The 55,558-nt window shown below is 73.1% G+C and carries 57 protein-coding genes (2 of these 57 running past the window's edge); 30 read left to right on the top strand and 27 right to left on the bottom strand.

Annotated elements, in window-relative coordinates; genetic code table 11:
• From gap to pgi, 7 genes are all read left to right on the top strand, one after another.
• Nucleotides 1–455, top strand: the final stretch of a protein-coding gene (gap, locus tag K2224_RS25405; protein ID WP_221908818.1) for a type I glyceraldehyde-3-phosphate dehydrogenase. The gene continues 550 nt to the left of window position 1, outside the view; the window shows 455 of its 1,005 coding nt (coding positions 551–1,005); its start codon lies off the left edge, out of view; the stop codon is at nt 453–455.
• 111 nt (nt 456–566) lie between these two features.
• On the top strand, nt 567–1,778 hold the full coding sequence (locus K2224_RS25400; RefSeq protein WP_221908817.1) for a phosphoglycerate kinase: 1,212 nt from the start codon (nt 567–569) through the stop codon (nt 1,776–1,778).
• A 6-nt stretch (nt 1,779–1,784) separates the two neighbouring features.
• Nucleotides 1,785–2,561: a triose-phosphate isomerase gene (tpiA, locus tag K2224_RS25395; protein WP_221908816.1), complete on the top strand. Its 777-nt coding sequence runs from the start codon at nt 1,785–1,787 to the stop codon at nt 2,559–2,561.
• 138 nt (nt 2,562–2,699) lie between these two features.
• Nucleotides 2,700–2,936, top strand: a complete 237-nt coding sequence (gene secG, locus K2224_RS25390) for a preprotein translocase subunit SecG (protein WP_039637546.1) — start codon at nt 2,700–2,702, stop codon at nt 2,934–2,936.
• Nucleotides 2,937–3,088: 152 nt separating this feature from the next.
• A complete protein-coding gene (locus tag K2224_RS25385) occupies nt 3,089–3,424 on the top strand; it encodes an RNA polymerase-binding protein RbpA (protein ID WP_016578660.1) in 336 nt (111 codons plus the stop codon).
• A 225-nt stretch (nt 3,425–3,649) separates the two neighbouring features.
• Nucleotides 3,650–4,930 carry an MFS transporter gene (locus K2224_RS25380; RefSeq protein WP_221908815.1) on the top strand — a complete coding sequence of 427 codons (1,281 nt, stop codon included), beginning with the start codon at nt 3,650–3,652 and terminating at the stop codon, nt 4,928–4,930.
• A gap of 57 nt (nt 4,931–4,987) precedes the next feature.
• Nucleotides 4,988–6,643 carry a glucose-6-phosphate isomerase gene (pgi, locus tag K2224_RS25375; protein WP_221908814.1) on the top strand — a complete coding sequence of 552 codons (1,656 nt, stop codon included), beginning with the start codon at nt 4,988–4,990 and terminating at the stop codon, nt 6,641–6,643.
• Between the two features lie 88 nt (nt 6,644–6,731).
• Here pgi and pgl read toward each other — a convergent pair whose 3' ends face one another.
• Genes pgl through tkt form a run of 5 tightly spaced genes read right to left on the bottom strand, consistent with a single transcriptional unit; the run spans nt 6,732 to nt 13,389 of the window.
• Entirely contained in the window at nt 6,732–7,538 is an 807-nt protein-coding gene (gene pgl, locus K2224_RS25370) for a 6-phosphogluconolactonase (protein WP_221908813.1), read from the bottom strand.
• Entirely contained in the window at nt 7,535–8,599 is a 1,065-nt protein-coding gene (gene opcA, locus K2224_RS25365) for a glucose-6-phosphate dehydrogenase assembly protein OpcA (protein WP_221908812.1), read from the bottom strand. Before opcA ends, pgl begins: the two co-directional genes overlap by 4 nt.
• Nucleotides 8,596–10,128, bottom strand: coding sequence for a glucose-6-phosphate dehydrogenase (gene zwf / locus K2224_RS25360; protein ID WP_221908811.1), 1,533 nt, complete (start codon nt 10,126–10,128; stop codon nt 8,596–8,598). The genes opcA and zwf overlap by 4 nt, the downstream gene beginning before the upstream one ends.
• Nucleotides 10,129–10,132: 4 nt before the next feature.
• Nucleotides 10,133–11,251, bottom strand: a complete 1,119-nt coding sequence (gene tal, locus K2224_RS25355; RefSeq protein ID WP_221908810.1) for a transaldolase — start codon at nt 11,249–11,251, stop codon at nt 10,133–10,135.
• Nucleotides 11,252–11,286: 35 nt separating this feature from the next.
• Nucleotides 11,287–13,389, bottom strand: coding sequence for a transketolase (gene tkt, locus K2224_RS25350; protein WP_221908809.1), 2,103 nt, complete (start codon nt 13,387–13,389; stop codon nt 11,287–11,289).
• Nucleotides 13,390–13,916: 527 nt separating this feature from the next.
• On the opposite strand from tkt, the gene K2224_RS25345 reads away from it, so the two are divergent.
• The 3 genes from K2224_RS25345 to K2224_RS25335 all read left to right on the top strand — a co-directional run bounded on the left by K2224_RS25345 (nt 13,917) and on the right by K2224_RS25335 (nt 16,646).
• Nucleotides 13,917–14,873, top strand: a complete 957-nt coding sequence (locus tag K2224_RS25345; protein WP_221908808.1) for a heme o synthase — start codon at nt 13,917–13,919, stop codon at nt 14,871–14,873.
• A gap of 210 nt (nt 14,874–15,083) precedes the next feature.
• Entirely contained in the window at nt 15,084–15,470 is a 387-nt protein-coding gene (locus K2224_RS25340) for a hypothetical protein (RefSeq protein WP_221908807.1), read from the top strand.
• A 129-nt stretch (nt 15,471–15,599) separates the two neighbouring features.
• On the top strand, nt 15,600–16,646 hold the full coding sequence (locus K2224_RS25335) for an amidohydrolase (protein WP_221908806.1): 1,047 nt from the start codon (nt 15,600–15,602) through the stop codon (nt 16,644–16,646).
• On the opposite strand, the gene K2224_RS25330 is transcribed toward K2224_RS25335, so the two are convergent.
• The 3 genes from K2224_RS25330 to K2224_RS25320 form a co-directional block, all read right to left on the bottom strand.
• Nucleotides 16,619–17,614 carry a heme A synthase gene (locus tag K2224_RS25330; protein WP_221908805.1) on the bottom strand — a complete coding sequence of 332 codons (996 nt, stop codon included), beginning with the start codon at nt 17,612–17,614 and terminating at the stop codon, nt 16,619–16,621. The genes K2224_RS25335 and K2224_RS25330 overlap by 28 nt on opposite strands.
• Nucleotides 17,615–17,698: 84 nt before the next feature.
• Entirely contained in the window at nt 17,699–18,502 is an 804-nt protein-coding gene (locus K2224_RS25325; protein ID WP_221908804.1) for an ABC transporter permease, read from the bottom strand.
• On the bottom strand, nt 18,499–19,458 hold the full coding sequence (locus tag K2224_RS25320) for an ABC transporter ATP-binding protein (protein ID WP_221908803.1): 960 nt from the start codon (nt 19,456–19,458) through the stop codon (nt 18,499–18,501). Before K2224_RS25320 ends, K2224_RS25325 begins: the two co-directional genes overlap by 4 nt.
• A gap of 218 nt (nt 19,459–19,676) precedes the next feature.
• Here K2224_RS25320 and K2224_RS25315 point away from each other — a divergent pair, with 218 nt between their 5' ends.
• The 12 genes from K2224_RS25315 to K2224_RS25260 all read left to right on the top strand — a co-directional run bounded on the left by K2224_RS25315 (nt 19,677) and on the right by K2224_RS25260 (nt 29,495).
• Nucleotides 19,677–20,495 (top strand): metalloregulator ArsR/SmtB family transcription factor, encoded by an 819-nt coding sequence (locus K2224_RS25315; protein ID WP_221908802.1) that lies wholly within the window; start codon nt 19,677–19,679, stop codon nt 20,493–20,495.
• Nucleotides 20,492–21,913 (top strand): Fe-S cluster assembly protein SufB, encoded by a 1,422-nt coding sequence (sufB, locus tag K2224_RS25310; RefSeq protein ID WP_221908801.1) that lies wholly within the window; start codon nt 20,492–20,494, stop codon nt 21,911–21,913. Before K2224_RS25315 ends, sufB begins: the two co-directional genes overlap by 4 nt.
• A gap of 60 nt (nt 21,914–21,973) precedes the next feature.
• Nucleotides 21,974–23,161, top strand: coding sequence for a Fe-S cluster assembly protein SufD (sufD, locus tag K2224_RS25305; protein WP_221908800.1), 1,188 nt, complete (start codon nt 21,974–21,976; stop codon nt 23,159–23,161).
• On the top strand, nt 23,158–23,475 hold the full coding sequence (locus K2224_RS25300; RefSeq protein ID WP_221908799.1) for a non-heme iron oxygenase ferredoxin subunit: 318 nt from the start codon (nt 23,158–23,160) through the stop codon (nt 23,473–23,475). The genes sufD and K2224_RS25300 overlap by 4 nt, the downstream gene beginning before the upstream one ends.
• A gap of 7 nt (nt 23,476–23,482) precedes the next feature.
• The gene (gene sufC / locus K2224_RS25295; protein ID WP_221908798.1) at nt 23,483–24,247 is read left to right on the top strand and encodes a Fe-S cluster assembly ATPase SufC; all 765 of its coding nucleotides are present in this window, start codon (nt 23,483–23,485) and stop codon (nt 24,245–24,247) included.
• Nucleotides 24,244–25,500, top strand: a complete 1,257-nt coding sequence (locus tag K2224_RS25290; protein WP_221908797.1) for a cysteine desulfurase — start codon at nt 24,244–24,246, stop codon at nt 25,498–25,500. The genes sufC and K2224_RS25290 overlap by 4 nt, the downstream gene beginning before the upstream one ends.
• Nucleotides 25,501–25,567: 67 nt before the next feature.
• Entirely contained in the window at nt 25,568–26,026 is a 459-nt protein-coding gene (sufU, locus tag K2224_RS25285) for a Fe-S cluster assembly sulfur transfer protein SufU (protein ID WP_221908796.1), read from the top strand.
• Nucleotides 26,023–26,358: a metal-sulfur cluster assembly factor gene (locus K2224_RS25280; RefSeq protein WP_016578639.1), complete on the top strand. Its 336-nt coding sequence runs from the start codon at nt 26,023–26,025 to the stop codon at nt 26,356–26,358. Before sufU ends, K2224_RS25280 begins: the two co-directional genes overlap by 4 nt.
• Nucleotides 26,359–26,509: 151 nt before the next feature.
• A complete protein-coding gene (locus tag K2224_RS25275; protein WP_221908795.1) occupies nt 26,510–26,830 on the top strand; it encodes a multidrug efflux SMR transporter in 321 nt (106 codons plus the stop codon).
• Complete coding sequence (locus tag K2224_RS25270; protein WP_221908794.1) at nt 26,830–27,378, top strand: TetR/AcrR family transcriptional regulator; 549 nt, start codon at nt 26,830–26,832, stop codon at nt 27,376–27,378. The genes K2224_RS25275 and K2224_RS25270 overlap by 1 nt, the downstream gene beginning before the upstream one ends.
• A 155-nt stretch (nt 27,379–27,533) precedes the next feature.
• Complete coding sequence (gene dapD / locus K2224_RS25265) at nt 27,534–28,523, top strand: 2,3,4,5-tetrahydropyridine-2,6-dicarboxylate N-succinyltransferase (protein WP_221908793.1); 990 nt, start codon at nt 27,534–27,536, stop codon at nt 28,521–28,523.
• A gap of 117 nt (nt 28,524–28,640) precedes the next feature.
• The gene (locus K2224_RS25260; protein ID WP_260693145.1) at nt 28,641–29,495 is read left to right on the top strand and encodes an EI24 domain-containing protein; all 855 of its coding nucleotides are present in this window, start codon (nt 28,641–28,643) and stop codon (nt 29,493–29,495) included.
• 94 nt (nt 29,496–29,589) lie between these two features.
• On the opposite strand, the gene K2224_RS25255 is transcribed toward K2224_RS25260, so the two are convergent.
• On the bottom strand, nt 29,590–29,733 hold the full coding sequence (locus K2224_RS25255; RefSeq protein WP_221909981.1) for a hypothetical protein: 144 nt from the start codon (nt 29,731–29,733) through the stop codon (nt 29,590–29,592).
• 260 nt (nt 29,734–29,993) lie between these two features.
• Here K2224_RS25255 and K2224_RS41730 point away from each other — a divergent pair, with 260 nt between their 5' ends.
• Entirely contained in the window at nt 29,994–30,263 is a 270-nt protein-coding gene (locus K2224_RS41730; protein WP_399020131.1) for a helix-turn-helix domain-containing protein, read from the top strand.
• A 192-nt stretch (nt 30,264–30,455) separates the two neighbouring features.
• A complete protein-coding gene (locus K2224_RS25245; RefSeq protein WP_221908791.1) occupies nt 30,456–31,964 on the top strand; it encodes a hypothetical protein in 1,509 nt (502 codons plus the stop codon).
• A 28-nt stretch (nt 31,965–31,992) separates the two neighbouring features.
• Here the strand turns inward: K2224_RS25245 and K2224_RS25240 are convergent, their stop codons facing one another.
• The 7 genes from K2224_RS25240 to K2224_RS25210 all read right to left on the bottom strand — a co-directional run bounded on the left by K2224_RS25240 (nt 31,993) and on the right by K2224_RS25210 (nt 38,417).
• Entirely contained in the window at nt 31,993–32,889 is an 897-nt protein-coding gene (locus K2224_RS25240; RefSeq protein WP_221908790.1) for a class I SAM-dependent methyltransferase, read from the bottom strand.
• Nucleotides 32,890–33,300: 411 nt separating this feature from the next.
• Nucleotides 33,301–34,539, bottom strand: coding sequence for a TerD family protein (locus K2224_RS25235; protein ID WP_221908789.1), 1,239 nt, complete (start codon nt 34,537–34,539; stop codon nt 33,301–33,303).
• 90 nt (nt 34,540–34,629) lie between these two features.
• Complete coding sequence (locus K2224_RS25230) at nt 34,630–34,902, bottom strand: GlsB/YeaQ/YmgE family stress response membrane protein (RefSeq protein WP_221908788.1); 273 nt, start codon at nt 34,900–34,902, stop codon at nt 34,630–34,632.
• A 139-nt stretch (nt 34,903–35,041) separates the two neighbouring features.
• Nucleotides 35,042–35,851, bottom strand: coding sequence for an NAD(P)-dependent oxidoreductase (locus K2224_RS25225; protein ID WP_221908787.1), 810 nt, complete (start codon nt 35,849–35,851; stop codon nt 35,042–35,044).
• A 131-nt stretch (nt 35,852–35,982) separates the two neighbouring features.
• Complete coding sequence (locus K2224_RS25220) at nt 35,983–36,789, bottom strand: class F sortase (RefSeq protein WP_221908786.1); 807 nt, start codon at nt 36,787–36,789, stop codon at nt 35,983–35,985.
• Between the two features lie 30 nt (nt 36,790–36,819).
• A complete protein-coding gene (locus K2224_RS25215; protein ID WP_221908785.1) occupies nt 36,820–37,476 on the bottom strand; it encodes a hypothetical protein in 657 nt (218 codons plus the stop codon).
• A gap of 170 nt (nt 37,477–37,646) precedes the next feature.
• Nucleotides 37,647–38,417: an IclR family transcriptional regulator gene (locus K2224_RS25210; protein ID WP_221908784.1), complete on the bottom strand. Its 771-nt coding sequence runs from the start codon at nt 38,415–38,417 to the stop codon at nt 37,647–37,649.
• 267 nt (nt 38,418–38,684) lie between these two features.
• On the opposite strand from K2224_RS25210, the gene K2224_RS25205 reads away from it, so the two are divergent.
• The gene (locus K2224_RS25205; RefSeq protein ID WP_221908783.1) at nt 38,685–39,248 is read left to right on the top strand and encodes a GNAT family N-acetyltransferase; all 564 of its coding nucleotides are present in this window, start codon (nt 38,685–38,687) and stop codon (nt 39,246–39,248) included.
• Here the strand turns inward: K2224_RS25205 and K2224_RS25200 are convergent.
• Nucleotides 39,196–39,885, bottom strand: a complete 690-nt coding sequence (locus K2224_RS25200) for a bifunctional 2-polyprenyl-6-hydroxyphenol methylase/3-demethylubiquinol 3-O-methyltransferase UbiG (protein WP_221908782.1) — start codon at nt 39,883–39,885, stop codon at nt 39,196–39,198. The two genes, K2224_RS25205 and K2224_RS25200, sit on opposite strands and share 53 nt — an antisense overlap.
• Before the next feature lie 156 nt (nt 39,886–40,041).
• On the opposite strand from K2224_RS25200, the gene K2224_RS25195 reads away from it, so the two are divergent.
• The 3 genes from K2224_RS25195 to K2224_RS25185 all read left to right on the top strand — a co-directional run bounded on the left by K2224_RS25195 (nt 40,042) and on the right by K2224_RS25185 (nt 43,096).
• Nucleotides 40,042–40,737, top strand: coding sequence for a DsbA family oxidoreductase (locus K2224_RS25195; RefSeq protein ID WP_221908781.1), 696 nt, complete (start codon nt 40,042–40,044; stop codon nt 40,735–40,737).
• Nucleotides 40,738–40,805: 68 nt separating this feature from the next.
• Entirely contained in the window at nt 40,806–41,879 is a 1,074-nt protein-coding gene (locus K2224_RS25190) for an aminotransferase class V-fold PLP-dependent enzyme (protein ID WP_221908780.1), read from the top strand.
• A 152-nt stretch (nt 41,880–42,031) separates the two neighbouring features.
• Nucleotides 42,032–43,096 carry an alkene reductase gene (locus K2224_RS25185; RefSeq protein ID WP_221908779.1) on the top strand — a complete coding sequence of 355 codons (1,065 nt, stop codon included), beginning with the start codon at nt 42,032–42,034 and terminating at the stop codon, nt 43,094–43,096.
• A 145-nt stretch (nt 43,097–43,241) separates the two neighbouring features.
• Here K2224_RS25185 and thpD read toward each other — a convergent pair whose 3' ends face one another.
• The 4 genes from thpD to ectA all read right to left on the bottom strand — a co-directional run bounded on the left by thpD (nt 43,242) and on the right by ectA (nt 46,574).
• Nucleotides 43,242–44,144: an ectoine hydroxylase gene (thpD, locus tag K2224_RS25180; protein ID WP_221908778.1), complete on the bottom strand. Its 903-nt coding sequence runs from the start codon at nt 44,142–44,144 to the stop codon at nt 43,242–43,244.
• A 73-nt stretch (nt 44,145–44,217) separates the two neighbouring features.
• Nucleotides 44,218–44,622, bottom strand: a complete 405-nt coding sequence (locus K2224_RS25175) for an ectoine synthase (RefSeq protein WP_221908777.1) — start codon at nt 44,620–44,622, stop codon at nt 44,218–44,220.
• A gap of 49 nt (nt 44,623–44,671) precedes the next feature.
• Nucleotides 44,672–45,940 carry a diaminobutyrate--2-oxoglutarate transaminase gene (gene ectB, locus K2224_RS25170; protein WP_221908776.1) on the bottom strand — a complete coding sequence of 423 codons (1,269 nt, stop codon included), beginning with the start codon at nt 45,938–45,940 and terminating at the stop codon, nt 44,672–44,674.
• A gap of 67 nt (nt 45,941–46,007) precedes the next feature.
• Nucleotides 46,008–46,574: a diaminobutyrate acetyltransferase gene (gene ectA, locus K2224_RS25165; protein ID WP_221908775.1), complete on the bottom strand. Its 567-nt coding sequence runs from the start codon at nt 46,572–46,574 to the stop codon at nt 46,008–46,010.
• 516 nt (nt 46,575–47,090) lie between these two features.
• Between ectA and K2224_RS25160 the strand changes: the two genes are divergently transcribed.
• Nucleotides 47,091–48,182 carry an amidohydrolase family protein gene (locus tag K2224_RS25160; protein ID WP_221909916.1) on the top strand — a complete coding sequence of 364 codons (1,092 nt, stop codon included), beginning with the start codon at nt 47,091–47,093 and terminating at the stop codon, nt 48,180–48,182.
• 307 nt (nt 48,183–48,489) lie between these two features.
• On the top strand, nt 48,490–49,479 hold the full coding sequence (locus tag K2224_RS25155; protein ID WP_221908774.1) for an SCO1860 family LAETG-anchored protein: 990 nt from the start codon (nt 48,490–48,492) through the stop codon (nt 49,477–49,479).
• A gap of 166 nt (nt 49,480–49,645) precedes the next feature.
• Here K2224_RS25155 and cobC read toward each other — a convergent pair whose 3' ends face one another.
• From cobC to K2224_RS25125, 6 genes are all read right to left on the bottom strand, one after another.
• Complete coding sequence (gene cobC / locus K2224_RS25150) at nt 49,646–50,734, bottom strand: Rv2231c family pyridoxal phosphate-dependent protein CobC (protein ID WP_221908773.1); 1,089 nt, start codon at nt 50,732–50,734, stop codon at nt 49,646–49,648.
• Entirely contained in the window at nt 50,731–51,582 is an 852-nt protein-coding gene (locus K2224_RS25145) for a sirohydrochlorin chelatase (protein WP_221908772.1), read from the bottom strand. Before K2224_RS25145 ends, cobC begins: the two co-directional genes overlap by 4 nt.
• Nucleotides 51,583–51,760: 178 nt before the next feature.
• Nucleotides 51,761–52,267, bottom strand: coding sequence for a cobalamin biosynthesis protein (locus tag K2224_RS25140; protein ID WP_221908771.1), 507 nt, complete (start codon nt 52,265–52,267; stop codon nt 51,761–51,763).
• Nucleotides 52,264–53,661: a cobyrinate a,c-diamide synthase gene (locus K2224_RS25135; protein WP_221908770.1), complete on the bottom strand. Its 1,398-nt coding sequence runs from the start codon at nt 53,659–53,661 to the stop codon at nt 52,264–52,266. Before K2224_RS25135 ends, K2224_RS25140 begins: the two co-directional genes overlap by 4 nt.
• Before the next feature lie 7 nt (nt 53,662–53,668).
• Nucleotides 53,669–54,268 carry a cob(I)yrinic acid a,c-diamide adenosyltransferase gene (cobO, locus tag K2224_RS25130; protein ID WP_221908769.1) on the bottom strand — a complete coding sequence of 200 codons (600 nt, stop codon included), beginning with the start codon at nt 54,266–54,268 and terminating at the stop codon, nt 53,669–53,671.
• On the bottom strand, nt 54,268–55,558 hold the 3' portion of the coding sequence (locus tag K2224_RS25125; RefSeq protein ID WP_221908768.1) for a putative cobaltochelatase. Its footprint extends 857 nt past the window's final position; the window shows 1,291 of its 2,148 coding nt (coding positions 858–2,148); its start codon lies off the right edge, out of view; the stop codon is at nt 54,268–54,270. The genes cobO and K2224_RS25125 overlap by 1 nt, the downstream gene beginning before the upstream one ends.

The raw sequence follows: 55,558 nt of genomic DNA, 5'->3' as shown, positions 1-55,558 counted from the left end.
ACGACCAGCGCATCCTGGACTTCCCGCACAGCGACCTGCGCCGTGCCCGGGCCGCCGCGGAGAACATCATCCCGACCTCGACGGGCGCCGCCAAGGCCACCGCCCTGGTCCTCCCGCAGCTCAAGGGCAAGCTGGACGGCATCGCCATGCGCGTCCCGGTCCCCACCGGCTCGGTCACCGACCTCGTCCTGGAACTCGACCGCGAGGTCAGCAAGGACGAGATCAACGCCGCCTTCCAGAAGGCGGCCGAGGGTCAGCTCAAGGGCATCCTGGAGTACACCGAGGACCCGATCGTCTCCTCGGACATCGTCAACTGGCCGGCCTCCTGCACGTTCGACTCCTCCCTTACGATGGCGCAGGGCAAGCAGGTCAAGATCGTCGGCTGGTACGACAACGAGTGGGGCTACTCCAACCGTCTGGTGGACCTCACCACGTTCGTCGGCGGCCAGCTCTGATCACCGCCTGACGTCACCCAAGGCACCGGAATGTGAGGACGGGGCTCGCAGGGCGCGGAAACGCGCGCTGCGGGCCCCGTCCCATGACGGACTACAACGGAGTCACTTCACATGAAGACGATCGACGACCTCGCCACGGAAGGCGTCGCAGGCAAGCGGGTCTTCGTCCGCGCCGATCTCAACGTCCCGATGGACGGCACCACCATCACCGACGACGGCCGGATCCGCGCCGTCGCCCCGACGATCGCCAAGCTCGCCGGGCTCGGTGCCAAGGTGATCGTCGCCTCCCACCTGGGCCGTCCCAAGGGTGCGCCGGACCCGGCCTTCTCGCTGGCCCCGGCGGCCGAGCGGCTCGGCGAGATCCTCGGCCAGGCCGTGGCGTTCGCCACCGACACGGTCGGTGAGTCGGCCGCGTCCGTGGTCGCGGGTCTGGCCGACGGTCAGGTGGCCGTCCTGGAGAACCTCCGCTTCAACGCCGGCGAGACCAGCAAGGACGACGCCGAGCGCGGCACCTTCGCCGACCGGCTCGCCGAGCTCGCCGACCTCTACGTCGGCGACGGCTTCGGTGCCGTGCACCGCAAGCACGCCTCCGTCTACGACCTGCCCAAGCGGCTGCCGCACGCCGCCGGCGACCTGATCGCCACCGAGGTCGGCGTCCTGAAGAAGCTCACCGAGGACGTCAAGCGCCCCTACACGGTCGTCCTCGGCGGTGCGAAGGTTTCGGACAAGCTCGCCGTCATCGACGAGCTGCTCGGCAAGGCCGACCGTCTGCTGATCGGCGGCGGCATGGCGTACACCTTCCTCAAGGCCAAGGGCTACGAGGTCGGCATCTCCCTCCTCCAGGAGGACCAGATCCCGACCGTCACCGAGTACATGGAGCGCGCCGCGAAGAACGGCGTCGAGCTCGTGCTGCCCGTGGACGTGCTGGTCTCCGCGGACTTCCCCGACCTCAAGACGAAGGCCCCGGCCGACTTCGAGACGGTCGACGCCGACAAGATCCCCTCCGATAAGGAGGGCCTCGACATCGGCCCCAAGTCCCGTGAGCTGTTCGCCTCCAAGATCGTCGACGCCGAGACCGTCTTCTGGAACGGGCCGGTCGGCGTCGCCGAGCACCCTGACTACGCCGGTGGCACCACCGCCATCGCGCAGGCCCTGCTCGACAGCACGGGCTTCACCGTCGTCGGCGGCGGCGACTCCGCCGCGGCCGTCCGCAACCTGGGCTTCGACGAGTCGAAGTTCGGCCACATTTCGACCGGCGGCGGCGCCAGCCTCGAATACCTCGAAGGCAAGACGCTCCCCGGCCTCGCCGCTCTGGAGGACTGAACAACCGTGAGTGACCGCACCCCGCTGATGGCGGGCAACTGGAAGATGAACCTCAACCACCTCGAGGCCATCGCCCACGTCCAGAAGCTCGCCTTCGCCCTCAACGACAAGGACTTCGACCAGGTGGAGGTCGCGGTCCTGCCGCCCTTCACCGACCTGCGCTCGGTGCAGACCCTCGTCGACGGCGACAAGCTCAAGATCAAGTACGGCGCCCAGGACCTGTCGGCGCAGGACTCCGGCGCCTACACCGGTGAGATCTCCGGCGCCATGCTGGCCAAGCTCAAGTGCGCCTACGTGGCCGTCGGCCACAGCGAGCGCCGCCAGTACCACGGCGAGGACGAGGAGATCTGCAACGCCAAGGTGAAGGCCGCCTTCAAGCACGGCGTGACCCCGATCCTGTGCGTCGGCGAGGGCCTCGAGGTCCGCAAGGCCGGCAACCACGTCGCGCACACCCTCGCCCAGCTCGACGGCGGCCTGAAGGACGTCCCGGCCGAGCAGGCCGAGACCGTCGTGATCGCCTACGAGCCGGTGTGGGCCATCGGCACCGGCGAGGTCGCCACGCCGGAGGACGCGCAGGAGGTCTGCGCGGCCATCCGCGGCCGCCTCGCCGAGCTCTACAGCCAGGAGCTGGCCGACAAGGTCCGCATCCAGTACGGCGGCTCGGTCAAGTCCGGCAACGTCGCGGCGATCATGGCGCAGCCCGACGTGGACGGCGCCCTGGTCGGCGGCGCGTCCCTGGACGCGGACGAATTCGTGAAGATCGTCCGCTTCCGCGATCAGTAGCAGCTATGACGACGGGCCCGGCCCGTCGTACCCTGTCGGGGCCGGGTCCGGTGTCGTGCGCACCGCCCGGCCCCGCACCGTCCGGCAGCGCCCGGCCGGCACGTTCCGTCCGACAGTCCTCAGAGAGTTGGTCCAGCCGTGGTCATCGGGTTCTCGATCGCCCTCATCGTCTTCAGCGTGCTGCTGATGATGTTGGTGCTCATGCACAAGGGGAAGGGCGGCGGTCTGTCCGACATGTTCGGCGGCGGCATGCAGTCCTCGGTCGGCGGCTCCTCCGTCGCCGAGCGGAACCTCGACCGCATCACCATCGTGATCGGTCTGCTGTGGTTCGCCTGCATCGTGGTGCTCGGCATCCTGGTCAAGCTCGGCAGCTGACATACCGTCGGGGGCGCGGCCTATCATGAAGGGAGCGTCCCGGGACGGTAACTCGTGTCACTGGACGCGCGTTGGGCCTTACGTACACTGGGGCGCCCGCAGCGCAGTTGCTGTGAGAGGCACGCGGCACCATTACGCAGGGAGTTACGACCGTGGCAAGTGGCAACGCGATCCGAGGAAGTCGGGTCGGGGCGGGGCCGATGGGGGAGGCCGAGCGCGGCGAGTCCGCGCCGCGCATCCGCATCTCCTTCTGGTGCTCCAACGGGCACGAGACGCAGCCCAGCTTCGCCGGCGATGCCCAGGTGCCGGACACCTGGGACTGCCCCCGCTGTGGTTTCCCGGCCGGCAAGGACCGGGACAGCCCGCCGGACCCGCCGCGCACCGAGCCGTACAAGACGCACCTCGCCTACGTTCGGGAGCGCCGCAGCGACGCCGACGGCGAGGCGATCCTGGCCGAGGCGCTCGCCAAGCTCCGCGGCGAGATCTGACGGCTCCGCGGCGCACCGCGCACACCCGCTCACGACGACCGGCCCGGCCGGAGGGGACACCGTGCCCCTTCCGCCGGGCCGTTCGCGTGCCCGGGGGCCGCTCGCATCTGAGGAGCGGGTTAGGGAGGTTGACCCAGGCCCGTTGTCAGTGGTCGCCCCTACGGTCGGGAGGAGCGGCGGATCCCGCTCGGGGGTCCGGGGGAGGCGTGGTACGGGGGGCGGGCCATGGCGCGGACGGCGGCGGAAGCGGGCGGCGCGGCGGGAGTCGGCGCGTTCGTCCGGCGCGGTGGGTTCGGGCGGCTGTGGAGTGCCGCGGCGGTGTCCCGCTTCGGCGATGTGCTGCGCGGCACCGCCCTCCCGCTGCTCGCCCACGCTTTGACGTCCGATCCGCTGCTGATCGCGCTGGTCACCGCCTGCGGCTTCGCGCCGTGGCTGCTCTTCGGGCTGCTCGGCGGTGCGATTGCCGACCAGGTGGACCAGCGGCGCGCGATGTGGGCGGTCGATGTCCTGCGCGGGCTGCTGATGGGCGGCTTCACGCTGGCCGTGGCGGCCGGTGCGGCCTGCATCGGGCTGCTGCTGGCGCTGTCCATCGCGCTCACCACCCTCCAGACGCTCTTCGACAACGCCGCCACGGCCCTGCTGCCCACGGTGGTGCCCAGGGAGTCGCTGACCTCCGCCAACGCCCGTCTGATGACCGGCCAGGAGGTCGTCGGCCGGTTCGTCGGGGGACCGGTGGCGCCGCTGCTCATCGGGGTGGGCGCGGCGCTGCCCTTCGCGGTCGACGCGGCGACGTACCTGATCGCCGCGGCCCTGGTGGCCTCGCTGCGCACCGGCGCACCGCCCCGGCCGCCGGCCCCCTCCGGGGGCACCCTGCGGAGGGAAATCGCCGAGGGCATAAGGGCGTTGTGGGGTGACCGGGCGCTGCGGGGGCTCTGCCTGTCGGTGGCGCTGGCCAACGTCGGCATGGGCGCGCTGATCGCGGAGCTGGTCGTGGTCGTCAAGGACTGGCTGGGCGCCGGGGACTTCGGCTATGTCGCGGTGACGACGGGGTACGGCGCCGGCACGGTCCTCGGCGGGCTGCTGGTCGGCCACGTCGTCGCCGCGGTCGGCGGCCGGTTCCGCACCCTGCTGGTCGTCGGCGTGGTACAGACCGCGGTGCTGGTGGTGTTCGGCACGGTGCGGGCACTGTGGCCCGCGGCCCTGGCGCTGGCCCTGTTCGGCTGCGCCGGCACGGTGTGGAACGTCCTGGAGACCACGCTGGTGCAGCAGCGCGCCCCCGAGGCGATGCTGGGCCGGATCAGTGCCGCCTTCCGCACGGTCTCGATCGCGGGCACACCGGCGGGCGCGCTGCTGGGCGGTGCCGCGGCGGTGGCCTGGGGGCCCAACTCCCCGGCGCTGGTGGCGGCCGTGCTGCTGGGGGCGGGTGCGGTGATGCTGACACCGCTTGTCCGGGCCGGCGACGGCACCTCGTCCCGCAGGGGACAGATACCTCATACCACGCTCTGATCCTTTAGGTTGGAGGGCGGCGGGGCCGCTAACGAGATGAAGAAGGCTGATGTCCGAATGAACGCAGAAGGCCGCGGCAGGCTCGACCAGATGCCCGAGTGGGCGGCGTTGAGCAAGCACCGTGAGCAGCTGGGGGAGGTGCACCTGCGCGAGCTGTTCGCCAAGGACCCCGGCCGCGCCGGGCGCCTCACCCTCCAGGTCGGCGATCTGCACCTGGACTACTCCAAGCACCTGGTCACCGACGAGACGCTGGGGCTGCTCCGCGAACTCGCCGCGGCGACCGGCGTGGTCGAGCTGCGGGACGCGATGTTCCGCGGCCAGAAGATCAATTTCACCGAGGACCGCTCCGTGCTGCACACCGCGCTGCGCGCCCCCGGTTCGGCGGTCGTCACCAGCGACGGGCAGAACGTCGTCCCCGCCGTGCAGCACGTCCTGACGCGGATGAGCACCTTCGCCGACCGGGTCCGCTCCGGCGACTGGAAGGGCCACACCGGCCGGCGGATCAAAACGGTCGTCAACATCGGTATCGGCGGCTCGGATCTGGGCCCCGCGATGGCGTACGAGGCGCTGCGCGCCTTCACCCACCGGGACATGCAGTTCCGCTTCGTCTCCAACGTGGACGGCGCCGACCTCCACGAGGCGGTCCGCGACCTGGACCCGGCCGAGACGCTGTTCATCATCGCCTCGAAGACCTTCACCACCATCGAGACGATCACCAACGCCACCTCCGCCCGCGACTGGCTGCTGGCCGGCCTGGGGGCCGAGAGCGGGGGAGCGGTCGCCAAGCACTTCGTGGCGCTGTCGACCAACGCCGAGAAGGTCACCGAGTTCGGCATCGACACCGACAACATGTTCGAGTTCTGGGACTGGGTCGGCGGCCGCTACTCCTACGACTCCGCCATCGGCCTCTCGCTGATGATCGCGATCGGCCCGGAGCGGTTCCGCGAGATGCTGGCCGGCTTCCACCTCGTCGACGAGCACTTCCGCACCGCCCCGCCGGAGGAGAACGCCCCGCTGCTGCTGGGCCTGCTGGGCATCTGGTACGGCAACTTCTGGGACGCCCAGTCGCACGCCGTGCTGCCCTACAGCCACTACCTCTCCAAGTTCACCGCCTATCTCCAGCAGTTGGACATGGAGTCCAACGGCAAGTCCGTGGACCGCCGGGGCCGGCCGGTCGGCTGGCAGACCGGCCCGGTGGTCTGGGGCACCCCCGGCACCAACGGCCAGCACGCCTACTACCAGCTGCTCCACCAGGGCACCAAGATGATCCCGGCCGATCTGCTCGGCTTCGCCCGGCCGGTCGAGGACCTCCAGCCGCACCTGGTCACCCAGCACGATCTGCTGATGGCCAATCTCTTCGCGCAGGGCCAGGCGCTGGCGTTCGGCAAGACCTCGGACGAGGTGCGCGCCGAGGGCGTCGCGGAGGAGCTGGTGCCGCACCGCACCTTCAAGGGCAACCACCCCACCACCACGATCCTGGCGTCGGAGCTCAGCCCGTCGGTGCTGGGCCAGTTGATCGCGCTCTACGAGCACAAGGTGTTCGTCCAGGGCGCGGTGTGGAACATCAACTCCTTCGACCAGTGGGGCGTCGAGCTGGGCAAGGTCCTGGCCAAGCGCGTCGAGCCGGCGCTCACCGAGGGCGCGGAGGTGCCGGGCCTGGACGCCTCCACGGCCGGCCTGGTCGCCAAGTACCGCGAGCTGCGCGGGCGTTGAGACACGGACGCCGACGGCCCCACTCCCGCGGAGGGGGTGGGGCCGTCGGCGTCAGGGCGGCGCGCCGGTGGTCCGGTGCGCCGTCGCCTCAGGAGGAGGCCGGGGGGTAGAGACCGCGCGGCAGCTGGGCGGCGGCCGCCTCGTCCAGCAGCCACAGCGTCCGGCTGCGGCCGCGGGCGCCGGCCGCCGGGGCCTGCACCTCGCCCGCGCCGGAGAGCGCGATGGCCGCGGCGTTGGCCTTGTCCTCGCCGGCCGCCAGCAGCCAGACCTCCCGTGCCGCGCGGATCGCGGGCAGGGTCAGCGAGATCCGGGTGGGCGGCGGCTTGGGCGCGCCGTGCACCCCGACCACCGTCCGCTCCTGCTCGTGGACCGCGGGGAGCTCGGGGAAGAGCGAGGCGACATGGGTGTCCGGGCCGACGCCCAGCAGCAGGACGTCGAAGGCCGGTACCCGGGCGCCGGTGGTCCCGGCCGCGGACTGGTAGTGCTCCGGGCCCGCGGCGGCGGCCAGTTCGGCGGCGTACGCCTCGGCGGCGGCGTCCGCGTCATGGCCGTACGGGCCGTCCGAGGGCGCCATCGCGTGCACCCGCGCCGGGTCCAGCGGGACGCTGTCCAGCAGCGCCGCGCGGGCCTGGGTGATGTTGCGCTCGGGGTCGCCGTCCGGAAGGAACCTTTCGTCACCCCACCACAGGTCCAGCCGGGACCAGTCGACCGCGTCCCGGGCGGGCGCCTCGGCCAGGGCCGCGAGCAGCCCGTTGCCGTTGCGCCCGCCGGTCAGCACGACGGAGGCCGAGCCCCGGGCCGACTGGGCATCGACGATCTTGGTGATCAGTCGGGCCGCGGCGGCCTTGGCCATCAGCTCCTTGTCGCGGTGGACGACGACCTGCGGGGTGCTCACTTGGCGGCCGCCTTCTTGGCCGGCGCCTTCTTCGCCGCCTTCCTGGCGGAGGCGTCACCGTCCGCCCCGGCGTCCGCCGCCGACCCGCCGTCCGCCGGGGCGGGCCGCGGGTCCGCGGCGGGCGCCCCGGCGCCCGGCACCTGGAGACGCTCCACGCCGTACTTCAGCGCGGCGGCGTAGATGTCGTCCGGGTCGAGCCGGCGCAGTTCCTCGGCGAGCAGCTCGGAGGTCTCCCGGCGCTTGAGCGCCACCGCCCGGTCCGGCTGACCGGGCATGGCGAGCGTGGCCAGGGAGGCGTCCGGGCGGCCCAGGACGATGGTGCCCGCGGTGGTCTCCAGCCGTACCTCGGTGAGCCCGGGGCCGGCCGAGACGGCGCGGGTGACCGGGACGTCCAGCCGCGCGGCGAGCCACATGCCGAGCAGCTCGCAGCTGGGGTTGAACTCCTCGCCCTCGACCACGGCCGAGGTGACCTGGCACGGCGACTGGTCGAGCGCCGCCGCCAGCATCGAGCGCCACGGCGTGATCCGCGTCCAGGACAGGTCGGTGTCGCCGGGGGTGTAGGTCTCGGCGCGACCGGTCACCTCCGCGATGGGCTCCTCGGCGGCGTAGGCGTCGGTCACCCGGCGCTGGGCCAGCGCGCCGAGCGGGTCCTTGGCCGGGTCCAGCGGGGCGTTGACGGCCCACCAGACCACGACCGGGGCGTCCGGCAGGAGCAGCGGCAGCACCACGGACTGGGCGTGGTCGATCGCCTCGCCGTACAGCCGCAGCACCACCGTCTCGCCGGTGCCGGCGTCCGTGCCCACCCGCACCTCGGCGTCCAGCCGGGCCTTGGCGCGGTCGCGCGGGGTCCGGCTGACCCGCTTGATGACGACGAGTGTGCGCGAGGGGTGCTCGCGCGAGGCGTCGTTGGCGGCCTTCAGCGCGTCGTAGGCGTTCTCCTCGTCGGTGACGATGACGAGGGTGAGCACCATGCCGATGGCCGGGGTGCCGACCGCGCGGCGGCCGCGGACCAGTGCCTTGTTGATCTCGCTGGCCGTGGTTTCCGTCAGATCGATCTTCATGGCCGACGCCAGCTCCGTCCGTCTCGTGCGAGCATTTCGTCCGCCTCGACGGGGCCCCAGGTGCCCGCCGGGTACTGCGCGGGCTTGCCGTGCTTGTCCCAGAACTCCTCGATCGGGTCGAGGATCTTCCAGGACAGCTCGACCTCCTCCAGCCGCGGGAAGAGGTTGGCGTCGCCGAGCAGCACGTCGAGGATCAGCCGCTCGTACGCCTCGGGGCTGGACTCCGTGAAGGACTCGCCGTACGCGAAGTCCATCGACACGTCGCGCACCTCCATGGAGGTGCCCGGGACCTTGGAGCCGAACCGCACGGTCACGCCCTCGTCCGGCTGGACGCGGATGACCAGGGCGTTCTGCCCCAGCTCCTCGGTGGCGGTGTGGTCGAAGGGGGAGTGCGGGGCGCGCTGGAAGACCACCGCGATCTCGGTGACCCGACGGCCCAGGCGCTTGCCGGTCCGCAGGTAGAACGGGACGCCCGCCCAGCGGCGGTTGTCGATCCCCAGCTTGATGGCCGCGTAGGTGTCGGTCTTCGACTTGGGGTCGATGCCGTCTTCCTGGAGGTAGCCGACGACCTTCTCGCCGCCCTGCCAGCCCTCCGCGTACTGCGCCCGGACGGTCTCCTTGCCCAGGTCCTTGGGCAGCCGGACGGCGCCCAGCACCTTGGTCTTCTCGGCCACCAGCGCGTCCGCCTCGAAGGAGGCGGGCTCCTCCATGGCGGTCAGCGCGAGCAGTTGGAGGAGGTGGTTCTGGATGACGTCGCGGGCCGCGCCGATGCCGTCGTAGTAGCCGGCCCGGCCGCCGATGCCGATGTCCTCGGCCATCGTGATCTGCACGTGGTCGACGTAGGAGCGGTTCCACAGCGGCTCGAACATCGTGTTGGCGAACCGCAGCGCCATGATGTTCTGGACCGTCTCCTTGCCCAGGTAGTGGTCGATCCGGAAGACCTCGTTGGGCGGGAAGACCTCGTGGACGATCTGGTTGAGCTCCTGCGCGCTCTTCAGGTCGTGGCCGAACGGCTTCTCGATGACCGCGCGGCGCCAGGAGCCGTCCTTCTGGTCGGCCAGCCCGTGCTTCTTGAGCTGCTGGACGACCTTGGGGAAGAACTTCGGCGGCACCGAGAGGTAGAAGGCGTAGTTGCCGCCGGTGCCCTGGGCCTTGTCGAGCTCCTCGATGGTGTTCTTGAGGGTCTCGAACGCCTCGTCGTCGTCGAAGTCGCCGTGGACGAAGCGGCAGCCCTGGACCAGCTGCTGCCAGACCTCCTCGCGGAAGGGCGTACGGGCGTGTTCCTTGACGGCCTCGTACACCTCCTGCGCGAAGTCCTCGTTCTGCCACTCGCGACGGGCGAAGCCGATCAGCGAGAAGCCCGGCGGCAGCAGACCTCGGTTCGCGAGGTCGTACACCGCGGGCATCAGCTTCTTCCGTGACAAATCGCCCGTGACGCCGAAAATGACCAGGCCCGACGGCCCCGCGATACGCGGGAGCCGTCGGTCCGCGGCGTCACGGAGCGGATTCGCTCCATGAACAGCGGTCAAGGGATCAGCCCTCCGAGGGAGCGAGGCGCGCCAGCTCCGCCTCGGTCGACTTGAGCAGGTCGTTCCAGGCGGCCTCGAACTTCTCCACGCCCTCGTCCTCCAGGAGCTGCACGACGTCGTCGTACGAGATCCCGAGCGCGGCGATCGCGTCGAGGTCGGCCTTGGCGCCGGCGTAGGTGCCGCGCACCGTGTCGCCGGTGATCTCACCGTGGTCGGCGGTGGCCTCCAGGGTGGCCTCCGGCATGGTGTTGACGGTGCCCGGCGCGACCAGCTCGTCCACGTACAGGGTGTCCTTGAACGCGGGGTCCTTCACGCCGGTGGAGGCCCACAGGGGACGCTGCTTGTGGGCGCCCGCCTTGTCGAGGGCGGCCCAGCGGTCGGAGGAGAAGACCTCCTCGTACGCCTGGTACGCAAGCCGGGCGTTGGCCAGCGCGGCCTTGCCCTTGAGGGCCTTGGCGGCGTCGGTGCCGAGCCTCTCCAGGCGCTTGTCGATCTCGGTGTCCACACGGGACACGAAGAACGAGGCCACCGAACGGATCTTGGACAGGTCCAGGCCCGCGGCCTTGGCCTTCTCCAGACCGGCGAGGTAGGCGTCCATCACCTCGCGGTACCGCTCCAGCGAGAAGATCAGCGTGACGTTGACGCTGATGCCCAGGCCGATCACCTCGGTGATGGCCGGCAGGCCCGCCTTGGTGGCCGGGATCTTGATCAGCGTGTTCGGGCGGTCCACCAGCCATGCCAGCTGCTTGGCCTCGGCGACGGTCGCCACGGTGTTGTGCGCCAGCCGCGGGTCCACCTCGATGGAGACCCGGCCGTCCTGGCCACCCGTGGCGTCGAAGACCGGGCGCAGCACGTCGGCCGCGTCCCGGACGTCCGCCGTGGTGATCATGCGGATGGCTTCCTCGACGGTGACCTTGCGGGCGGCGAGGTCGGCGACCTGCTGCTGGTAGCCGTCGCCCGAGGAGATCGCCTTCTGGAAGATCGACGGGTTGGTGGTGACGCCGACGACGTGCTGCTGGTCGATCAGCTCGGCCAGATTGCCGGACGTGATGCGCTTGCGCGACAGGTCGTCCAGCCAGATCGCCACGCCTTCGTCGGAGAGGCGCTTGAGTGCGTCTGTCATGGGTTTAAGCATCTCCTACTTGTCGTATACGGGCGTCAGCGCGCGGCGGCGGCCAGCGAGGCCCGGGCGGCGGCGGCCACCGCTTCCGGGGTGAAGCCGAACTCGCGGAAGAGGAGCTTGCCGTCGGCCGAGGCGCCGAAGTGCTCCAGCGACACGATCCGGCCGGCGTCGCCGACGTAGCGGTACCAGGTCAGGCCGATGCCGGCCTCCACAGCCACCCGCGCCTTCACGGACGGCGGCAGCACGCTGTCCTTGTACGCCTGGTCCTGCTCCTCGAACCACTCCACCGACGGCATCGACACCACGCGGGTCGGGACGCCCTCGGCCTGCAACTGCTCGCGTGCCGCCACGGCCAGCTGCAGCTCGGAACCGGTGGCGATCAGCACGGCCTGCGGCTCGGCGGCCGTGCCGTCGGCCCCTTCGGCCTCGAAGCGGACGTAGCCGCCCTTGGCGGTGTTCTCGTCGGCCTCGTACGTCGGCACGCCCTGACGGGTCAGCGCCAGACCGTGCGGGGCGCCCACGCGGAACTCCTTCGTCCAGCGGCGCATGATCTCGCGCCAGGCGAGCGCGGTCTCGTTGGCGTCGGCCGGGCGCACGATGTTCAGGCCCGGGATGGCGCGCAGCGAGGCCAGGTGCTCGACCGGCTGGTGGGTCGGGCCGTCCTCGCCCAGACCGATGGAGTCGTGCGTCCACACGTACGTCACCGGCAGGTGCATCAGGGCCGACAGCCGGACGGCGTTGCGCATGTAGTCGGAGAACACCAGGAAGGTGCCGCCGTAGATGCGGGTGTTGCCGTGCAGCGCGATGCCGTTCATCTCCGCGGCCATGGAGTGCTCGCGGATGCCGAAGTGGACGGTGCGGCCGTACGGGTCGGCGCCCGGCAGCGGGTTGCCCTCCGGCAGGAACGACGAGGTCTTGTCGATGGTGGTGTTGTTCGACCCGGCGAGGTCGGCGGAGCCGCCCCACAGCTCGGGGACGACCGCGCCCAGCGCCTGGAGGACCTTGCCGGAGGCGGCCCGGGTGGCCACCGCCTTGCCGGTCTCGAAGGACGGGATGTGGTCCTCCCAGCCCTCGGGCAGCTCGCCCGCGGCGATCCGGTCGAACTCGGCGGCGCGCTCGGGGTTGGCGGTGCGCCAGGCGGCGAACGACTTCTCCCACTCGGCGCGGGCCTCGCGGCCGCGGTCCAGGGCGCGGCGGGTGTGCGCCAGCACCTCGTCGGCGACGACGAACGACTTCTCCGGGTCGAAGCCCAGCACCCGCTTGGTGGCGGCCACCTCCTCGGCGCCCAGCGCGGAGCCGTGCGCGGCCTCGGTGTTCTGGGCGTTGGGGGCCGGCCAGGCGATGATCGAGCGGACCGCGATGAACGACGGGCGCCCGGTCTCCGCCTTGGCGGCCTCCAGGGCCGCGGCCAGACCGGCCGGGTCCAGGTCGCCGTTGGGCAGCTGCTCGACGCGCTGGACGTGCCAGCCGTACGCCTCGTAGCGCTTGAGGGTGTCCTCGGAGACGGCGGTCTGGGTGTCGCCCTCGATGGAGATGTGGTTGTCGTCCCACAGCATGACGAGGTTGCCGAGCTTCTGGTGGCCGGCCATGGAGGACGCCTCGGCGGCGATGCCCTCCTGGAGGCAGCCGTCACCGGCGACGACGTACACCATGTGGTCGAAGGGGGAGGTGCCCTGCGCCGCGTCGGGGTCGAACAGGCCGCGCTCGTAGCGGGACGCCATCGCCATGCCGACCGCGTTGGCGACACCCTGGCCCAGCGGGCCGGTGGTGGTCTCCACGCCGGTGGTGTGGCCGTACTCCGGGTGGCCCGGGGTCTTCGAGCCCCAGGTGCGGAAGCCCTCCAGGTCCGCCAGCTCCAGACCGTAACCGGCCAGGAAGAGCTGGATGTAGAGGGTCAGGCTGGAGTGGCCGGCGGAGAGGACGAACCGGTCCCGGCCGGTCCAGTCCGCGTCGGCGGGGTCGTGCCGCATGAGCTTCTGGAAGAGAACGTAGGCGGCGGGCGCCAGGCTCATGGCCGTACCCGGATGGCCGTTACCGACCTTCTGCACGGAATCCATGGCCAGGACGCGGACGGTGTCCACCGCCCGCTGGTCCAGTTCGGTCCACTCGAAATCTGTGGTGGTCGGCTTGGTGCTCACCCTGAGTCAGGGCTCCTCTCCACATGTCGAACGCGGACGGCAGATCCGCCCAGGCGGTGTCGAGCCTACCCCCGCGAATGCGCCCGCCTTTTCGACGCTCAGTCGGCGATTCAGGCGCTCAGTCGGTGCTCAGTCGGCGGTCCTGGCGCTCACCCGGCGGGTGGGGTCGCGATCGCGGGAGAACTTTCGCTTCGGGGAACTTCAACGGCACTCGGGGCATTCCCGGCACCGACCGCGCCCCGGGGCTGCCCCCAGGTCCAGACTGCCGGGCCGCGGGCGCCTCCGCCTCCCGAACGCCCGGCGGACGAGCCGGGAAAGCTCCGGACAAACCGCCGCCGGACCCGTGCCGCAGGCCGCCGCGGCCGTCCCGCGGCCGGGCGCCCAACACGACCCCACCCCCGCGAGAGCCGCCGTATGGCCAACGTCTAAAGTGGCGTGGTAAGCGCAAGCCTTTACCGGGTGTTCACCGCCGGCGGAGCTTGCTGGCCTTATCTCCGCGGCTGCGGCCGCAGACGTTACTTCCAGGGGTGTGCGTGACGGCCGTCGAAACCCGTCCTGCGGGGGGGCTCTCTCAGGTCCCCGGGAGTCCCGGTAACCGGCCGTTCGGGGCCCGGCTCAAGGGGTTCATCGCGCTGACCAAGCCGCGGGTCATCGAGCTGCTGCTGATGACGACGGTGCCGGTGATGTTCCTGGCGGCCGGCGGGGTCCCGGACCTGTGGCTGGTACTGGCCACCTGCGTCGGCGGCTATCTGTCCGCCGGCGGTGCCGCCGCGTACAACATGTACCTCGACCGCGACATCGACGCGATGATGGACCGCACCTCCCAGCGTCCGCTGGTGACCGGCGTGGTCTCGCCGCGCGAGTGCCTGGTCTTCGCCACCGTCCTCGCGGTCGGCTCCACCGCGTGGTTCTGGTTCCTCGTCAACCCGCTGTCGGCGATGCTGTCCCTCGGGGCGCTGCTCTTCTACGTCGTCGTCTACACCATGATCCTCAAGCGGCGGACGAGCCAGAACATCGTCTGGGGCGGCATCGCGGGCTGCATGCCGGTCTTCATCGGCTGGTCCTCGGTGACCAACACGGTCTCCTGGGCCTCGTGCGTCCTCTTCCTCGTCATCTTCTTCTGGACGCCGCCGCATTACTGGCCGCTGTCGATGAAGGTGACCGACGACTACAAGCGGGTCGGCGTGCCGATGCTGCCGGCGGTGGCGGGCAACAAGGTCGTCGCCCGGCAGATCGTCGTCTACAGCTGGGTGATGGTGGCGGTCTCGCTGCTGCTCCAGCCGCTGGGCTACACCGGCTGGTTCTACACCGCCGTCGCAGTCGCCTGCGGCGCCTTCTGGCTGTGGGAGGCGCACGCCCTCCAGTCCCGCGCCAAGGCCGGCGTCACCGGGGCCAAGCTCAAGGAGATGCGGCTCTTCCACTGGTCCATCACCTACGTCTCGCTGCTCTTCGTCGCCGTGGCGGTGGACCCCTTCCTGCGCTAGGTCCTGTCTGACGGGTCGGCACCCGGGCCGCCCTCCGTTCGTCTCGGAGGGCGGCTCCGCTGCATCCGGTGCGTTCCGTCCACCGCGCTCACCGTGCTCGTTCCGGGTGCGTGCCAGCCATTGGGAGGCGGGCGGGAGTTCGGCGAGGCGGCCCGGGCCGGGCGGTGGGTGTGGGGGATCACCCTTACAAATGCGCTACTGGTGGGTAGCATGCTGACCATGGCAGACACCCAGCAGGCGGACGAGCAGGCGGCGGGCGGCCCGGCCGCCGGGACCACGGCCGAGAAGCGGGCCGACAAGCAGGCGGCCCGGCTCGCCCGGCAGATCCGCGCCTTCGCGAGCACGCACGGCGGCTCCGCCGAGGGCCAGCTCGCCCACATCGGCCGCGGCCGCACCCGGATCGCCCTGGTCGGTGCCAACGGCGAGTGGGGCAACCTCGTCGCGGACAGCTACTCCGCCGCCGAGAAGGCCGCCGAGCAGGCCGGCATCGCCCTCCAGGACGACTTCGACGGCGAGTTGGCCGCCAAGGTCCGCACCGGCCGCTACGAGTGGTCCCGGATGGCCGGTATCCAGCTGGGCGGCCCGGCCAACGCCTGAGCCCGCGCTCCCGCCCCGGTGCCGTGCGCCGGGGCGCATCGCCCGCTACCTCACCACCCGCTCGGCCGTTAAGCTCACCAGGCGCGGTGGACCGGCCACGCCCGGCGGGCCGACGGCGAGGAGAGGCGGATGGACACACTCCCCCCGCTCATCGACCAGTACAGCCACGGCGCCGTCCACGGTGAACTCGGCCTCGGTTCCTTCGAGGCCCATCTGGCCGCCGCCGTCGGCGCCCAGGGCCCGGCCCCCGCGGGCACCAGCCACTTCGACACCCGCACCGGCCTGGCGTTACGCCGCTGGTGCCCGCCGCTGCTGGGCCTGGAACCGCACTGCCCGCCGGTGCGCTATCTGGCCCGGCGGCGCGAGATCGGCGCCTTCCGCGCGGGCCGGAAGCTGCTCCGCGGCACCGGCATCGGCACGTTCCTGGTGGAGGCCGGTGCGCCCGGCGTCCTGACCTCGGCGCCCGAACTCGCCGCCGCCGCACAGGGCCGCGCCCACGAGGTCGTCCGTCTGGAACCGCTCGCCGAACAGGTCGCCGACACCTCCGGCAGCGTCGACTCCTTCCTCGGCTACACCGCCGAGGCCCTCTACTCCGCCGCCCAGCACGCCATCGCCTTCGCCTCCGGCGCCGGCTACTGCGAGGGGCGGGCCCCGGAGGCGGGCGAGGTACGGCGGGCCGCGGACCGCTGGCTGCGCGGGCGCCGCCCGGGGGAGCCGCTGGGGGAGCCGGCGCTCGTCCGGCACCTGCTGTGGAGTGCGGTGGCCACCGGGCTCCCGGTGCAGCTGCACTGTGCCGATCCGCAGCCGCTGGCGGCCTTCCTGCGGGCCACCGCCGGGCTCGGCTGCGACCTCGTCCTGCTGCCCCGGGCCCCGCACCACCGGCGGGCCGCGCAGCTGGCCGCCGTGCACCCGCACGTCTACGCGGACACCGGCCCGTGCCCCGAGGAGACGCTGGGCCAGGCGCCGTTCGGCAAGCTGTTGTTCTCCTCGGGGGCACGCGGACTGCCCGAGCTCTACGTCACCGCCGCACGGCTCTTCTCACGGGCCATGGCCCGCGTCGTGGGGGAGTGGACGGCCGAGGGGCTGTGCGCCGCCGCGGACGGACGGCGGATCACCGAGCTGGTCGGCTCGGGGACCGCGCGCCGGGTCTACCGGCTGGCGGCGGAGGCCGGCTGAGCGGCCGGGGCCTCGACGGCGGCCGCCGCGGGCGGGCCGTCCACCGGGCGCGGCCCGCGCTCGCGCAGCGACAGGCAGACCCGCAGCACCGCGATCCACACCAGGGACGCGCCCAGCATGTGCAGCCCGACGACGATCTCCGGCAGACCGGTGAAGTACTGGACGTAGCCGATGACGCCCTGCAGGGCGAGGCAGCCCAGGAGTTCCAGCGCCGCCCGGCGCGGTGCGGCCGGGGCCTTGACCGCGCGCAGCGCGAACCACAGGGCCACGCTCAGGCCGACCACGACGTAGACGAAGTCGACGTGGAGTTGGGTGATCTCCTGCCAGTTCAGCGGGATGCGGTGCACCTTGTGGGCGTCGCCCGCGTGCGGGCCGGTGCCGGTGACGACCGTGCCGACGACGGTGAGCGCGCCGGTGGCCGCCACCAGCAGCCAGGCCAGCTGCCGCACCGGGCGGGCGACCGCGTCGCGCGGCTCCTCGTCGCCCTCCTTGGCGCGCTGCCAGGACACGACACAGACCGTCAGCAGGGCGCTGGTGAGCAGGAAGTGCGCCGCGACGAGGTACGGGTTCAGGCCGGTCAGCACGACGATGCCGCCCCAGACCGCGTTGCCCATCACGATCCAGAACTGCGCCCAGCCGAGCCGGGTGAGCGAGCGGCGGCGCGGTGCGCGGGCCCGGGCGGCGATGATGAACAGCCCGATGAAGGCGCACAGCACGTAGGTCAGCAGGCGGTTGCCGAACTCGATGAGGCCGTTGATGCCCATCGCGGCGGTCGGGGTGAGGCTGTCCGGCGTGCACTTGGGCCACGTCGAGCAACCCAGACCGGACTCGGTCAGCCGGACCGCGCCGCCGGTCACGACGATGACCACGGCCATCACGACGGTGGCGAGCGCCGCCCGCTCGACGAAGCGCGCGGAGGGCTGCCAGCGGCGGGCGATCAGCTCAAAGGGATTCAGCGTGTTCGGCACGGGAGCCATCGTAGGCGGGCCGCTTGTGCGAGTTTTCACGAGGGTCGGGTTGGGGCCGTTCCGGCCGGTGGGCCGGGGTGCCCGCTACTCCCAGCGGAAGAACCGGGCCGCCGCGCCCAGCCCCAGCGCGGCCCAGACCGCGAGGATGCCGAGGTCGGCCCAGGGCGTTCCGGCACCGTGCTGGAGCACCGCCCGCAGGCCGTCCGAGAGCGCGGAGATCGGCAGGAACTGGAGCACCTGCTGGGCGCCGGCCGGGAACTTGTCCAGCGGGACGATCACCCCGCCGCCGACGAGCAGCAGCAGGAAGACCAGGTTGGCGGCGGCCAGGGTGGCCTCGGCCTTGAGGGTGCCGGCCATCAGCAGGCCCAGCCCGGAGAACGCGGCGGTGCCCAGCAGGAGCAGCAGGACCACGGAGACGGCGCCGGTCGCGGCGCCGTGCGGGGACCAGCCCAGCGCCAGGGCGACCGCGGTGAGCAGGACGACCTGCAGGACCTCGGTGACCAGCACCGCGCAGGTCTTGGCGGTCATCAGCCCCCAGCGCGGCAGCGGCGAGGCGGCCAGCCGCTTGAGCACGCCGTAGCGCCGCTCGAAGCCGGTGGCGATGGCCTGTCCGGTGAACGCGGTGGACAGCACGGCGAGTGCCAGGACGCCCGGGGTGAGGAAGTCCACCGACCTGCCGGCGCCGGTGTCGATGATGCGGACGGCGGAGAACAGCACCAGCAGCAGCGTCGGGATGACGACCGTCAGCAGCAGCTGCTCGCCGTTGCGCAGCAGCATCCTGGTCTCCAGGGCGGCCTGCGCGCGGATCATCCGGGGCAGCGGGGCCGCCCCGGGGCGCGGGGCGAACGTGCCGGTCGCGGTGCCGGCACCGGTCTCGACGGCGGTCATGCGCGCAGCTCCTTGCCGGTCAGTTCCAAGAAGACGTCTTCGAGGGTGTGGCGTTCGACGGCTATCGCGTCGGGCAGTACGCCGTTCTGGGCGCACCACGAGGCCACGGTCGCCAGCAGTTGCGGGTCGATCCGGCCCTGGACGCGGTACGTGCCGGCGGTCAGTTCGGCGGCGACGCACTCGGCGGGCAGGGCCTTGAGGAGCGAGCCGATGTCCAGGCCGGGGCGGCCGGAGAAGCGCAGGCTGTTCTCGGCCCCGCCCCGGCACAGCTCCTCGGGGCTGCCCTGGGTGACGACCCGGCCGCCGTCGATGATCGCGACGTCGTCGGCGAGCTGCTCGGCCTCGTCCATGAAGTGGGTGGTCAGCACGACACCGACGCCGTCGGCGCGCAGCTCCCGGACGAGGTCCCAGGTGGCGCGGCGGGCCTGCGGGTCGAGGCCGGCGGTCGGCTCGTCCAGGAACACCAGCTCGGGGCGGCCGACCACGGCCATCGCCAGGGCTAGGCGCTGCTGCTGGCCGCCGGACAGCCGCCGGTAGGGCGTCCGTCCACAACTGCCCAGACCCAGTCGCTCGATCAGTACGGGCACGTCGAGGGGGTGGGCGTGCAGGGTGGCGGTGTGCCGGAGCATCTCCTCGGCCCGGGCGCCGGCGTAGACCCCGCCCGACTGGAGCATCACGCCGATCCGGGGGCGCAGCGCGGCGGCGTCGGCGAGCGGGTCCAGGCCCAGTACGCGGACCCGTCCGGCGTCGGGACGCCGGTAGCCCTCGCAGGTCTCGACGGTGGTGGTCTTCCCGGCGCCGTTGGGGCCGAGGACCGCGGTCACGGTGCCGCGTGCGACGGTGAGGTCGAGTCCGTCCACGGCGGTCTTGCCGCCGTACCGCTTGACCAGGCCGACGACCTCGACGGCGGGCTCGCCGGCGGAGCGGGGGGCGTCCCCCGAGGAGGTGCTGGGCATGCCGGGAAGTCTACGGAGCGGGCCGGGGCGCCGGGAGCGGGGGCCGGAACCCGATCCGGGAACGGGCGGGAGGATGCGCGGCGGCCTCCTGTGGCCGGCGGTGGTTCCGGAGCGTGACGGACGGACCCGAAATTAGGTAACCCTTAGTGACGGAGGCCACCGGTCCGTGATCCGGTACGGGCTTGAATCGATTTGACGAATTACGCAACAATGGCGTTGTGAAAAAGGTGCGCGAGGACCGGAAGAGGCCAGCGGCCCGGCAGCCCGCCGGCCCCGTTTCGTCCACCCCTGCACACGACGATCAGCACGGCACTCGCAATCGCGTCGCCCGCTCGATCCTCGACCACGGCCCGTCCACCGCGGCCGAGCTGGCCCTCCGGCTGGAGCTGACCCAGGCCGCCGTCCGCCGTCATCTGGACGCGCTGGCCGCCGAGGGCGTCGTGGAGCCCCGCGAGAAGCGGGTCTACGGCACCCGCGGCCGCGGCCGCCCGGCCAAGGCGTTCGCCCTCACCGACTCCGGACGGGACGCCTTCGACCAGGCGTACGACGGCCTCGCCGCCGACGCGCTGCGCTGGATCGCGCAGAGCGCGGGCGGCGGTCCCGAGGGCGAGGCCGCGGTCGCCGCGTTCGCCCGCGCCCGGATGGCCGCGCAGGCCGAGAACTATCGCGAGGCGGTTGAGAGCGCCGAGCCCGAGGCCCGCACCCAGGCCCTGGCGAAGGCGTTGACCGCGGACGGGTACGCTGCTACGGCGCGCAGTGCGCCCAATCCCCAGCTCGGTGAACAGCTCTGCCAGCACCACTGCCCGGTCGTCCATGTCGCCGAGCAGTACCCGCAGCTGTGCGAGGCGGAGACCGAGGTCTTCTCCCGATTGCTCGGGACCCACGTACAGCGCCTTGCCACCATCGCCCACGGCGACGGGGTGTGCACGACCTTCGTCCCGAAGGCCGGCGCCGGCAAGGCAGCTCACCGCACCGGTGAGCGCCCCACACAGACCACCACAGCATCTGCTAGCACGGCCGGGAGGAACCCCGCATGACGCTCCCCACGGAGACTGCTCACCCTGAGCTCGAGGGGCTGGGCAACTACGAATACGGCTGGGCCGACTCCGACGTCGCCGGTGCCGCCGCCAAGCGCGGCCTCTCCGAGGACGTCGTCCGCGACATCTCGGCGAAGAAGAACGAGCCGGAGTGGATGCTCAAGCTGCGGCTGAAGGGCCTGAAGCTGTTCGACAAGAAGCCGATGCCGACCTGGGGCTCGGACCTCTCGGGCATCGACTTCGACAACATCAAGTACTTCGTCCGCTCCACGGAGCAGCAGGCCGCCTCCTGGGAGGACCTGCCCGAGGACATCAAGAACACCTACGACAAGCTCGGCATCCCCGAGGCGGAGAAGCAGCGCCTGGTCGCCGGCGTCGCCGCGCAGTACGAGTCGGAGGTCGTCTACCACCAGATCCGTGAGGACCTGGAGAAGCAGGGTGTCATCTTCCTGGACACCGACACCGCGCTGAAGGAGCACCCGGAGCTCTTCCAGGAGTACTTCGGCACCGTCATCCCGGTCGGTGACAACAAGTTCGCCTCGCTGAACACCGCGGTGTGGTCCGGCGGCTCGTTCATCTACGTGCCCAAGGGCGTCCACGTCGACATCCCGCTGCAGGCCTACTTCCGGATCAACACCGAGAACATGGGCCAGTTCGAGCGGACGCTGATCATCGTCGACGAGGACGCCTACGTCCACTACGTCGAGGGCTGCACCGCCCCGATCTACAAGTCCGACTCGCTGCACTCGGCCGTCGTCGAGATCATCGTGAAGAAGGGCGGCCGCTGCCGCTACACCACGATCCAGAACTGGTCGAACAACGTCTACAACCTCGTCACCAAGCGCGCTGTCGCCTACGAGGGCGCGACGATGGAGTGGGTCGACGGCAACCTCGGCTCCAAGGTCACCATGAAGTACCCGGCGGTCTACCTCATGGGCGAGCACGCCAAGGGCGAGACCCTGTCCATCGCCTTCGCGGGCGAGGGCCAGCACCAGGACGCCGGCTCCAAGATGGTCCACATGGCGCCCAACACCTCGTCCAACATCGTCTCCAAGTCGGTGGCGCGGGGCGGTGGCCGGACCTCCTACCGCGGCCTGGTCGAGATCGGCGAGGGCGCCGCGGGCTCCAAGTCCAACGTGCTGTGCGACGCGCTGCTGGTGGACACCATCTCCCGCTCCGACACCTACCCCTACGTCGACGTCCGCGAGGACGACGTGTCCATGGGGCACGAGGCGACGGTCTCCAAGGTCAGCGAGGACCAGCTCTTCTACCTGATGAGCCGCGGTCTGAGCGAGCAGGAGGCGATGGCGATGATCGTGCGCGGTTTCGTCGAGCCGATCGCCCGTGAGCTGCCGATGGAGTACGCGCTGGAGCTCAACCGGCTGATCGAGCTGCAGATGGAAGGCGCGGTCGGCTGACCCCGGCCCCCGCAGCGAACGACTCCCGACAGAACGCAGAAAGCGAGCTAGACGACAGCCATGGCTGAGGCTCAGACGACCATCCCGGCGGGTTCCACGACCACCGGCTCCATCGCGGTGGCCGCGGAGTCCACCGTCGCCACCCGGATGAGCGCACCGCCGTCCTTCGACGTGGCGGACTTCCCCGTCCCGCACGGCCGCGAGGAGGAGTGGCGGTTCACGCCGCTCTCCCGGCTGCGCGGGCTGCACGACGGCACCGCCACCGCCGGCGGCCCGGACCTGAAGATCGACATCAGCGCGCCCGAGGGCGTCACCCACCAGCTCGTCGACCGTGCCGACCCGCGGGTCGGCAAGGCCGGCAAGCCGGTGGACCGGGTCGCCGCCCAGGCGTACAGCGCCTTCGAGAAGGCGTCCGTGGTCACCGTCCCCAAGGACACCGTGCTCACCGAGCCGATCCGGATCCGGGTGCACGGCGAGGGCGGCACCGCCTTCGGCCACCAGGTCGTCGAGCTGGGCGCGTTCGCCGAGGCCGTGGTCGTCATCGACCACACCGGTGACGGCGTGCTCGCCGCCAACGTCGACTACCTCCTCGGCGACGGCGCCAAGCTGACCGTGGTCTCCGTCCAGGACTGGGACGACACCGCCGTCCACTGCGGTCAGCACAACGCCCTGGTCGGCCGGGACGCCACCTTCAAGTCCGTGGTCGTCACCTTCGGCGGCGACCTGGTCCGCCTCCACCCGCGGATCGACTACCAGGGTCCCGGCGGCGAGGCCGAGCTCTACGGCCTGTACTTCACCGAGCAGGGCCAGCACCAGGAGCACCGCCTCTTCGTCGACCACGACACCCCCAACTGCCGCTCGCACGTGACGTACAAGGGCGCCCTCCAGGGCCAGGACGCGCACGCGGTGTGGATCGGCGACGTGCTGATCCAGGCGGCGGCCACCGGCACCGACACCTACGAGCTCAACCGCAACCTCGTCCTCACCGACGGCGCGCGGGTCGACTCGGTCCCCAACCTGGAGATCGAGACCGGCGAGATCGTCGGCGCCGGCCACGCCTCGGCGACCGGCCGGTTCGACGACGAGCAGCTCTTCTACCTGATGGCCCGCGGCATCCCGGCCGACGAGGCGCGCCGCCTGGTGGTCCGGGGCTTCTTCGCCGAGCTGGTCCAGCAGATCGGCGTCCCGGACGTCGAGGAGCGCCTGATGAACAAGATCGAGTCCGAGCTGGAAGCGTCCGCGGCATGACCTACGTACGCGCGGCCGCGCTGAGCGAGCTGGAGGAGGACACCCCGAAGAGGGTGGAGATCGACGGCACGCCGGTCTCGCTCGTCCGCACCGAGGGCGAGGTGTTCGCGATCAACGACATCTGCTCGCACGCGAACGTCTCCCTCTCCGAGGGCGAGGTCGAGGACTGCGCGATCGAGTGCTGGCTGCACGGCTCCAGCTTCGACCTGCGCACCGGCAAGCCGTCCGGCCTCCCCGCGACGCGCCCCGTCCCCGTTTACCCCGTAAAGATCGAAGGGGACGACGTGCTCGTCTCCGTCACCCAGGAGTCCTGAGTCACCCATGGCAACGCTTGAGATCCACGACCTGCACGTCTCCGTCGAGGCCGAGAACGGCCAGCGCGAGATCCTGAAGGGCGTCGACCTGACCGTGAAGCAGGGCGAGACGCACGCCATCATGGGCCCCAACGGCTCCGGCAAGTCGACCCTCGCCTACTCCCTCGCGGGTCACCCGAAGTACACGATCACCGGTGGCACCGTCACCCTCGACGGCGAGGACGTCCTGGAGATGTCCGTCGACGAGCGGGCCCGGGCCGGCGTCTTCCTCGCCATGCAGTACCCGGTCGAGGTCCCCGGTGTCTCGGTCTCCAACTTCCTGCGCACCTCCGCCACCGCCATCCGCGGCGAGGCCCCCAAGCTGCGGCTGTGGGTCAAGGAGGTCAAGGAGGCCATGGAGCGCCTCCAGATGGACCCCGCCTTCGCCGAGCGCAACGTCAACGAGGGCTTCTCCGGCGGTGAGAAGAAGCGCCACGAGATCCTCCAGCTGGAGCTGCTCAAGCCGAAGATCGCGATCCTCGACGAGACCGACTCCGGCCTCGACGTCGACGCGCTCCGCATCGTCTCCGAGGGCGTCAACCGCGTCCGTGAGACCGGGGAGGTCGGCACCCTGCTGATCACCCACTACACGCGCATCCTGCGCTACATCAAGCCCGACCACGTCCACGTCTTCGCCAACGGCAAGATCGCCGAGTCCGGCGGCCCGGAGCTGGCGGACAAGCTGGAGGCCGAGGGCTACGAGGCATACGTGAAGGGTGGTACGACCGCGTGACACAGCTGCCGGGCCTCCTCGACACAGAGGCGATCCGCAAGGACTTCCCCCTCCTGGACCGCCAGGTCCACGACGGCAAGAAGATCGTGTACCTGGACAACGCGGCGACCTCGCAGAAGCCGCGCCAGGTGCTGGACGCCCTGAGTGCCTACTACGAACGTCACAACGCCAACGTCCACCGCGGCGTGCACGTGCTCGCCGAGGAGGCCACGGCGCTGTACGAAGGCGCCCGCGACAAGGTCGCCGCCTTCGTCAACGCACCGAGCCGCGACGAGGTGATCTTCACCAAGAACGCCTCGGAGTCGCTCAACCTCGTGGCCAACATGCTCGGTTGGGCCGACGAACCCTACCGCGTGGACCGCGACACCGAGATCGTCATCACGGAGATGGAGCACCACTCCAACATCGTTCCGTGGCAGCTGCTCTCGCAGCGCACCGGCGCGAAGCTGAAGTGGTTCGGGCTGACCGACGACGGCCGGCTGGACCTCTCGAACATCGACGAGGTCATCACCGAGCGCACCAAGGTCGTCTCCTTCACCCTGGTGTCCAACCTCCTGGGCACGTTCAACCCGGTCGAGACGATCGTCCGCCGCGCCCAGGAGGTCGGCGCGCTGGTGGTGATCGACGCCTCGCAGGCCGCGCCGCACATGCCGCTGGACGTGCAGGCGCTGCAGGCCGACTTCGTGGCCTTCACCGGCCACAAGATGTGCGGCCCGACCGGTATCGGCGTGCTGTGGGGCCGCCAGGAGCTGCTGGAGGACCTCCCGCCGTTCCTCGGCGGTGGCGAGATGATCGAGACCGTCTCGATGCACTCCTCCACCTACGCCCCCGCGCCGCACAAGTTCGAGGCCGGTACGCCCCCGATCGCCCAGGCCGTCGGCCTCGGCGCCGCGGTGGACTACCTCACCTCGATCGGCATGGACAAGATCGCCGCGCATGAGCACGCGATCACCGAGTACGCCGTCAAGCGGCTGCTGGAGGTCCCCGACCTGAAGATCATCGGCCCGAGCACGGCCGAGGACCGCGGGGCGACGATCTCCTTCACGCTCGGCGACATCCACCCGCACGACGTGGGCCAGGTCCTCGACGAACAGGGCATCGCGGTCCGGGTCGGGCACCACTGCGCGCGCCCCGTCTGCCTGCGCTACGGAATTCCCGCGACCACGCGAGCGTCGTTCTATCTGTACTCCACCCCGGCCGAGGTCGACGCCCTGGTCGAGGGCCTGGAATACGTGCGCAACTTCTTCGGTTAACGAGCACCGCCTTCGGTCGACGAAGACCGCATGAGCACAGCGGACGAGGACGAGGACTGACTGAGTCGTGAAGCTGGATTCCATGTACCAGGACGTCATCCTGGACCACTACAAGCACCCTCATGGGCGCGGTCTTCGGGACGGCGACGCCGAGGTGCACCACGTCAACCCCACGTGCGGTGACGAGATCACGCTGCGCGTGAAGTACGACGGCACGACGATCGAGGACGTGTCCTACGAGGGCCAGGGCTGCTCCATCAGCCAGGCCAGTGCGTCGGTGCTCAACGACCTCCTGGTCGGCAAGGAGCTCGGCGACGCGCAGCGGATCCAGGAGACGTTCCTGGAGCTGATGCAGTCCAAGGGCCAGGTGGAGCCGGACGACGCCATGGAGGAGGTGCTGGAGGACGCGGTGGCGTTCGCCGGCGTCTCGAAGTACCCGGCGCGCGTGAAGTGCGCCCTGCTCAGCTGGATGGCCTGGAAGGACGCCACGGCCAAGGCCCTTTCCCAGGAGGCGAAGACCGCATGACCGACACCCCGACCACCACCAAGCCGGCCTCGGAGGAAGAGGTCCGCGAGGCGCTGTACGACGTCGTCGACCCCGAGCTGGGCATCGACGTCGTCAACCTCGGCCTGATCTACGGCATCCACATCGACGACGCCAACATCGCCACCATCGACATGACGCTGACCTCGGCGGCCTGCCCGCTGACCGACGTCATCGAGGACCAGGCGCGGTCCGCCACGGACGGCATCGTCAACGAGCTGAAGATCAACTGGGTCTGGATGCCGCCGTGGGGCCCGGACAAGATCACCGACGACGGCCGCGAGCAGCTGCGGGCGCTGGGGTTCAACGTCTGAGGGCGCCCTCCTCGCGGCGCCGCCGCACGGTCCGACGGCCGTGTCCACCGGGTTCTCCCGGCGGGCACGGCCGTTCCGTCGTTCCGGGCGGGCGTCCGAGGGCGGCCGGCGTTGTGTACGGTCGTACGCAACGCTGTGTACGGTCGTACGCATGGCCTATCTGACGCTCGCCGGCGCGATCCTCTCCGAGATCCTCGCGACCACCTCGATGAAGTACAGCCATGGCTTCAGCCGGCTGTGGCCCTCGCTCGGCACCACCGTCGGGTACGTGCTCGCCTTCGCGCTGCTGGCGCAGACGCTGAAGTCGATGAGCGTCGGGACCGCGTACGCGATCTGGGCCGGGACCGGCACCGCGGTGATCGCCGCGATCGGCATGGTGTTCCTGGGGGAGAGCACCAGCGCGCTCAAGATCCTCGGGGTGCTGCTGGTCATCGCCGGGGTCGTGGTGCTCAACCTCGACGGGGCGCACTGATGCCGCGCCGCTACGACCCGGACCGCCGGCAGCGGATCATCGACGCGGCGATCGCGGTGGTCGGCGAGCGGGGGATCGCCGGGCTCAGCCACCGCGCGGTGGCCGCCGCGGCGGACGTCCCGCTGGGCTCCACCACCTACCACTTCGCGAGCCTGGACGATCTGCTGGTCGCCGCCCTGCGGCAGGCCAACGCCCGGTGGCTGGCGGACTTCACCCGCTGGGTGGAGAGCCTCGACCCCGCCCTGCCGCTGGCCGACGAGGTGGCCCGGCTGGTCGGCGAGACCCTCGCCGGGGACCGTGCGCGGGCGGAGCTGGAGTACGAGCTGTATCTGGCCGCGCTGCGGCACGAGGCGGTGCGGCCGATCGCGGCCGAGTGCCTGGACGAGATGGTGGCGCTGCTCGGCCGGCGGATCGGCGACCCGGCCACCGCCCGGGCGGTGGTGGCCCTCACCGACGGCCTGCTGCTCCAGCACCTGCTCACCGGCCGGCCCTTCCAACCGGCCGTGGTGCACGAGGGGTTGGCGGGGGTGCTGGGCACGTCCCGCTGACCGGGCCCGGCGGCCCGGGGCCCGACCCGGCGGCTGGTGCGACCCTACGAGCCGGGCGGTGCGGACGACCCCGGCGGGTCGTGCGACCCTACGGGGCGGGACCGATCGCTGAGACCGGTTCGCCTCCGCGGGCGGGCTCCGGTTAGGTTTCCAGCATGACCGATGCTGCAACCCCCCGTACGACCGGCGCCGTCGCCGCCGGCCTGGCCACCCTCGCCGAGGACGGCACCGTTCTCGACACCTGGTTCCCCGCGCCCGAGCTGGCCGACGCGCCCGGCCCGGCCGGCACCGAGCGGCTGGCGGACGACCGCGCCGCCGAGCTGCTGGGCGACGCCGTCCGCAAGGCGATCGGCCCCGACCCGGTCCGCGGCGTGGAGGTCGTGGCCGTCCGCACGGTCATCGCCTCCCTGGACGACAAGCCGCTGGACGCGCACGACGCCTACCTGCGCCTGCACCTGCTCAGCCACCGCCTGGTCAAGCCGCACGGCCAGAGCCTGGAGGGCGTCTTCGGCCTGCTGGCCAACGTCGCCTGGACCTCGCTCGGCCCGGTGCCGGTCGACCGGCTGGAGACGGCCCGGCTCAACGCCCGCGCCGAGGGCCTGCACCTCCAGGTCACCAGCGTGGACAAGTTCCCGCGGATGACCGACTACGTGGCGCCCGCCGGCGTCCGGATCGCCGACGCCGACCGGGTGCGGCTGGGCGCCCACCTCGCGGCCGGCACCACCGTCATGCACGAGGGCTTCGTCAACTTCAACGCGGGCACCCTGGGCACCTCGATGATCGAGGGCCGGATCAGCGCCGGTGTGGTGATCGGCGACGGCTCCGACATCGGCGGCGGCGCCTCCACCATGGGCACCCTCTCCGGCGGCGGCAAGCAGATCATCTCGATCGGCGAGCGCTGCCTGCTCGGCGCCGAGTCCGGCATCGGTATCGCGCTGGGCGACGAGTGCGTGGTCGAGGCCGGGCTGTACGTGACCGCGGGCACCCGGGTCACGCTGCCCGACGGCCAGATCGTCAAGGCGCTGGAGCTCTCCGGTGCCGACAACATCCTCTTCCGCCGGAACTCCACCACCGGCACCGTCGAGGCCCGCCCGAACAAGGCGGTCTGGGGCGGTCTGAACGAGATCCTGCACAGCCACAACTGACCGGCGTCGCCCGGAAATCGGTCCGCGCCCCGGGCCCGGCGGTCCCTCCGCCGGACCCGGGGCGTGCCCGCTTCCGGGCCCGGACCGGTCGCCCGGCCGCGCCGGTAGGGTGGCCGTATGCGTGATCTTGTCGCGGGGGTGCGGTATCTGGGCCGGGGCGTGCGGTGGGCCGCCCGGCACGGCCGGTGGTGGGGGTTCGGGCTGATCCCGGCGCTGATCGCGCTGGTGCTCTACGCGGGGCTGCTCACGGTCCTCGCCCTGTGGGCCGGCGATGCCGCCGCCTGGGCCACGCCGTTCGCGGACGGCTGGGGCTCCCCGTGGCAGGGGCTGCTGCGCGGGCTGTTCGTGGCGCTGCTGCTGGCCGGCGGGCTGACGCTGTCGGTGCTGACGTTCACCGCCGTCACCCTGCTGATCGGCGACCCCTTCTACGAGTCGCTCTCGGAACGGGTCGAGGAGAGCGAGGGCGGCTGCCCGCCCGGCCCGGACCGCCCGCTGTGGCGGGAGATCGGCATCGCGCTGGGGGAGATGGTCCATGTCCTGCTGCGCGCCGCCGGGTTCGGGGTGCTGCTCTTCCTCCTGGGCTTCCTGCCGGTCGTCGGGCAGACCGTCGTCCCGGCCGTCGGCTTCTGCGTCTCCGGCTTCTTCCTCGCCGTGGAGCTGACCACGGTGGCGATGCAGCGCCGGGAGGTGCCGGTCCGCGAGCGGCTGCGGCTGCTGCGCGGCCGGCCCGGGCTGGCGGTCGGCTTCGGGACGCCGCTGGTGCTGCTGTTCCTGATCCCCTTCGCGGCGGTGCTGCTGATGCCGGGCGCGGTCGCCGGGGCCACCCTTCTGGTGCGGGACCTGATCCCGGCGGGGCCGGGCCCCGGGGCGGACGCGGGAGCGGTCGACGGGCCGGCTGCCGGGCCGGTTGCCGGGGCTGCGGCGTCCGCTGGGGACGAGCCCGAGGGGCGGTCCGCGCCCGCCGCCCGGTGACGCGTCCGACGGCGTCCTCAAGGAGCCCGGAACGACGGAGCGGCCGCCGCACCAGCCGGTGCGGCGGCCGCTCGGGCGTACTGCCCTACCCGCGTCAGTCAGCCTTGCGCGACCGCGGCTTCAGGTCCTGGGTACGCTCGGCGGCGGACTCCGGCGACTGCGACCGGTGCTGTTCGGAGCGCCGCTCGGCGGCCCGGTCCTGCTTGCCCGACTTACGGTTCTGCGACTTCGGCATCATGACTCCTTTTGTCTCGCCGAAAATGGTGCTTGCACAGCCCAGTACCGCACCCCCGGGCGCGGTCGGCCCCCGGGAGTGGGCCAGTGGAGTGACGAGACGGTCACTGCGGGTGAGGTAAGGGGTAGGAGTGTGGGCGTCAGGGCCTGACCCGCAGCACCTGCGGGCCGTGGTCGGCTGCGTTGCCAGCGGCGTGCACCGGGTCGGATCACACCGGTTCGAGGGGTGTTCCTGTGCTGTCCGGTCGCCGGTAGCGACTTGAGCTGACAGTCGATCAGGCCGTCATGCGTGAAGAGTTCGGCGCTATCTGCCGGGCGGTGTGGAACACCGCTCTCGATCAGCGCAGGCAGTACCGGCGGCGGGGTGCGTGGATGAACTGTGTGTACGTGGAATCCGGGTGCTGGCCGCCGAGGCGGACTGCATGCCGAGCGGTCCGCCGGCGAGGGCGGCACGGGCGGGCCACCGCGGTGCGGGCGACCGGTCTGCGGAGCGTACGACGGGATGGCACCCGCGCCTCCGGAGAAGGGGGGTAAGCGGGGTGAAAAGGCGGCGGAGCGGGGCCGGCGTTCGCGCTGAGCGCGTCAATCCCTTGCGTGCGCAAGGGAGTTGCCGAGGTTCTCCAGGTGGACGGGAGTGTACGGGAGGGTGAACCGCCCGACATGGGGAGAATTCCGTCTACGCTTGGGCGGCGCACGAGCCGACGTCCGTCCGAGGAGCTGAGCCAGATGTCCGCAGACCGCCCCACGATGCCGCCGGTGCGGCTGCACCCCGAAGCGGAGCTGGCCCGGGCCGCGCTGAGTGCCCCGCTGCTGGCCCGCGCCGCCCGGCTCGCCCGCTGGGCGGAGTCCGGCGTGCCGGTCGGCGTCGGCGGCGAGCTGCTGGCCAAGCCGCTGGCCGCCGCCACCGAGCACCTGGGCCTGGCCGGCGACGAGGACGGCCCCTCCTACACCGCCGAGGCATGGCAGCTGGCGGTGGACACCGGGCTGGTCGAGATCACCGAGCACGAGGACGGGGACGCCGAGGACGCCGCGAACCTCCCCGACGACGCCGCGGTCGGCACCGCCACCCCCGGCGAGGAGCTGGGCCTGCTCACCGCCGGCAGCCCCCAGGACGTCCTGGACATCTGGCTCGGCGGCATGGAGACGGTGCTCGCCGACGCGGTCGCCCCGGACCTCTCCGACATCGCCGAGCAGCTCGCCGAGGGCGGCGAACTGGACCTGGACGCCCTCGACTGGAACCCGGAGGAGGAGGCCGAGCTGCTGGACGGCATCCTCGGCAACCTCTACCTCCTCGGCGCGCTGAACGAGCTGCCCGACCAGGACGTCCCGCTGCCCGCGCTGGCCGCCTCCATGATCGTGCCGGACGACATGGACGAGCCCACCGACGAGATCCTCGAAGAGGTCTCCGAGGCGATGATGCGGCTCGACGACCAGTTCCGGGTGCTGGAGCCGATCGGACTGGTCGCCTACCGGCCCGTCGACGAGGCGCTCATCGAGGAGCTGGACGAGGAGGGCGAGACGGTCCGGGCCGCCGAGCCGCTGGAGGACGAGGACGTCGCCCGGTACGGCATGGTCCGGCTCACCCCGCTCGGCGTCTGGGCGGTCCGCGCCCGGATGCTGGACGCCGGCGTGGAGGCCCCGGCCGTCGGCGACCTCGCCGGCAAGGACGCCGAGGTCCTGCTGGAGGCGCTGCCCGACTACCCCGAGGCGCTGGCGCAGGCGGAGGCCGAGCAGTGGCTGGCCGCCCGCACCCCGCTGGACGCCGCCCGGGGCCTGCTCGCGGCCGCCCGCGGCGACGACGAGCGCGGCCCGCTGCGCCGGCTCGCCGCCCAGCAGGCCCTCTCGCTGGTCGGCCCCGAGGCCGAGCCGGCGCTGCGCGAGGTCCTCGACGACCGGCACCTGGGCGGACTGTCCCGGGTCTGGCTCGCCGAGCGCGCGCTGCCCGGCATCCCCGAGCCGTCCCAGGACATGGTCTTCTGGCTGACGGTGGACACCATCGCGGCCCAGCTCGGCGACACCGGCGAGGAGGCGGCGGCCGAACTCAGCGAGCTGGTGGGGGCCCTGACCGAGCAGCACAGCGGGTTCTTCGACGCGGTCTGGCGGGTGGACCACCCGGCCACCGCGGAGGTGCTGGAGGCCATGGGCCGGCTGCACCCGGACAAGAAGGCCGCCAAGGAGGCCCGCAAGGCCGCCTTCAAGGCGCGCTCGCGGGGCGCCGAACCGGGCGCGGTCTAGGCCCTGGTGGCTGTGGCGGCGCCCCGGCTCAGTCGGTCGGGGCCGTCGCCGTGAGCAAGTAGTAGTCCAGCAGCCCCGTCTGATAGGCCGTCAGGTACTGGCGGGGCCACTTCTCGCGCAGCTCCGGCCGCTGCTCCATGTAGCGGTCGTAGGACTCCCAGACACCGTCGCCGATCGGTGTCACCGCGACGTCCCGCAGCCCGGCCGCGTCGAACGTCGCGGCCACGTCGTCCACCAGGTGCGGGACGTCCAGCCCGTCGGCGTACGGCGGCAGCAGCTGGGGCAGCACCCGGACCGCGTCCGGGACCCGGGCGAAGAAGGTGGTCAGCGCGAACCGCCCGCCCGGGCGCAGCACCCGCACCGTCTCTCGCGCGAAGCCGGCCAGGTCGCGGAAGTGCTGGGCGGCCTCGACGGAGTAGACGAAGTCGGCGCAGGCGTCCGGCAGCGGCATCCGCTGGGCCGGGCCGAGCACGAACTCCAGCCGGCGGGGGCCGGCGTCCGCGCGGAGCAGGTCGGCGTTGGCCTCCAGGGCGCGGGCGATCTGGTCCGGGTGGGCGTCCAGCCCGATCACCGAGCCGAAGTCGAACTCCCGCAGGGCCAGCGCACAGCCCAGCCCGCGCCCGCAGCCGACCTCCAGGGCGGTGCGGCCGCGCGGCCGGTCGTAGGTGTCCAGCACCAGGCGGTAGAGGTCCTGCTCGCTGCGGAGCCGGTCGTCCTCGGTCAGCGGGCGGCCGGCCGGCTCTGGGAGCCAGGCCCAGTACCCGAAGTTGATGAAGCCGCCGGTGAACGCGGGGACGGTGCTGAGGTCCTCCTCGCCGTAGGTGGCGGCGACCCGCTCGGGGAGGTCCGGACGGTGTGCGCCGTCCGGGTGGTCCGGGGGCCCGGGCCGGTCGGATCCGCCGGCCGGGGGCGGCTGCTGGGTCATCGGACGCTCCTCGTCGTAAGGCGTGGGGGAGGGGGCCGAGGGGGACGGGTTCCCGGGCGCGTACGGATGTTGAAGGGAAGGTGAGCACGACGATACGGACGACACAATTCTCGATCCTGGACCGCTCCCGCACCAGGGAGGCACACCCGTCGGCCGCGGGGGAGCCTGGGGTACCACCGGTTCCGGGCCGCCGGGCACCACAGTGTGCCCGGCGTCGCCGGCTCCGCGCCCACCGGCCATCAGCGCCGGCGCGCGGATTGCGGCACGCGCAGGGCGGGCGCTGGTCATCGGCGACTTCCGGGCCCCGGAGAAGCTGCTCGCGGCCGTCGAGGAGTACCGCGCCGGGTTCCGCCCGTCCGGGCTCCGGCCGCGGCCGCGGGGACCGGCCCCACCCTCGCGCACCGCGGCGGCCTACAGCGCGGCCGCCGCGGGCTTGACCATGCCGCGCACCGTGCGGGCGTCGACGAAGTCGCCGAGCGCGGTCATCTCCCACTCGCCGGAGTACTGGCGGATCAGCTTGGCCATCATCACGCCGGTCCGCGGTTCGGCGCCGGTCAGGTCGAAGCGGACCAGCTCCTCGCCGGTCTGTGCGTCCGTCAGCCGGCAGTACGCCTTGGCGACCTCGGAGAACTTCTGGCCGGAGAAGGAGTTGACGACGAAGACCAGGCCGGTGACCTGCGGGGGGATCCCGCCGAGGTGGACGGTGATCACCTCGTCGTCGCCAGCGCCGTCGCCCGTGAGGTTGTCGCCGGAGTGCTGGATCGCGGCGTCGAGGATCCTGAGCTTGCCGAAGTAGCAGCTGTCGATCTTGTCGCGGTCCGGGCCGTAGGCGATCACCGAGGCGTCCAGGTCGATGCTCCGGCCGCGCCGGGCGGGCTCCCAGCCCAGGCCCATCCGGACCGAGGCGAGCAGCGGGCGGCCGCCCTTGACCAGCGAGACGGTCTGGTTCTTCCGGAGGCTGACCCGGCCCTTGTCGAGATTGATCTTGCCGGTGGCGGGCGCGGGGGCCTGCGGGGCCGGGGACGCGGCCTGCGGGGGCGGGGCGACCGGTGCGGGGGCGCCGGTGGGCGGTGCCCACTGGGCCGGCGGGACGGGGGCCGGGGGTGCCGGCGGGGCCGCGGGCGCGGCGGGCGGCTGCGGTGCGGACGCCGCCGGGGCCGCCGGCTCCTCCACGCTCACCCCGAAGTCGGTGGCGATGCCGGCCAGGCCGTCGGCGTACCCCTGGCCGACCGCGCGGACCTTCCAGCCGCCGCCGCGGCGGTAGATCTCCATGACCACCAGCGCGGTCTCCGGGCCCAGCCGCGGCGGGGTGAAGGTGGCCAGGACGGCGCCGCCGTCGGCGTCCCGGACCGTGCCGGTCGGCTCGGTGCCGGCGAAGGTCGCGCCGGGCGCGTCCAGACTCGCGGTGACCACGACCTTGTCGATCTCCGCGGGCACCGCCGAGGTGTCCACCGTGATGGTGTCGCCGTCGGACGCCGCGCGATGACTCACCCCCGGCCCCGCCGGCTGGTTGTAGAAGACGAAGTCGTCGTCGGAGCGCACCTTGCCGCCGGCGGTCAGCAGCAGGCCCGACACGTCCAGCCGGACGGGGGCGGTGACGGTCACCGCCACCCGCGCGGCGGCGAGCGGGAGGTTCGAGCCAGGAGTCATTGCGGTCATGCCAGCCCTAACGGTCAGCGGGGTTGCGCGGTTCCCCGCGCCGGGCCGCCCCGGAGGCGGCCGGGCGGGCGTCCGCGCCGGTCAGCGCCGGGCCCGGGAGTTGCCGAAGAGCAGCCGGTAGGCGATCAGCAGGATCAGGGCGCCGGCCACCGCGGAGATCCACATGGCCGGGTCGTAGAAGTCCTTGGGGATCGGGCGGTGCAGGAAGCGGGTGGAGAGCCAGCCGCCGAGGAAGGAGCCGGCGATCCCGGTCAGGGTGGTGCCGACGAGGCCGCCCGGGTCCCGTCCCGGCAGCAGGACCTTGGCGATCACGCCTGCTATCAGGCCCAGGAGAAGCCAGCTGACGATGCCCATGGTGTGTACCTCGTTCTCGCGTGTGTGCTGCGGCCCGCCCGGAGGCGGTGTGCCGGTGCCGGGCGGGCGTTGTGCCCTCAAGGACGCCGGGGGACGGGGACGAGGTTCCGTACGGTGACGGATCGTCCGGGAATCGGTGCTAGTACTGCCACCTGGGCGGGTTCGTGCAGAAGGTCCCGCCGAGATGGGCGTGCTCGGGGTCGTCCGGGTCGGGTTGGCCCTGGGCGGCGAGGAGTTGGGCGGCGTACGGCTCGGAGTCGTCCTGCGGGTCGTAGCCCAGGGCGCGGGCGGTGGACAGGTCCCACCACAGGCGGGTGTTGGCGGAGGAGCCGTAGGCGACGGTGTGGCCGACGTGTTCGGCGGTGAGTGCGGCGTGCAGCAGCCGGGCGCAGTCCGCCGGGCTCAGCCAGATCGAGAGCATCCGTACCGTCGTCGGTTCCGGGTAGCAGGAGCCGATGCGCAGCGAGACGGTCTCGATGCCGTGCCGGTCCCAGTAGAGGGCGGCGAGGTCCTCGCCGAAGCACTTGGAGAGGCCGTAGAAGGTGTCCGGGCGGTGCGGGGTGTCGGCCGGGATGGCGGCCGAGCCGTCCGGCGGCCGCGGGGTGAAGCCGACGGCGTGGTTGGAGGAGGCGAGGACCACCCGCCGCACGCCCGCCTCCCGGGCCGCCTCGTAGAGCCGGTAGGTGCCCTCGATGTTGGCCCGCAGGATCCGCTCGAAGGACGACTCCAGGGAGATGCCGGCGAGGTGGACGATCGCGTCGACCCCGCGGACCGCCGCGCGCAGTGCCCCGGTGTCGGCCAACTCGGCGGTGACCGCGTCCGGTTCGCCCTCGATCGGGCGGCGGTCGAACAGCCGCAGCCGGTGGCCGTACGGCGGCAGCAGCTCGCGCATCAGGGTGCCGACTCCGCCGGCGGCGCCGGTGAGCAGGACGGTGCGGGGTGCGGTCATGGGCGTACTCTTCCGGCTGGGCGGCGGGGACGTGTCCGCGGACGTCGCCGACCGGGGCCACCGGACCCGGGTTCCCGTGGAGGGACGCGTCACGAACGGGGGGACACGCTAGGAAGCCGCGTCCCGGCCGGTCAAGGCGGTTGACGGGGTGGCCGAATCGGCTTGTGCGGCCGGGCCCAGGGCAGTGGTGCCGCCTCCGTGCCCGCTTCCTGACTCCCCGTCAGGTGGGCGAAGACCACGACATTGCCCAGATACTCCTGCCGGGCCCGGCTGAAGCCGCCGCCACAGGTGATCAGCCGGAGTTCGGGCCGGCGGGCCTCGCCGTAGACCTTCTCGTCGGGGAAGTGCCGGCCGTCGTAGACCTCCACCGCGTCCACGGTGAACACCGCGGTCCGGCCGTCCGCGCGCAGGATGCGCACGGTGTGCCCCTTCTTCAGGGCGCCCAGGCGGTAGAAGACGGCCGGGCCTGCGCGGGTGTCCACATGGCCGGCGATCAGGGCGGTGCCGGTGGCGCCCGGCGGGGTGCCCTCGGCGTACCAGCCCGCCAGATCACGGTCGCCGACCGGCGGCGGGGCCAGGCTGCCGTCCGCGGCCAGCCCCAGCCGGGTCAGCGGGGCGTCGATGTGCAGGGACGGCACCGCCACCCGCAGCGGTTCGGCGGGCGGCAGCGGTGGCACGGCCCGCCCGGTGGCCGGGGCCTTGCCCGGTGGTCCGCCGGTGAACCCCTGCGCGGCGGGCGGCTGGGGCGGCGGCGCGGTCTCCCGGGCGCCGCTGACGATCAGCCAGGCGCCGGCGCCGCTCGCCAGGACGGTGACCGCGGCCGCCGCCGCACCGGCCGCCCGCGCCCGGCCGTGCCGCCACCCGCGCCGCCCGCCCTTCGGAGGCGGTGGCGGGGGAGCGGGGCCCGCGGAGGCGTCGGGCGGCACGTCGGGCGGCATGGCCGGCCGGGAGCCGGGAGCGCGGCCGGGTCAGTACCGGCCGCCGGGGCGGCGCCGGCGCACCAACCAGACCCCGCAGGCCGCGGCCGCCAGCACCACCCCGGCGCCGGCCGCGATCTCGGTGGTGTTGATGCCGTCCTCGCTGGTCGAGCCCTCGCCGGTCTTCATCTTGCCCTTGGGCGGCGTGGTGGGGCCGGTGCCGCCGGGCGAGGGCGCGGCGGAGTGCTCCTTGGCCGGCATGCTCGGCGCCGCGCTGCCGTGCTCCTTCCCGGGGCTCGCGCTCATGCCCGGGCTCATCTGCGAACTCGGGCTCGCGCTCGGGCCGGCGGACGACTCCTGGGAGGCGACCCGGACCGTGCCGGTGAGCGCCTTGCCGTCGGCGCACTTGCCGCCGATCCCGTAATTCCCGGGCTTGGTACCGGGTTTGACCGTCACCTTCCCCACCAGGGAACCCTTGGCGGAGCCCGGGGCGAAGGCGACCGTGCCCCCGCCCAGCGCGGCGGCGTCCACGCTCGCCGAGCGGCTGGCCCCGCACCCGGTGGTGGAGAGGGAGACCGTGGAGCCGGCCGTGGCCGTGCGCGGGGAGACTTCGATGGTGCCGAAGTCGCCGGCGTACGCCGCGGTGGCGGCCAGACCCAGGGCGGCGGCGGGCAGCGCGGCACCGGTGAGCAGTCGGGTGGAACGCATGGGAACAACCTCCGCGAAGCGCGGCCGTGGCACACGTGCGCCACTGGGAAGTCGTTGGAGTTCCGCGCCTCCACCCACGAGATAAGCCGCAGCCGGCCGGGCGGTCCTGCTGGCCTACGGAGAACGGGTGAGCGGGCCCGGCCGCCTGGGCCGTCCGGGTTCCGCGGGGCTCAGAGCCGCCGCGTGGCCAGCGCCAGCCGGTCCCGGGCGTCGAACAGCGCGTCCTTGACCGTCTGCTCGTGGGCCGGGGTCAGCCGGGCCACCGGGACCGAGCAGCTGAGCGCGTCCCGGGCCGGGGTGCGGTAGGGGATCGCCACGCCGAAGCAGCGCAGGCCGACGGTGTTCTCCTCGCGGTCGACCGCGAAGCCCTGCGCGCGGACCGTGTGCAGCTCCTCGATCAGCCGCTCCCGGTCGGTGATCGTGTGCGCGGTCAGGGCCGGCAGGGCGGCCGGCAGCATCGCCCGCACCTGGTCGTCGGTGCGGGTGGCGAGCAGCGCCTTGCCCAGCGCGGTGGAGTGCGCGGGCAGCCGGCGGCCGACCCGGGTGAACGGGCGGAGGTGGTGCTGCGACTGACGGGTGGCGAGGTGGACGACGTTGGTGCCGTCGAGCCGGGCGAGGTGGACGGTCTCGGTGGTGTCGTCGGAGAGCCGGTCCAGGGTCGGCCGGGCGGCCGCCACCACCTCGTCGCCGTCGATGTACGAGGTGCCGACGAGCAGGGCGCGGACGCCGATGCCGTAGCGGGTGCCGGTGGCGTCGGTCTCCACCCAGCCGAGGTCGACCAGGGTGCGCAGCAGCATGTAGAGGCTGGACTTGGGATAGCCGACGGCTTCCTGGACGGAGGCGAGGTTGTGCATGCCGGGGCGGCCCGCGAAGTACTCCAGCAACTCCACCGTCCGCACCGCGGACTTGACCTGTGCCCCACCGGTCTCGGCAGCCGCCATCGCCCTTGACCCTTCTGTTCGAACAGCCATAGAGTCCCAGGGAGTTCACGATCTGGGACATCGTTCAGCATATAGAACGTCGTCCCGTGTGCGGCAAGGGTTTGCGCGGCAACGACCTCACCCGGGAGGAACGCACATGACGGCGGCGGAAGCAGTACCAGTGTGGAGCGTGGACCCCCGAACCGGGAAGCGCCGGGAGCGGGTTGCGGTGGAGACCGCAGCGGACGCGGTGGACGCCGCGGTCCGCGCCGCGCACGGGACCGGCCGGTGAGCCCCGCCCCGCAGGTCCGCCCCGTGGCCCCCGGCGACCTGGAGCGGATCGCCGCCCTGCACACCGCCGCCCGGGCCGCCTACCTCCGTGGCCGGGTGCCGGACGCGCCGTTCGACGCGCCCGCCGAGTACGCCCGCCGGCGGGACGCCTGGGCCCGGCTGCTGCACCGCGACCGGGCCCCCACCCTCTGCGCCGTCCGGCACGGCACCGTCCTCGGCGTCGCCTCCTACCTCCCCCACACCTCGACGCTGCGGGAGCACGCCCCGGACACCGGTCCCGCGCGCACCGTCGAGCTCCACCAGCTGCACGTCGACCCCGCCCACTGGGGCACCGGCGTGGGCCGCGCGCTGCACGCCGCCTGCCTGCACGCCTGGCGCGCCGCAGGCTTCTCCCGGGCCGTCCTCGACGTGCTCTGGCACAACCGCCGGGCCCGCGCCTTCTACGACCGCCTCGGCTGGCGCCCCGACCCCGACCGCCGCCCCGCCCCCGACGCCACCCACCTCGCGCTCACCCTGCCGCTGGCTCCCCCGGAGCAGCCGCCGGCTCCCGCCGCGTCATGAGCTGGAGCCGCTCGGCGGTGCGGCCGTCCAGCGTCGGCACCACCGTGCGCCGCTCCCGCAGCACCGTGAAGCCCGCCGCCCCCAGCAGTCCCCGCAGCCACTCCGGCGCATGGTGCCGGAACACCCCGCCGTCCTCCGTCCCGAACACCCCGTACGTCCCGTACCGCGCCTCGAACCGCCGGTACCGCTCGAGGTTGAACGGATCGGTCTGCAGCGGCACATCGCTCACGTACAGCACCCCGCCCGGCCGTACCAGCCGCCCCAGCTCCCCGACGATCGCCCGCTGGTCCGCGTCGTCCGGCACGCAGGTCAGCACCGCGAACAGCAGGGCCGCGTCGAAGATCCGGTCCACGAACGGCAGCGGCAGCCCGGTCCAGTGCATCAGCGCCAGCTCCGGGTGCTCCCGCCGCCCCCGCGCGATCAGCGCCGCGGACCGGTCCACCCCGCGCACCGAGCGGTACCCCGCCGCCACCAGCTCCGCGGTGAGCCGCCCGTACCCGCAGCCGTAGTCCAGCACCCGCGCGGTCCGCGGCACGAACTCCGTCAGCAGATCCGGGTCGAGCGGATGGGTGAACGTCTTGGCGGCCCCGGTCGTCTCCCAGAACCCGGCGTTCTCCTGCGGCGATGGCTTGCCCATAGCGGGAAGGTACCGCCTGGCGCCCGACCGTCCGCCGACCCGCCGCCCGCGCGTGGCCCGCGGGAGGGGCCCCGGAATAACCCGCGACCCCGCGTCGTTGCACCCCTCCGTACCACCGGCCGGCCCCGGCCGGTCCCCCCGAGGAGAGCCACCCCCATGCACGTCGAAATCTGGTCGGACATCGCCTGCCCCTGGTGCTACATCGGCAAGGCCCGCTTCGAGGCCGGCCTGGCGGCCTTCGCCGGGCGGGCGGACGTCGAGGTCGTCCACCGGTCCTTCGAGCTGGACCCGGCCGCCCCGCCGGCCACCGACGTCCCGATCCTGGACATGCTCGCGGCGAAGTACGGCGTCAGCCGGGAGCAGGCCGAGGCGATGGAGGCCCGGGTCGCCGAGGCGGCCGCCGGCGAGGGGCTGGACTACCGCTCCGACCGCGTCCACGGCAACACCTTCGACCTGCACCGGCTGCTCCACCTGGCCAAGGCGCACGGCGTCCAGGACGCGCTGCTCACCGCCCTCTACCACGCCAACTTCGCCGAGGCCCGGCCGCTCGGCGACGCCGCGGTGCTCACCGGCATCGCGGTCGCGGCCGGGGTGCCCGAGGAGGAGGCCGCACGGGTCCTCGCCGACCCGACCGCGTACGCCGAGGAGGTCCGCGCCGACGAGCGCGCCGCCGCCGAGCTGGGCGCCACCGGCGTCCCCTTCTTCGTCATCGACCGCCGCTACGGCATCTCCGGCGCCCAGCCCGCCGACGTCTTCCGCCAGGCACTGGAGCGGGCGCAGGCCGACTCCGGCGTTCAGGTCCTGGCCGCCGCCGACGCGGACACCTGCGGCGACGGCGGCTGCGCGATCTAAAGCCGCGGCCCGCCCCGGCGTCCCGCGGCCCCGTGGACGCCGGGGCGGTGACCGAGCAGAGTGGGGCCATGCAGCGACACACGGCACTGGGCGGGGACGAGTTCGCGCCCGAGACGGTCTATCTGAACTCGGCGTCCAGCGGGCTGCTGCCCGCCCGGAGCGCCGCCGCGGTGACCGCCGCCCTGGCGGAGTCGGCCTCGTACGGCACGATGGGCCGCGACTACTTCGAGGCGGCGGCCCGGGCGCGCGGGGCGTTCGCGCGGCTGATGGGGGTGCCCGAGGAGCGGGTGGCGCTGGGCAGTTCGGTCGCGGTGCAGTCGGCGTTCGTCGCCGGCGCACTGCCGCCCGGCAGCGAAGTACTGGTCGCCGAGGGCGACTTCAGCTCCCTGGTGAATCCGCTGGCGGCGCGCGCCGACTGCACGGTGCGGGCGGTCCCGCGGGAGGTGCTCGCCGACGCCGTCCGGCCGCGGACGGCGCTGGTCGCGGTGAGCGCGGTGCACGCGCTGGACGGCAGGCTCACCGATCTGGCCGCCGTCCGGGACGCCGCCCGCGCGCACGGGGCGCTGACGTACGTCGACGCCACACAGGCGGCGGGCTGGCTGCCGCTGCCGGCCGCCGACTTCGACTACGTGGTGTGCGGGGCGTTCAAGTGGCTGCTGTGCCCGCGCGGGACGACGTTCATGGTCTTCGGCGGGGAGCGGGGCGAGCCGGGCGGCCCGGGGTGGCCGGTGCCGGCGCACGCGGGCTGGATCGCCGGGGAGGACCCTGGGGAGTCCAACTACGGCGTGGTGGACCGGCCGGCGGCCACCGCCCGCCGCTACGACGAGCCGTACGCCCACTACTCCTACGTGGCCGCCGAGCACTCCCTCGGACTGCTCGCGGAGCTGGGCGTGGATACCGTCCACGCCCACAACACCGCGCTGGCCGACCGCTACCGGGCGGGCCTCACGGCCGCCGGGTTCGCCCCGCGGCCCGCGCCCGGCTCCGCGATCGTCTCCACCCCGGGGCTGGTCGACGCCGAACCGCGGCTGGCCCGGGCCGGGGTGCGGGTCTCGGTCCGCGGCGGGCTGCTGCGGGCGGCGTTCCACCTCTACAACTCGGCCGCGGACGTGGACCGGGCGCTGTCCCTGCTGGTTCCGTGACGGGGCGGGCGGGGCCCGTTTCCGCAGACCGTACGGGAGGCGGGAGGCGGGAGGCGGGAATGCGGGCCCCGGGACGGCGGCTGATGTAATGGCCAAGCGTCCGGCTCGGCACCCGAGTTGACGTCCCGTGACATCCAGCTGAGAGGCCGTCAGTGACCACCGCGTTCGATCCCATAGAACTCGCCGGCATCCCGCTCGCCAACCGCATCGTCATGGCGCCGATGACCCGCAACCGCGCCACCGCCGAGGGCGTCCCCACCCCGTCCATGGTCGAGTACTACACCCAGCGGGCCTCGGCCGGCCTGATCATCACCGAGGCCACCCAGACCGAGGTGGTCGGCCGCGGCTACCCGCTCACCCCGGGCCTGCACACCGCGGACCAGGTCGCCGGCTGGCGCCGGGTCACCGACTCCGTGCACACGGCCGGCGGCCGGATCTTCGCCCAGCTGTGGCACGGCGGCCGGATCGGCCACCCGGTGCTGCTGCCCGACGGGCTGGTGCCGGTCGGCCCGTCCGCGGTCCGGGCGGCCGGCCGGGGCTTCACCCAGGACGGCCCGACGGACTTCGTCACCCCGCGCGAGCTGACCGGCGAGGAGATCCGCGCGACCGTCGACGGCTTCGCCGCCGCGGCCCGCAACGCCCTCGACGCCGGCTTCGACGGCGTGGAGATCCACGGCGCCAACGGCTACCTCGTCCACCAGTTCCTGGCCCCCAACGCCAACCTGCGCACCGACGAGTGGGGCGGCTCCGACGAGGCCCGCGCCCGCTTCGCGATCGCGGTGGTCGAGGCGGTCGCCGGCGCGGTCGGCGCGCACCGCACCGGTCTGCGGATCTCGCCCGGCAACCCGTTCAACGACATCGCCGAGCCCGCGCCCGAGGCCACCTACACCGCGCTGGTCGAGGCCGTCGCCCCGTTGGGCCTGGCCTATCTGCACACCTGCGACGTGCACGACCCGGAGCTGCTGGACCGGCTGCGGAAGCGGTTCGGCGGCACGTTCCTGCTCAACCCGGCCACCGACGGCCGGCCCACCGGCCCCGAGGAGCTTCCGCTCGTCGAGCGCGGCGAGGCCGATCTGCTGGCGTACGGCGCGCTGTTCCTCGCCAACCCCGACCTGCCGCGCCGCCTGGCCGCCGGCGGCCCGTTCAACACCCCGGACCGGAGCAGCTTCTACGGTGGCGACGACACCGGCTACCTGGACTACCCGGCCCTGGACTGAGGTGAGTTGACGGCACGTCAGCCCTTTCCGGGAGGCCGCCGGTGACGACGACGGCCGCCGCGCCGCACCCCCGTGGTGCGGCGCGGCGGCCGTGTGCGGGGCGTGACCGCCCCGCCTGCGGGTGCCCGAGGCACCCGGCGTACCCCTATTTGACCGGAGTGAACGGAGCGCGCGCCCCGATGTACTCCGGGCGCGGGACCGGGGCCGCGAACGGCTCCACCGCGGTGTTCTCCATGCTGTTGAAGACGATGAAGACATTGCTGCGCGGGTAGGGCGTGATGTTGTCGCCCGAGCCGTGCATGGCGTTGCAGTCGAACCAGGTCGCCGAGCCGGCCCGGCCGGTGAACAGGCGGATGCCGTGCCGGTCCGCCATGCTGGTCAGCACCTCGTCCGAGGGCGTGCCCGCGTCCTGCATCTGTAGCGACTTCTTGTAGTTGTCCTTCGGGGTGGCGCCCTCGCACCCGACGAAGTACCGGTGCGACCCGGGCATGATCATCAGGCCGCCGTTGGTGTCGTAGTTCTCGGTCAGCGCGATCGACACCGACACCGTGCGCATGTTCGGCAGTCCGTCCTCGGCGTGCCAGGTCTCGAAGTCCGAGTGCCAGTAGAACCCGGAGGCCCCGAACCCGGGCTTGACGTTGATCCGCGACTGGTGGACGTAGACGTCCGAGCCGAGGATCTGCCGGGCCCGGCCGACCACCCGCGGGTCGGCGACCAGCCTCGCGAACACCTCGCTGATCCGGTGGATCTCGAAGACCGAGCGGACGTCCTGTGTCGTCGGCTCCACGATCGAGCGCGGGTCGGCGCGCATCGCCGGATCGGTCACCAGCCGGTCCAGCTCGGCGCGGTACACCGCGACCTCGTCCGCGGTGAGCAGTTCCGGCATGGCGAGGAAGCCGTCGCGCTCGAAGTCGCCCAGCTCGGACGCGCCGAACGGGCCCTGCGCTCCGGGCTGCGACCACACCACCGGGTCCTGCCGCGGGGTGATGACCTCGGAGGTCCCACGGGTCGGGTACAGGTCGGCGGTGCGCTCGGGTGCGGTGGTCATGGTGTTGCCTTCCTCTCCTCTCGTACGGAATCTCGCGGTGTCGCGGGGACGCGCGGCGGTGCCGGCTCCGCGATCAGTCCGCCTCGGGCTCGGTGAGCAGCGGGTAGACGCCGTTCTCGTCGTGGTCCTCGCGGCCGGTGACCGGCGGGTTGAAGACGCACAGGCAGCGGAAGTCCTCCTTGATCCGCATGGTGTGCTTCTCGTGCCCGTCGAGCAGGTACATCACGCCGGGCGTGATGAGGTGCTTCTCGCCGGTCTCGTCGTTGGTCAGCTCGGCCACGCCCTCGGTGCAGACCACGGCCTCGATGTGGTTGGCGTACCACATGGAGGTCTCGGTGCCGGCGTAGAGGACCGTCTCGTGGAGCGAGAAGCCGACCCGCTCCTTGGCGAGCACGATGCGCTTGCTCTCCCAGGTGCCGGACTTCGCCTTGACGTGGCGGTCGGTGCCTTCGATGTCCTTGAACGAGCGGACGATCATGTTGCGTTGATGCCTTTCTGTGGAACGGTGCGGGTGTCGGGGGCGGCGGTCAGGCGCAGTCGCGGACCGCGCGGGCGAGCGTACGCAGCCCCTCGTCCAGCTCCTCGGGGGTGGTCGTCAGCGCGGGCAGCAGCTTGACGACCTCGCCCTGCGGGCCGGAGGTCTCGATCAGCAGACCCAGCTCGAAGGCGCGCTTGGCGATCTTTCCGGCGAGCGGCTTGTCGGTGCACTCCAGGCCCCACACCAGACCGCGGCCGCGGTACTCGGCGAAGGCGCCCGGGTGCTCCTCGACGATGGCCTTCAGGTGCGCCTCGACGATCTCGCCGCGGGCCAGCGTCTGCTTCTCCATCTGGCCGTCGGCCCAGTACGTGTCCAGGGCGGCGGCCGCGGTGACGAAGGCGGGGTTGTTGCCGCGGAAGGTGCCGTTGTGCTCGCCGGGCTCCCAGATGTCCAGCTCCGGCTTGAACAGGGTCAGCGCCAGCGGCAGGCCGTAGCCGCTGATGGACTTGGAGACGGTGACGATGTCCGGCACGATGCCCGCCTCCTCGAAGGAGAAGAAGGCGCCGGTGCGGCCGCAGCCCATCTGGATGTCGTCGACGATCAGCAGCATGTCCTGGCGCTCGCACAGCGCGGCCAGGGCGCGCAGCCACTCGGGGCGGGCGACGTTGATGCCGCCCTCGCCCTGCACGGTCTCCACGATCACGGCCGCGGGCTTGTTCAGACCGGAGCCCTGGTCCTCCAGCAGCCGCTCGAACCACAGGAAGTCCGGGGTCTGGCCGTCGAGGTAGTTGTCGAACGGCATCGGGGTGCCGTGCACCAGCGGGATGCCGGCGCCGGCCCGCTTCATGGAGTTGCCGGTGACCGCGAGCGCGCCCAGCGACATGCCGTGGAAGGCGTTGGTGAAGGACACGATCGACTCGCGGCCCTTGACCTTGCGGGCCAGCTTCAGCGCGGCCTCGACGGAGTTGGCGCCCGTCGGCCCCGGGAACATGACCTTGTAGGGCAGGTCGCGCGGCCGCAGGATGATGTTCTGGAGCGACTCCAGGAAGGCCCGCTTGGCCGTGGTGGACATGTCCAGGCCGTGGGTGATGCCGTCCCGCTCGATGTAGTCGATCAGGGCGCGTTTGAGGACCGGGTTGTTGTGCCCGTAGTTGAGCGAGCCGGCGCCGGCGAAGAAGTCCAGGTAGGTGTGGCCGTCCTCGTCGGTGATGTGGCTGCCGTGCGCGCGGTCGAAGACGGTGGGCCAGCCACGGCAGTAGCTGCGCACCTCCGACTCGACGGTTTCGAAGACGCTCAGATCGGGCTGGGTGATGGTCACAGCATGCTCCTGGGAGGCGAGTGCGGGAGGGAGAAGTCTGGGGGCGGCGCCGTGCGCGCGGCCCGGGTCAGCGGCCGCTGCCGGGCGGCGTCTCGAACGGGCCGATGAGATGCAGGACCTCCGGCTCGTGGCCCTGCTCGGGGAAGAGCGCCGCGTCGAAGAGGACCTCGCGCTCGATCGGCACCGAGTGCCGCTCGGCGAAGGACGCGAACAGCCGGTTGGAGGCGGCGTTGCCCGGTGTGATCGTGGTCTCCACGCGGGATATGCCCAGCTCGTCGATGGCGCGGGTGGTCAGCCCGTCCAGCAGGGCGGCGGCCAGGCCCCGTCCGCGGTGCGCCGCGTCGACGGCGACCTGCCAGACGACGAGGGTGTCCGGGCGGTCCGGGCGCAGGTAGCCGGTGACGAACGCGGCCGGCTCGCCGGTCGCGTCGCGGGCGACGGCGGAGGTGGCGGCGAAGTCGCGGCACCACAGGAGGTAGCTGTAGGAGGAGTTCAGGTCCAGCGCCTTCGAGTCGCGGGCGATGCGCCAGATCGCTGCCCCGTCGTCTCGCCGGGGGGTGTCGAGCTTGAAGCCCTCCGGAATTTCTCTGATTTCGCTTCGGGCACCGGCATGGTCTGCTTGTGCGGCGGTCATGGAAATTAAATTTACCGAGGTGAAAAGCAAATTGCATCGCGGGCAGGGGTTACGTGAGGAGCGGTCTTGTGTTATCACGCGGGGGCGCACGGGCGCGCGAATCGGTTGCAAAGTGTCATGATTTGACCCGGTAGTTCGGGGCGAAACGGACACGGTGTGTAGTCGGTCACAGATCGGTAACGCTCTCGTGAAGTGCCTGAATTATGAGACTTGGCGCTAGCGAAATCTTGGCGTTTGAGGCCAGGGAAACCGGGCATAAGAATACGGGAAGCTGTTCTGTCGGGGAATTGGAAATTCGCCCGAGGAGACGCTCGGAGAGGCCCGGAGCCGCTTCTGCAAAGGGGCGTGGGAAGTTCCCGATGGCGCCCTCGATCGCATTGCGGAAGTCCCGCGGGGCGATGCGCGGGCGGCGCGCGACGCGTTTTCCGAATATGCGCCCGCCGGAACGTCGATACGGCCCTCCGGACACCATGGCCGCCGGCTCCGGCCCCCGCATACAGTGCGTGCATGACGTCCATGAGCGAAGGTGCGGTGCTGCACCTCAAGGGGAGGGTCCTCGTCGGGCCGGACGACGTCCGCGACGAGCTGTGGGTCATCGACGGCCGGGTGACCTACGAGCGGCCGGCCCTGGCACGCGATGCCAGGACGGTGGCCGGCTGGGTGCTGCCGGGCCTGGTCGACGCCCACTGCCACGTCGGGCTGGACGCGCACGGCCCGGTGGACGCCGCCACCAGCGAGAAGCAGGCCCTCACCGACCGTGACGCCGGCACGCTGCTGGTCCGGGACGCCGGCTCGCCCTCGGACACCCGCTGGGTCGACGACCGCCCCGACCTGCCGCGGATCATCCGCGCCGGCCGCCACATCGCCCGCACCAGGCGCTACATCCGCAACTACGCGCACGAGATCGAGCCGGCCGACCTGGTCGCCTACGTCGCTCAGGAGGCCCGGCGCGGCGACGGCTGGGTCAAGCTCGTCGGCGACTGGATCGACCGCTCGGTGGGCGATCTGGCCGCCTGCTGGCCGCCCGGCGAGGTCGCCGCCGCCATCGCCGAGGCGCACCGGCTCGGCGCCCGGGTCACCGCCCACTGCTTCGCCGAGGAGACGCTCGCCCCGCTGGTCGAGGCCGGCATCGACTGCATCGAGCACGCCACCGGGCTGACCGAGGACACCATCCCGCTCTTCGCCGAGCGCCAGGTCGCGATCGTCCCGACCCTGGTCAACATCGCCACCTTCCCGCAGCTCGCAGCCGGCGGCGAGGAGAAGTTCCCGCGCTGGGCGGACCACATGCGCCGGCTGCACGAGCGCCGCTACGACACCGTGCGGGCGGCCTACGACGCCGGCGTGCCGATCTACGCCGGCACCGACGCCGGCGGCTCGCTGCCGCACGGCCTGGTCGCCGACGAGGTCGCCGAGCTGATGAAGGCCGGGCTGCCCGTGGAGGCCGCCCTCTCCGCGACCACCTGGGGTGCCCGGGAGTGGCTGGGCCGCCCCGGCCTCACCGAGGGCGCCCCGGCCGACCTGGTCGTCTACGAGGCCGACCCGCGGGCCGACGTCCGGGTGCTGGCGGCGCCGAGCCTGGTGGTGCTGCGCGGCCGCGTCGTGGGCTGAGCGCCCGCTCGCGGCCGGACCGGCGGGTGCGGGTCCGGCTTCGCCGTCCGCGGTGCCCGCCTCCCGTCACCGGCGCGCCCGCCCACGCGGACCGGTGCGGCTGGGGCGCAGGAGGGCCGCCGGGACGGAGGAGTCGGAAGGAATCGAATAAGGGCGCGAAAACCACCCTTTGGGGTGAACTGGCCCAGCGTGGCTGCCCGTTCACCCTCCGTGCGTACACGATGTGCGAGTCGAGGCCGTCGGCCCGCGTGATGTCCCCCATTGGCGCGGCCGGCGGCTCCATCTCTCATGTGGGGGTTCCACACACGTGTCCACCAGTTCCACCAGAGGCGCCGGCGTCACCCGCACCACCCGGCGGATCGGCGCCGCCCTGGCCGCCGCCGCGCTGACCGCCGGTCCCGCCGTCGCCCTCGCCGCCGCGCCGGCCGCGTACGCCACCGGCAACGACGCCCGCGGCCACGGCACTTCGGGGGCGGTGGTGCTGCGCACCGCCCTGGACGTCGGCCTGCTCGACAAGACCCTGAACATCCCCGTCCGGGCCGTCCTCGACGACGTCCACGCCCCGGCCTCGGCCGAGAAGACCGCGCTCACCGTCCGCCTGGACGGCATCGACGGCGACCGGCCGGTCAGCCTGCTGCGCGCCGACGTCGCCACCGCCCGCGCCACCGCCGACGGGCGGACCGCCGAGGGCTACGCCAACCTCGTCCGGGCGAAGGTCCAGCTCCCCGGCCTCCCGGCGCTGCCGCTGGCCGAGGTGCAGCAGGTCACCGCCCGCGCCGTCTGTGCGGCCGGCCGGCGACCGCAGGCCGAGTCCCAGATCCTCGGCGACATCGTGGTGCTGGGCAAGCGGGTCGCGCTCCGCGCGGGCGGCACCACGGAGGTCAAGGTGCCCGGCGTCGGCGACGTCCGGCTCGACCTCTCCCAGAAGAGCACCACCTCGGCGAGCGCCGCCGCCACCGCTCTTCAACTCCGCGTCTCGGTCAACCCGTTGAAGCTCAACGTCGCGGAGGTGCACGGCGACGTCACCCTCGCCCGGGCCACCTGCACCACCCCGCACGGCACTCCGGACGAGCCCAGCAGCCCGCCGCCCTCCGGCGGCCCCCACGCGCCCGGCAGCGGCACCCACGCGAACTCCGGCGGGGCCCGCCCCGCCGCCGGGCAGGACCTCGCCGAGACCGGCGGCAGCGCCGCCACCCCGTACCTCGTCGGCGGCGCGGCCCTGCTGGTCGCCGGCGGCGCCGGCGCCCTCGGCTACGCCCGCCACCGCAGGAACGCCGCGGCCACCGGGCGCGGTTGACGGACCCCGCCCCGTGCCGGTGCCGTGGGGGCGCCGGTGCGGGGACGGGGGTGCGCCGCGTGGGCCCGCGCGGCGCACCCACCCCTCGCCGGGGCCCGCCGGGACGTGGGCCCGGCGCACCGCCCCGGCGAGGGTGCTGCCCCAAAAGGGCCGCGGGCGCGCTCCGTCAGGGCCCGCCGAGCACGTCCGCCAGCGCGGCCGCGAAGCGGTCGGTGGTCGCGCGGTCCCGTACGGCCAGCCGGAGCCAGTCCGGACCCAGGCCCGGGAAGGTGTCGCCGCGGCGCACGGCGAAACCGCGGGCCCGCAGCGCGGCCCGGACCGCCGCCGCGCCGGGCAGCCGCACCAGGACGAACGGTCCGGCCGCCGGTCCGGCCACCGCCACCGAGGGGAACTCCGCCAGCCGGGCCAGCAGATGGGCCCGGTCCGCGGCGATCTCCTCGGCCGCCGCGGCCGCCTCCGCCAGCGCCGCCGGTGCACAGCACGCCTCGGCGGCGGCCAGCGCCGGCGTCGAGACCGGCCACAGCGGCTGCGCCCGCGCCAGCTCCGCCACGGTCTCCTCGCCGGCCAGCACATAGCCGATCCGCAGCCCCGCCAGCCCCCAGGTCTTGGTGAGGCTGCGCAGCACCACCAGCCCCGGCAGCCCGCCCACCCGCCCGGCCAGCGACTCCCGTTCCCCGGGCACCGCGTCCATGAACGCCTCGTCCACCACCAGCGTGCGCCCGGGCCGCGCCAGGGCGGCCAGCGCGCCCGCCGGATGCAGCACCGAGGTGGGATTGGTGGGATTGCCGACGACGACCAGATCCGCGTCGTCCGGCACCGCCGCCGGATCCAGCCGGAAACCGTCCCGCTCCGCCAGCAGCACCCGCCCCACCGCGTACCCGGCGTCCCGCAGCGCCGCCTCCGGCTCGGTGAACTGCGGATGCACCACCACCGGCCGGCGGGCCCGGACCGCCCGCGCCAGCAGCACGAACGCCTCCGCCGCGCCGGCCGTCAACAGCACCCGCTCCGCCGGCAGCCCGTGCCGCACCGCGACCGCCCGACGGGCCGCCCGGCCGTCCGGGTACGCCGCCAGCCCGTCCAGCGACCCGGCGATCCGGGCCTTCAGCCAGGCCGGGGGAGTGCCCGCGCGGACGTTGACCGCCAGGTCCGTCAGATCCGCGCCGCGCACCTCGGCGTCACCGTGGTGCCGCAGATCCACCGCGTCGGACGCCGGACCGCCGCGCGCGGCCGCGGCGGTCGGCGCCGGCCCGGTCACGCCGGGCCCCCGACGGCCGCCGCGGCGCCCACGGCCAGTTCCGGCGCCGCACCGTCCGCCACCGTCGCCCGGTAGCGCTCCATGACCACCTCGGCCAGTTCCGGCGCCGCACCGATCGGCTCCGCGCCCAGCACCTCGATCCCCGGGTGCGCCGCCGCCCAGCCCTCGGTCTGCATCCGCAGCCGCTCCAGAAGATCACCGGCGAAGAAGAAGCCCGGCAGGACCACGATCCGGTCCGCGCCGGGAGCACCGGGCGCCGCCGCGGCCAGCACCCGGCACCGGTCCAGCCCGGCCGGCACGTCCGGCGCCGCCAGCGTCACGAACGCGCTCTCCACGCCCGCGAAGCCACGGCCCTCCCACAACAGCCGTGCGGTGCGGACCACTTCGGCGTTGGCGTGCGGATCGGCCGCGCCCCGGCCCACCAGCAGCACCGTCGTACGGGCCCGGTCCGCGGGCCGCCGCGCCCCGCCGCCCAGCACCGCCTCCAGCCGCCGCTCCAGCACCTCCAGCAGCCGGGGGTGCGGCCCCAGCGCGGGCCCGCAGACGAAGCCGAGGCCGGGGTGGGGGGCGACCGCCCGCGCCACCGCCTCCGGCAGGGTCTCCCGGATCGGCCCGGTGGGCGCCAGCAGCAGCGGCACCGCCACCAGCCGGGTCGCGCCCCGCGCGGCAAGTTCGTCGACCGCGCCGGACAGCGGCAGCGGCGACGCCGGGGCGCCGAAGAAGCCGCCGGCGACCGGCATGTCCGGGTGCCGGTCGGCGAGCATCCCCACCAGGGCGCGCAGGGCGTCGGCCGCCCCTTCGTGACGGGTGCCGTGACCGGCGATGAGCAGTGCGGGTCGGGTGGTCACCTGACCTCCTTCGAGGAAGTCCCCGCCTTCAGGTGGGGAGAGCGGGTAAGGTACGGGACATGCGTGGCAAGAACCAAGCGCGCACGACGCGTTGAGCGAGAACCAAGCCGGCGCAACCCGACGCTTTCGGGCAACCGGGCAGGTTCCATCCCGGCTGGTGTTGCGGGAGTAAGCCCTTTCAGGTCGCTGACCTGCGGGGCTTCCCGAGCCAGGAATCCCCCTGCGGTAGCTGGGGGAGGGGTCGAAACATCTCCTCGACGCCCACCCAGGGTTTCGCTGTCGGGGTGGCGGCCAGCGCACAGGTCGCCGCGCCCGGCCGGCCCTTCGGCGCCGACACCCGCTTCCCCACGACCAGTACGGCCCCCGGCCCCGCGGCCAGCAGCGCCGCCGCCTCCGCCACGCTCGGCGTGCCCACCGCGGCCCGGACGGCGGCGGACGGCCCCGGGACCCGCACCGCCGCCAGCTCCGCCGCCGGGAACGACCACAGCGGCACCCCGAACTCCCGCGCCGCGCCCAGCAGACCGGGCTCGGCCGCCTTGGCCGCCACGGTCGCCAGGCCGACCAGCGCACCGGGCTCCCGGCCCGCCGCCGCCAGCGCGGCCCGGACCAGCTCCCGCACCTCCGCAGCCGACACGCCCCGGCGGGCACCGACGCCCGCGACGAGCCGGCCGCCCGCGTCCGTCATGCGGGCCCGGCCCCCGGCACCGGCACCGCGCCCCGCGCCGCCCCGGCCACCAGCCGCCCGGCCAGGGCCGGTTCGGCCGCCCAGTGCAGATGCAGATACGAGGCGTGCACCCCGCCGGAGGCAAAGCCCTCGACACCGCGCCGGGGGTGCGTCACGCCCCACGCCGGGGACGCGCCGGCGCCCGGCTCCAGCACCGTCCGGTGGAACTCGTGGCCCCGCACCCGGGTCCCGGCCGCGGCCAGCGCGTTGTCGCCCAGTGCCACCGCCTCCCGGTAGCCGAGGGTCAGCCGCTGCGTCATCCGGCCGTCCGCGGGCAGTACCCCGCACATCGGCTTCCCGTCGAGCGAACGGGAGAGATAGAGCAGCCCGGCGCACTCGGCGGCGACCGGCGCGCCCGACGCGGCCAGTTCGGCCACCGCGGCCCGCAGCGGCGCGTTCGCCGACAGCTCCGGCGCGTACACCTCGGGGAAGCCGCCGCCGATCACCAACCCCCGCGTACCGGACGGCAGTCGCTCGTCCCGCAGCGGGTCGAACGGCACCACCTCGGCGCCCGCCGCGGCCAGCAGCTCGGTGTGCTCGGCGTAGGAGAAGGTGAACGCGGGCCCGCCGGCCACCGCCACCACGGGCCGATGGGACCCCGTGGCCCCGCCGGCCACCGCCTCCGCCGGGTCCCACGGCCGGTCCGGCAGCTCCGGCACCGTGCGCGCCAGCGCCAGCAGCGCCTCCAGATCGCAGCCCTCGCGCACCCGCGCGGCCAGCGCCCGCACCGACTCCAGGGCCTCCGCGCGCCGCTCGGCCACCGGCACCAGACCCAGGTGCCGGGACGGCGTACGGGCCTGCTCGGTACGGCGCAGCGCCCCGAGCACCGGCACCCCGGAGGAGCCCATGGCGTCGCGCAGCAGCTCCTCGTGCCGGTCCGAACCGACCTTGTTGAGGATCACCCCGGCCAGCCGCACCTCCGGGTCCCACGACGCGAAGCCGTGCACCAGCGCCGCGACCGACCGGGACTGCGAGGAGGCGTCCACCACCAGCACCACCGGCGCCCGCAGCACCTTCGCCACCTGCGCCGTGGACGCCAACTCGCCCTTCCCGGAGGCCCCGTCGAACAGCCCCATCACGCCCTCGACCACCGCGAGGTCCGCCCCGGCCGCCCCGTGCAGGAACAGCGGCGCGACCTGCTGCGGACCGCACAGGAAGGCGTCCAGATTGCGGCCGGGCCGGCCGGTGGCCAGCGCGTGGTACCCCGGGTCGATGTAGTCGGGCCCCACCTTGTGCGGCGACACCGTGAGCCCCGCCTCGGCGAAGGCCGCCATCAGACCGGTGGCCACCGTCGTCTTCCCGGCGCCCGAGGACGGCGCGGCGATCACCAGGCGGGGCACGGCGCCACCGCTCACGACGTGCTCACCATTCGATGCCCCGCTGGCCCTTCTGCCCCGCGTCCATCGGGTGCTTGACCTTCGTCATGTCCGTCACCAGGTCCGCGAAGTCCAGCAGCGCCTCGGGCGCGTCCCGCCCGGTGATGACGACATGCTGGGTGCCGGGCCGGTCCCGCAGCACCGCCACCACCTCGTCGACGTCCACCCAGCCCCACTTCAGCGGGTAGGCGAACTCGTCCAGCACCAGCAGCCGGTAGGTCTCGGCGGCCAGGTCCCGCTTGACCTGCTCCCAGCCCTCGCGGGCCGCCTCCTCGTTGCTGAACTGGGAGTCGCGCTGCACCCAGGACCAGCCCTCGCCCATCTTGTGCCAGTCGACGGTGCCGCCCTCCCCGGTGGCGCCCAGCACCTTCAGCGCCCGCTCCTCGCCGACCTTCCACTTCGCCGACTTCACGAACTGGAACACCCCGACCGGCCAGCCCTGGTTCCAGGCCCGCAGCGCCAGCCCGAAGGCGGCGGTGGACTTGCCCTTGCCCTTGCCCGTGTGGACCAGGACCAGCGGGCGGTTGCGGCGCTGGCGGGTGGTGAGCCCGTCGTCCGGTACGACGGACGGCTGTCCCTGCGGCATTACGCGGCCTTCTCCCTGTTGACGTGATCGTGATCCCGGCCCCGGCCGGCACTGCTGCCGCCGCGGACGGGCCTGCCCTGCACGGTCCTTACGAGCGCGGAGACGCTGTCCGCGCGCAGCTCGTCGAGGGTGACGGCGGTGCCGCCGAGCTCCCGGGCCAGCTCTCCGGCCAGCCCCAGCCGCACCGGTCCCGCCTCGCAGTCCACCACCACCGACGCGACGCTCCCGCCGGCCAGCAGCCCCGCCGCCCGGTGCGCCCGCCCCAGCGGGTCCGGGCCGCCGGTCGCCCGGCCATCGGTGACCACCACCAGCAGCGGCCGGCGCGACGGGTCCCGCATCCGCTCCACCCGCAGCACCTCGTGGGCCCGCAGCAGCCCCTCCGCCAGCGGCGTCCGGCCGCCGGTCGGCAGCTGCTCCAGCCGCGCCGCGCCCGCCTCGACCGACGACGTCGGCGGCAGCGCCAGCTCGGCACCGGAACCCCGGAAGGTGACCATCCCGATCTTGTCCCGCCGCTGGTACGCGTCGAGCAGCAGCGAGAGCACCGCCCCCTTGACGGCGCCCATCCGCCTCCGCGCCGCCATCGACCCGGACGCGTCCACCACGAACAGCACGAGGTTGCCCTCGCGCCCCTCGCGCACCGCCTCCCGCAGATCGTCCCGGCGCAGCACCAGCCCCGGGCCGCGCCGCCCGCGGGCCCCCTGGTGCGGCGCCGCGGCCTGCACGGTCGCAGCCAAGTGCAGCTTGCCCAGGGCCCCGTGGGGCCGCCGCGCCCCGGTCGTCCGGCCGTGCGCGGTCCGGGCCCGGGACCGCCGTCCGTCCGCGCCCTCGCCCAGTCCCGGCACGTCCAGCCGCCGGGTCCGGAACGGCTCGGCGGCGCCCACCGCGGCCTGCTCCGGGCCGGGACCGGATGCGGCCGGCTCGCCCGCCGGCTCCCGCTCGGGCTCCTCGGGCCGCGCCGGGCGCTCCGGCTCCTGCTGCCGCGGCACCTCGGGGCGCGGCGCGTCCCCCGGCTGCTCCAAGGGCCCGCCGTCCTGCGGCGGCAGCCCACCGGGCCCGCCGTCGGGGCCGCCGTCCGGACCGTCGGGACCGCCGTCCGGGCCCTCCGGCTCCGGATCGTCGTCGCCGTCCGGGTCCTGCCCGCCGGACTCCTCCAGCACCTGGTCGAGCTTGTCCTCGTCGAGCCCGGGCGCGTCGAACGGGGCCCGCCGGCGCCGGTGCGGCAGCGCCAGCAGCGCCGCCTGCCGGACGTCCTCCGGGAGCACCTCGGTCCGTCCGGCCCAGGCCGCCAGC

Origin of the sequence: Streptomyces sp. BHT-5-2 (assembly GCF_019774615.1) — a bacterium.
Lineage (GTDB): Bacteria > Actinomycetota > Actinomycetes > Streptomycetales > Streptomycetaceae > Streptomyces.
The sequence above is the reverse complement of the archived record's forward strand: the minus strand, read 5'-3'. Positions and strand labels throughout refer to the sequence as shown.

Excerpts from the sequence above, each read along its gene's own strand:
- K2224_RS25275 (WP_221908795.1), top strand. The coding sequence starts at position 26,510 with ATGGCCTATCTGACGCTCGCCGGCGCGATCCTCTCCGAGATCCTCGCG.
- tal (WP_221908810.1), bottom strand. The coding sequence starts at position 11,251 with ATGACAGACGCACTCAAGCGCCTCTCCGACGAAGGCGTGGCGATCTGG.
- K2224_RS25325 (WP_221908804.1), bottom strand. The coding sequence starts at position 18,502 with ATGACCGCCGTCGAGACCGGTGCCGGCACCGCGACCGGCACGTTCGCC.
- K2224_RS25220 (WP_221908786.1), bottom strand. The coding sequence starts at position 36,789 with ATGCCGCCCGACGTGCCGCCCGACGCCTCCGCGGGCCCCGCTCCCCCG.
- opcA (WP_221908812.1), bottom strand. The coding sequence starts at position 8,599 with ATGAAGATCGATCTGACGGAAACCACGGCCAGCGAGATCAACAAGGCA.
- K2224_RS25190 (WP_221908780.1), top strand. The coding sequence starts at position 40,806 with ATGCAGCGACACACGGCACTGGGCGGGGACGAGTTCGCGCCCGAGACG.
- K2224_RS25260 (WP_260693145.1), top strand. The coding sequence starts at position 28,641 with ATGCGTGATCTTGTCGCGGGGGTGCGGTATCTGGGCCGGGGCGTGCGG.
- cobO (WP_221908769.1), bottom strand. The coding sequence starts at position 54,268 with ATGCCGCAGGGACAGCCGTCCGTCGTACCGGACGACGGGCTCACCACC.
- K2224_RS25400 (WP_221908817.1), top strand. The coding sequence starts at position 567 with ATGAAGACGATCGACGACCTCGCCACGGAAGGCGTCGCAGGCAAGCGG.
- sufB (WP_221908801.1), top strand. The coding sequence starts at position 20,492 with ATGACGCTCCCCACGGAGACTGCTCACCCTGAGCTCGAGGGGCTGGGC.
- K2224_RS25175 (WP_221908777.1), bottom strand. The coding sequence starts at position 44,622 with ATGATCGTCCGCTCGTTCAAGGACATCGAAGGCACCGACCGCCACGTC.
- K2224_RS25200 (WP_221908782.1), bottom strand. The coding sequence starts at position 39,885 with ATGGGCAAGCCATCGCCGCAGGAGAACGCCGGGTTCTGGGAGACGACC.
- K2224_RS25210 (WP_221908784.1), bottom strand. The coding sequence starts at position 38,417 with ATGGCGGCTGCCGAGACCGGTGGGGCACAGGTCAAGTCCGCGGTGCGG.
- K2224_RS25195 (WP_221908781.1), top strand. The coding sequence starts at position 40,042 with ATGCACGTCGAAATCTGGTCGGACATCGCCTGCCCCTGGTGCTACATC.
- K2224_RS25230 (WP_221908788.1), bottom strand. The coding sequence starts at position 34,902 with ATGGGCATCGTCAGCTGGCTTCTCCTGGGCCTGATAGCAGGCGTGATC.
- K2224_RS25280 (WP_016578639.1), top strand. The coding sequence starts at position 26,023 with ATGACCGACACCCCGACCACCACCAAGCCGGCCTCGGAGGAAGAGGTC.
- dapD (WP_221908793.1), top strand. The coding sequence starts at position 27,534 with ATGACCGATGCTGCAACCCCCCGTACGACCGGCGCCGTCGCCGCCGGC.
- K2224_RS25255 (WP_221909981.1), bottom strand. The coding sequence starts at position 29,733 with ATGATGCCGAAGTCGCAGAACCGTAAGTCGGGCAAGCAGGACCGGGCC.
- K2224_RS25140 (WP_221908771.1), bottom strand. The coding sequence starts at position 52,267 with ATGACGGACGCGGGCGGCCGGCTCGTCGCGGGCGTCGGTGCCCGCCGG.
- K2224_RS25215 (WP_221908785.1), bottom strand. The coding sequence starts at position 37,476 with ATGCGTTCCACCCGACTGCTCACCGGTGCCGCGCTGCCCGCCGCCGCC.
- sufC (WP_221908798.1), top strand. The coding sequence starts at position 23,483 with ATGGCAACGCTTGAGATCCACGACCTGCACGTCTCCGTCGAGGCCGAG.
- K2224_RS25380 (WP_221908815.1), top strand. The coding sequence starts at position 3,650 with ATGGCGCGGACGGCGGCGGAAGCGGGCGGCGCGGCGGGAGTCGGCGCG.
- sufD (WP_221908800.1), top strand. The coding sequence starts at position 21,974 with ATGGCTGAGGCTCAGACGACCATCCCGGCGGGTTCCACGACCACCGGC.
- K2224_RS25240 (WP_221908790.1), bottom strand. The coding sequence starts at position 32,889 with ATGACCCAGCAGCCGCCCCCGGCCGGCGGATCCGACCGGCCCGGGCCC.
- K2224_RS25270 (WP_221908794.1), top strand. The coding sequence starts at position 26,830 with ATGCCGCGCCGCTACGACCCGGACCGCCGGCAGCGGATCATCGACGCG.
- K2224_RS25300 (WP_221908799.1), top strand. The coding sequence starts at position 23,158 with ATGACCTACGTACGCGCGGCCGCGCTGAGCGAGCTGGAGGAGGACACC.
- K2224_RS25335 (WP_221908806.1), top strand. The coding sequence starts at position 15,600 with ATGGACACACTCCCCCCGCTCATCGACCAGTACAGCCACGGCGCCGTC.
- pgi (WP_221908814.1), top strand. The coding sequence starts at position 4,988 with ATGAACGCAGAAGGCCGCGGCAGGCTCGACCAGATGCCCGAGTGGGCG.
- K2224_RS25320 (WP_221908803.1), bottom strand. The coding sequence starts at position 19,458 with ATGCCCAGCACCTCCTCGGGGGACGCCCCCCGCTCCGCCGGCGAGCCC.
- K2224_RS25225 (WP_221908787.1), bottom strand. The coding sequence starts at position 35,851 with ATGACCGCACCCCGCACCGTCCTGCTCACCGGCGCCGCCGGCGGAGTC.
- K2224_RS25340 (WP_221908807.1), top strand. The coding sequence starts at position 15,084 with ATGCTGACCATGGCAGACACCCAGCAGGCGGACGAGCAGGCGGCGGGC.
- ectA (WP_221908775.1), bottom strand. The coding sequence starts at position 46,574 with ATGACCGCCGCACAAGCAGACCATGCCGGTGCCCGAAGCGAAATCAGA.
- K2224_RS25245 (WP_221908791.1), top strand. The coding sequence starts at position 30,456 with ATGTCCGCAGACCGCCCCACGATGCCGCCGGTGCGGCTGCACCCCGAA.
- K2224_RS25160 (WP_221909916.1), top strand. The coding sequence starts at position 47,091 with ATGAGCGAAGGTGCGGTGCTGCACCTCAAGGGGAGGGTCCTCGTCGGG.
- thpD (WP_221908778.1), bottom strand. The coding sequence starts at position 44,144 with ATGACCACCGCACCCGAGCGCACCGCCGACCTGTACCCGACCCGTGGG.
- K2224_RS25235 (WP_221908789.1), bottom strand. The coding sequence starts at position 34,539 with ATGACTCCTGGCTCGAACCTCCCGCTCGCCGCCGCGCGGGTGGCGGTG.